39 protein-coding genes, 1 riboswitch and 1 other annotated feature (1 of these 41 only partly in view) are annotated in these 40,391 nt (G+C 39.8%); of the genes, 11 read left to right on the forward strand and 28 right to left on the reverse strand.

The genetic code is table 11. The annotated features are described in order from the left end of the window. Positions 1 to 187, reverse strand: partial view of an aldo/keto reductase gene (locus tag RU93_RS07020; protein ID WP_071874902.1) — the 5' end (the start) only. It extends 662 nt beyond the left edge of the window; the window shows 187 of its 849 coding nt (coding positions 1-187); its start codon is at positions 185 to 187; the stop codon falls past the left edge of the window. Positions 188 to 429: 242 nt separating this feature from the next. Between RU93_RS07020 and RU93_RS07025 the strand changes: the two genes are divergently transcribed. From RU93_RS07025 to RU93_RS07040, 4 genes are read left to right on the forward strand one after another with little or no spacing between them, the layout of a single operon-like run. After that, complete coding sequence (locus RU93_RS07025) at positions 430 to 1,146, forward strand: amino acid ABC transporter permease (RefSeq protein WP_071874903.1); 717 nt, start codon at positions 430 to 432, stop codon at positions 1,144 to 1,146. Further along, entirely contained in the window at positions 1,139 to 1,873 is a 735-nt protein-coding gene (locus tag RU93_RS07030; protein ID WP_071874904.1) for an amino acid ABC transporter ATP-binding protein, read from the forward strand. Before RU93_RS07025 ends, RU93_RS07030 begins: the two co-directional genes overlap by 8 nt. 32 nt (positions 1,874 to 1,905) lie before the next feature. Continuing rightward, the gene (locus RU93_RS07035; RefSeq protein WP_071874905.1) at positions 1,906 to 2,790 is read left to right on the forward strand and encodes a transporter substrate-binding domain-containing protein; all 885 of its coding nucleotides are present in this window, start codon (positions 1,906 to 1,908) and stop codon (positions 2,788 to 2,790) included. Positions 2,791 to 2,814: 24 nt separating this feature from the next. Next, entirely contained in the window at positions 2,815 to 3,999 is a 1,185-nt protein-coding gene (locus RU93_RS07040; RefSeq protein ID WP_071874906.1) for a M20 family metallopeptidase, read from the forward strand. An 86-nt stretch (positions 4,000 to 4,085) separates the two neighbouring features. Here RU93_RS07040 and RU93_RS07045 read toward each other — a convergent pair whose 3' ends face one another. The 11 genes from RU93_RS07045 to RU93_RS07095 form a co-directional block, all read right to left on the reverse strand. After that, positions 4,086 to 5,243 (reverse strand): GGDEF domain-containing protein, encoded by a 1,158-nt coding sequence (locus tag RU93_RS07045; protein WP_071874907.1) that lies wholly within the window; start codon positions 5,241 to 5,243, stop codon positions 4,086 to 4,088. 313 nt (positions 5,244 to 5,556) lie between these two features. Further along, positions 5,557 to 6,780: an amidohydrolase family protein gene (locus tag RU93_RS07050; protein ID WP_071874908.1), complete on the reverse strand. Its 1,224-nt coding sequence runs from the start codon at positions 6,778 to 6,780 to the stop codon at positions 5,557 to 5,559. Between the two features lie 42 nt (positions 6,781 to 6,822). Continuing rightward, positions 6,823 to 8,130: a citrate transporter gene (locus RU93_RS07055; protein ID WP_379952816.1), complete on the reverse strand. Its 1,308-nt coding sequence runs from the start codon at positions 8,128 to 8,130 to the stop codon at positions 6,823 to 6,825. Between the two features lie 75 nt (positions 8,131 to 8,205). Then, on the reverse strand, positions 8,206 to 9,423 hold the full coding sequence (locus tag RU93_RS07060; protein ID WP_071874910.1) for a dicarboxylate/amino acid:cation symporter: 1,218 nt from the start codon (positions 9,421 to 9,423) through the stop codon (positions 8,206 to 8,208). 620 nt (positions 9,424 to 10,043) lie between these two features. Next, positions 10,044 to 10,697 (reverse strand): tRNA (guanosine(46)-N7)-methyltransferase TrmB, encoded by a 654-nt coding sequence (gene trmB, locus RU93_RS07065; RefSeq protein ID WP_071874911.1) that lies wholly within the window; start codon positions 10,695 to 10,697, stop codon positions 10,044 to 10,046. Between the two features lie 64 nt (positions 10,698 to 10,761). Continuing rightward, entirely contained in the window at positions 10,762 to 11,538 is a 777-nt protein-coding gene (locus RU93_RS07070; RefSeq protein WP_071874912.1) for a phosphotransferase family protein, read from the reverse strand. A gap of 97 nt (positions 11,539 to 11,635) precedes the next feature. Continuing rightward, positions 11,636 to 12,853 carry an ABC transporter permease gene (locus RU93_RS07075; RefSeq protein WP_071874913.1) on the reverse strand — a complete coding sequence of 406 codons (1,218 nt, stop codon included), beginning with the start codon at positions 12,851 to 12,853 and terminating at the stop codon, positions 11,636 to 11,638. A 2-nt stretch (positions 12,854 to 12,855) separates the two neighbouring features. Continuing rightward, positions 12,856 to 13,584, reverse strand: a complete 729-nt coding sequence (locus tag RU93_RS07080) for an ABC transporter ATP-binding protein (protein WP_071874914.1) — start codon at positions 13,582 to 13,584, stop codon at positions 12,856 to 12,858. Positions 13,585 to 13,824: 240 nt separating this feature from the next. Then, entirely contained in the window at positions 13,825 to 15,705 is a 1,881-nt protein-coding gene (locus tag RU93_RS07085) for an ABC transporter ATP-binding protein (RefSeq protein ID WP_071874915.1), read from the reverse strand. Further along, positions 15,705 to 17,429, reverse strand: a complete 1,725-nt coding sequence (locus tag RU93_RS07090; RefSeq protein ID WP_071874916.1) for an ABC transporter ATP-binding protein — start codon at positions 17,427 to 17,429, stop codon at positions 15,705 to 15,707. Before RU93_RS07090 ends, RU93_RS07085 begins: the two co-directional genes overlap by 1 nt. After that, on the reverse strand, positions 17,422 to 18,093 hold the full coding sequence (locus tag RU93_RS07095; RefSeq protein ID WP_071874917.1) for a TetR/AcrR family transcriptional regulator: 672 nt from the start codon (positions 18,091 to 18,093) through the stop codon (positions 17,422 to 17,424). Before RU93_RS07095 ends, RU93_RS07090 begins: the two co-directional genes overlap by 8 nt. 447 nt (positions 18,094 to 18,540) lie before the next feature. On the opposite strand from RU93_RS07095, the gene def reads away from it, so the two are divergent. After that, positions 18,541 to 19,104, forward strand: a complete 564-nt coding sequence (gene def, locus RU93_RS07100) for a peptide deformylase (protein ID WP_071874918.1) — start codon at positions 18,541 to 18,543, stop codon at positions 19,102 to 19,104. A gap of 72 nt (positions 19,105 to 19,176) precedes the next feature. On the opposite strand, the gene RU93_RS07105 is transcribed toward def, so the two are convergent. The 6 genes from RU93_RS07105 to RU93_RS07130 form a co-directional block, all read right to left on the reverse strand. Then, positions 19,177 to 20,388, reverse strand: coding sequence for a M20 family metallopeptidase (locus tag RU93_RS07105; RefSeq protein WP_071874919.1), 1,212 nt, complete (start codon positions 20,386 to 20,388; stop codon positions 19,177 to 19,179). A 46-nt stretch (positions 20,389 to 20,434) separates the two neighbouring features. Next, positions 20,435 to 21,295 (reverse strand): MetQ/NlpA family ABC transporter substrate-binding protein, encoded by an 861-nt coding sequence (locus RU93_RS07110; protein ID WP_071874920.1) that lies wholly within the window; start codon positions 21,293 to 21,295, stop codon positions 20,435 to 20,437. 21 nt (positions 21,296 to 21,316) lie between these two features. Continuing rightward, positions 21,317 to 21,997: a methionine ABC transporter permease gene (locus RU93_RS07115; RefSeq protein WP_071874921.1), complete on the reverse strand. Its 681-nt coding sequence runs from the start codon at positions 21,995 to 21,997 to the stop codon at positions 21,317 to 21,319. 1 nt (position 21,998) lies between these two features. After that, positions 21,999 to 23,048 carry a methionine ABC transporter ATP-binding protein gene (locus RU93_RS07120; RefSeq protein WP_071874922.1) on the reverse strand — a complete coding sequence of 350 codons (1,050 nt, stop codon included), beginning with the start codon at positions 23,046 to 23,048 and terminating at the stop codon, positions 21,999 to 22,001. A 192-nt stretch (positions 23,049 to 23,240) separates the two neighbouring features. Beyond that, positions 23,241 to 23,481 (reverse strand) — a binding site (T-box leader). Positions 23,482 to 23,591: 110 nt separating this feature from the next. Then, positions 23,592 to 24,137, reverse strand: coding sequence for a transcription repressor NadR (locus RU93_RS07125; RefSeq protein ID WP_071874923.1), 546 nt, complete (start codon positions 24,135 to 24,137; stop codon positions 23,592 to 23,594). 2 nt (positions 24,138 to 24,139) lie between these two features. Continuing rightward, complete coding sequence (locus RU93_RS07130) at positions 24,140 to 24,988, reverse strand: chorismate mutase (RefSeq protein WP_071874924.1); 849 nt, start codon at positions 24,986 to 24,988, stop codon at positions 24,140 to 24,142. Between the two features lie 183 nt (positions 24,989 to 25,171). On the opposite strand from RU93_RS07130, the gene RU93_RS07135 reads away from it, so the two are divergent. The 3 genes from RU93_RS07135 (at position 25,172) to RU93_RS07145 (ending at position 26,853) form a co-directional block, all read left to right on the forward strand. Then, positions 25,172 to 25,468 (forward strand): hypothetical protein, encoded by a 297-nt coding sequence (locus RU93_RS07135; RefSeq protein ID WP_071874925.1) that lies wholly within the window; start codon positions 25,172 to 25,174, stop codon positions 25,466 to 25,468. Positions 25,469 to 25,754: 286 nt separating this feature from the next. Beyond that, a complete protein-coding gene (locus RU93_RS07140; RefSeq protein ID WP_071874926.1) occupies positions 25,755 to 26,210 on the forward strand; it encodes a general stress protein in 456 nt (151 codons plus the stop codon). A 394-nt stretch (positions 26,211 to 26,604) separates the two neighbouring features. After that, a complete protein-coding gene (locus tag RU93_RS07145; RefSeq protein ID WP_071874927.1) occupies positions 26,605 to 26,853 on the forward strand; it encodes a GlsB/YeaQ/YmgE family stress response membrane protein in 249 nt (82 codons plus the stop codon). 211 nt (positions 26,854 to 27,064) lie between these two features. Here RU93_RS07145 and RU93_RS12355 read toward each other — a convergent pair whose 3' ends face one another. From RU93_RS12355 to RU93_RS07155, 3 genes are all read right to left on the reverse strand, one after another. Beyond that, positions 27,065 to 27,190 carry a hypothetical protein gene (locus tag RU93_RS12355; protein WP_273230426.1) on the reverse strand — a complete coding sequence of 42 codons (126 nt, stop codon included), beginning with the start codon at positions 27,188 to 27,190 and terminating at the stop codon, positions 27,065 to 27,067. A 382-nt stretch (positions 27,191 to 27,572) separates the two neighbouring features. Then, the gene (locus RU93_RS07150) at positions 27,573 to 28,049 is read right to left on the reverse strand and encodes a DUF2798 domain-containing protein (RefSeq protein ID WP_071874928.1); all 477 of its coding nucleotides are present in this window, start codon (positions 28,047 to 28,049) and stop codon (positions 27,573 to 27,575) included. A 137-nt stretch (positions 28,050 to 28,186) separates the two neighbouring features. Next, positions 28,187 to 29,134, reverse strand: a complete 948-nt coding sequence (locus tag RU93_RS07155; protein ID WP_071874929.1) for a magnesium transporter CorA family protein — start codon at positions 29,132 to 29,134, stop codon at positions 28,187 to 28,189. A gap of 340 nt (positions 29,135 to 29,474) precedes the next feature. Next, positions 29,475 to 29,647: riboswitch (Lysine riboswitch) on the forward strand. Between the two features lie 134 nt (positions 29,648 to 29,781). Between RU93_RS07155 and RU93_RS07160 the strand changes: the two genes are divergently transcribed. The 3 genes from RU93_RS07160 to brnQ all read left to right on the forward strand — a co-directional run bounded on the left by RU93_RS07160 (position 29,782) and on the right by brnQ (position 33,696). Continuing rightward, positions 29,782 to 31,365, forward strand: a complete 1,584-nt coding sequence (locus RU93_RS07160) for an ABC transporter permease subunit (protein ID WP_071874930.1) — start codon at positions 29,782 to 29,784, stop codon at positions 31,363 to 31,365. 10 nt (positions 31,366 to 31,375) lie between these two features. Further along, the gene (locus RU93_RS07165; protein ID WP_071874931.1) at positions 31,376 to 32,113 is read left to right on the forward strand and encodes an amino acid ABC transporter ATP-binding protein; all 738 of its coding nucleotides are present in this window, start codon (positions 31,376 to 31,378) and stop codon (positions 32,111 to 32,113) included. Positions 32,114 to 32,349: 236 nt separating this feature from the next. Next, a complete protein-coding gene (gene brnQ / locus RU93_RS07170; protein WP_071874932.1) occupies positions 32,350 to 33,696 on the forward strand; it encodes a branched-chain amino acid transport system II carrier protein in 1,347 nt (448 codons plus the stop codon). Positions 33,697 to 33,928: 232 nt separating this feature from the next. Here the strand turns inward: brnQ and RU93_RS07175 are convergent, their stop codons facing one another. The 7 genes from RU93_RS07175 to msrB all read right to left on the reverse strand — a co-directional run bounded on the left by RU93_RS07175 (position 33,929) and on the right by msrB (position 40,107). Continuing rightward, a complete protein-coding gene (locus RU93_RS07175; protein WP_071874933.1) occupies positions 33,929 to 35,335 on the reverse strand; it encodes an alpha-L-fucosidase in 1,407 nt (468 codons plus the stop codon). After that, positions 35,332 to 36,981: a DUF4091 domain-containing protein gene (locus RU93_RS07180; protein WP_071874934.1), complete on the reverse strand. Its 1,650-nt coding sequence runs from the start codon at positions 36,979 to 36,981 to the stop codon at positions 35,332 to 35,334. Before RU93_RS07180 ends, RU93_RS07175 begins: the two co-directional genes overlap by 4 nt. A 131-nt stretch (positions 36,982 to 37,112) precedes the next feature. Continuing rightward, positions 37,113 to 37,466 carry a hypothetical protein gene (locus tag RU93_RS07185; protein ID WP_071874935.1) on the reverse strand — a complete coding sequence of 118 codons (354 nt, stop codon included), beginning with the start codon at positions 37,464 to 37,466 and terminating at the stop codon, positions 37,113 to 37,115. A 21-nt stretch (positions 37,467 to 37,487) separates the two neighbouring features. Beyond that, a complete protein-coding gene (locus RU93_RS07190; RefSeq protein ID WP_071874936.1) occupies positions 37,488 to 37,949 on the reverse strand; it encodes a low molecular weight protein-tyrosine-phosphatase in 462 nt (153 codons plus the stop codon). Between the two features lie 15 nt (positions 37,950 to 37,964). Then, positions 37,965 to 38,963 (reverse strand): Holliday junction branch migration DNA helicase RuvB, encoded by a 999-nt coding sequence (gene ruvB / locus RU93_RS07195; protein WP_071874937.1) that lies wholly within the window; start codon positions 38,961 to 38,963, stop codon positions 37,965 to 37,967. A gap of 12 nt (positions 38,964 to 38,975) precedes the next feature. Next, positions 38,976 to 39,575, reverse strand: a complete 600-nt coding sequence (ruvA, locus tag RU93_RS07200; RefSeq protein ID WP_071874942.1) for a Holliday junction branch migration protein RuvA — start codon at positions 39,573 to 39,575, stop codon at positions 38,976 to 38,978. 97 nt (positions 39,576 to 39,672) lie between these two features. Then, a complete protein-coding gene (gene msrB / locus RU93_RS07205; protein WP_071874938.1) occupies positions 39,673 to 40,107 on the reverse strand; it encodes a peptide-methionine (R)-S-oxide reductase MsrB in 435 nt (144 codons plus the stop codon). Positions 40,108 to 40,391: the final 284 nt, after the last annotated feature.

A 40,391-nucleotide genomic window follows, 5' to 3' on the forward strand; every position in this document is an offset into this window, starting at 1 on the left:
CGATTGCGCGACCGACTGACGCTTCATTTTTGTAAGCGGCGGCGGTATCGATGTGTCGGTATCCAGCCTTTAAAGCGGTTAAAACGGAATGTTCGGCTACATCGCCATCTGGTGTTTGCCAAGTTCCAAAACCAACGATTGGGATTTCTACGCCATTGCTTAACTGATACGTTGTAGTTAATGTCATTGTTTCTCCTCCTAAATTTTTTTACTTCTATATAATGGTACCTCATTCTCGTCTCATTGTCATGCAATCGACTTATACAATAAAATGTATAAAATTAAGTATTTTTAGAAATTAATTGAATAAAAATACAAAAACACTTGCTTTCTCTTTATATATGGATTATTATACATAATATACTTATTTAAGACATTAAATATTCATAAACAACCGATTATGATGAATATTTACGGAAGGAGCTTTTCATGGATCATTATTATCTTAGTGCGATTGTCCTAGACTTTAGCAAACTCATCAAATGGATTCCTACTTTTATCGATGGCACAATTGTTACGATTGTCTTATCGCTAATGACTGTTTTCCTAGGATCAATTATTGGACTATTCGCTACTTTACTCAAACAATCCCCAAATAAATTTTTTAAAGCAATCGCGGCGGTTTATACGCAGGTCGTACGTGGAACCCCATTACTCGTGCAATTATACATTTGGTTATACGGCTTACCGCTCATCGGCGTGACGCTACCTGCACTACCATTTTTGGGTGATGTCTATGGTTCACGCGAATTTCTAACAGCCGTCGTTGCCCTTTCTATTAACTCAGGTGCCTACATTTGCGAATTACTTCGTGGTGGCTTAGAAGCCATTGATAAAGGTCAAATGGAAGCCGGACGTTCGTTAGGATTAAGTCGCAAACAAACGATGCGCTCTATCATTATTCCACAAGCCATACGCGTGATTCTTCCTGGCTTAGGAAACGAATTTATCGCCATGATTAAAGAATCTTCCATTGTTTCCGTCGTTGGAATTTTCGATGTGATGTACACGAGTAATATTATTAAAGCATCGACGTATTCGATTTTCGAACCCTTAATTGTCGTTGCCTTGATTTACTTCTTCCTAACCTTCACATTAACAGCTTTAATGAAACAATTAGAAAAGAGGTTAAGTGTTTATGATTAAAACAATCAACTTACAAAAAGATTACGGTGATTTAAAAGTACTTAAAGGCATTTCAACCGACATCAAACAAGGTGAAATTGTCGCTGTGATTGGCCCTTCTGGTTCAGGAAAGTCAACGTTTTTACGTTGTTTGAACTTAATGGAGCAACCAACAGGCGGCGAGGTATTCTTTAAAGGCAAATCCTTAACCGAAAAAATGTTAAAAGAAGCCGAAATTGATCAAATTCGGCAACATATTGGCATGGTGTTCCAACATTTTAATTTATTTCCCAATATGACGGTTTTAGAAAATATTATTTTAGCTCCAATGAAATTAAAAAATTTATCAAAAGCCGAAGCAACCACGATCGCCGAAGCCTTACTACGAAAAGTCGGCTTATCCGATAAAAAAGATGTGTATCCGAATAAACTTTCTGGTGGACAAAAACAACGGGTAGCTATCGCCCGCGCACTTGCGATGGAACCAGAAGTCATGCTTTTTGATGAACCAACATCGGCCCTTGACCCAGAGATGGTCAAAGAAGTGTTACTCGTGATTCAAGCCTTGGCAAAAGATCATTTAACGACCGTTATTGTCACGCATGAAATGAGTTTCGCAAAAAAAGTTGCCTCACGCGTCCTCTTTATGGATCAAGGGGTCATCGTAGAAGAAGGAACACCAACCGAATTATTTGAACATCCAAAAGAAGAACGAACGAAAGTCTTTTTAGATCAAATTACTTTTTAACCTGATTATCAATTACCCGAGGAGGAACTCTTATGAAATTAAAACATACCTTTACGCTGGCTGTTGCTAGCTTATTATCCCTAACTTTACTCGCTGCATGTGGCAGTAGTGAAAACACCAATGAATCACAAGGAAGCGCGACGGTCGAAATGGATCAACTAAGTAAAATTCAAGAAGCTGGAAAATTAGTGATGGCAACTTCACCTGACTTCCCTCCTGCTGAATTTTATATTTTAAAAGATGGTAAAAAAGAAATTGTCGGTAGTGACGTGGCCTTAATCCAAGCGATTGCGGATGAAATTGGTGTCGAACTTGAAATTAAACCAACGGACTTTAATGGTGTTCTAGCAAATATCCAAACAGGCAGCGTTGACCTTGGAATTGCGGCTTTTGTTGGAACTGATGAACGTGGACAAGTCATGGAGTTTTCCGATGGCTATCAACAAGAAGCGGCCGATGGGTTTCAAGGGGTTTTAATGACGAAAGAAAATGCGGCGAAATTTAAGACACTGGATGAATTAAAAGCAGCAGAATTAACCGTCGGTGCTCAAGGTGGTTCTGTCCAATATGAACTCGCAACGACGATTACGGACGCTAAAAAAATCAAGCAATTCGGGACTATGGATGCAGCGATTTTAGCGTTAAATTCAGGTGACGTTGATGCGATTACGGTTTCTACTTCCCACGTTTTACCCATGTTAGAAACATTCCCAGATTTAGTGATTTTACCACAAGAATCATTCGACCTTGATGTGAATCAAAAATATGCTACGAACGTTATTGGGTTTCCAAAAACAAATGACAATGCGCGTCTAATCGAGATTGCCAATAAAGTCATCCAAGAAAACTTGGAAAACGGGAATTTAGAAAAATGGCGGAAAGAATATACAGAGTTAGCCGTTCAAGCAGTGGAGTAGACGAAAGAAGAAGGAGATTTTACAATGACAACTTTATCAGCGAAGGAAACAATCTTAGCATCAATTGAAAATAACATTGATGATTATATGGAACTCGTGCAAACGATGTATGACAATCCAGAAATTGGAAATGAAGAATTTGAAACAATGGCGCTTTTAGTCAATTATCTCGATCAAGCGGGCTTTAAAACCACATCCGGCTACGTTGTTCCAACTGGTTTTATTGGGGAATACGATACAGGAAAAGCTGGACCCACTATTGCTGTCATGTGTGAATACGATGCTTTACCTGAAGTCGGACATGGTTGCGGACATAACTTAATTGCCGGGATTGGGATTGCAACCGGTGAAGCGGTAAAAGCGGTGATTGATCAGTTCGGTGGAAAATTATTAGTTGTTGGAACACCGGCAGAAGAAAACTTTGGTGGCAAGGTCAGCATGTCAGAAGCTGGCGTCTTTGACGATGTAGATGTGGCATTAATGGTTCATCCAGGTAGTCATAATGGCGTCGGCGGACGTTCATCTGCCTTAAATCCGATTAAATTTGAATTTTTCGGAACAAACGCTCATGCTTGTAAACCACAATCTGGTGCCTCTGCCTTAGATGCAGCCGTGATGAGTTACCTACAAATCAATCTAATTCGTCAATTTGTTAATCCGCATACGTATATTCATGGCGTGATTAAAGATGGTGGCGAAGCAGCCAATGTTATCCCCGCTTATGCTTCATTAGAATATTATTTTAGAGCCCCAACGATGGCTTACGCAAAAGAAATCACTGAAAAAGCAATCAAAGCGGTTGATGGCATTTGTGCTGCAAATGGTGTGACGTATCAAACATCCACGTATGAATGTCCTTATGAAGATACCGTCATCAACTACTTATTAGCGGATGTATTGACCGAAAAATACGAAGAGTTAGGATTAACCGATGTTCAACCAGTCGATGAAGTAGCTACAGGTTCTACTGACGTTGGTGCCGTGAGCTATCGCTGCCCAACAATTCAAGGTTTTATCAAAATTTGTGGCGAAGAAGTCAATGCACATACCGTTGAAATGGCGAATGCGACAATTTCTCCCGATGGTAAAAACGGCTTAATCAAAGCGGCTCAAGGACTAGGTTTAACGATTTTAGAGCTACTCGAAAATCCAGAAAAACTAGTGGCGATTAAACAGGAATTTGACACGACTATCGCAACATTAAAGTAAGTCGTTCAAAGAAAGTCACTACAACGACCACCGGGGCATGATTGCTCCGGTGGTCGTTTCATCTTTATAAAGTAAAAAACCAACACTCAGAAGTTTCCTTCTAAGTGTTGGTTTTTACGTGTTTTATTATCTAATTTTTCATAAAGAGTGATTTGATTGCGACCGAATTCCTTCGAATAGTAACAAGCGGTATCCGCTCTTTCAATCGTTGTCAGTAAATCTTTCTCATAGTCATCATTCGTGGCAATCCCAGCCGAAAATGTTAAATCGATTCGGACATCCTCATCAACGATAATCCCTTGTTCTTTCAAACGAATACTAAAATCATCTAATAATGTAAAAACTTCTTTTTCTGATAAATCATAAAAGAAAAGACAAAATTCTTCGCCCCCAAAGCGATAAATCTCAAATTGGGTTGCATCGATTTTTAAAGATAATTGTCCTCTTAAAACATCAATAAATTCTTTTAAGACGATATTGCCGACCAGATGGCCATGTTCATCGTTAATTGTTTTAAATAAATCTAAATCAATCATGCCAACAACGACATTGACACTTTCATTTTTCAATAATTCAATGACTTCATTTAATGCCGTAAAATTATAAGAACCGGTTAATAAATCCTTTTTACTTTGCAAGATGACTTCCCGATGGTGTCGAACTTCTTTTTCTCTCATATTATAATAAACATTAAAAACGGAAACAATGATAAGTGCTCCCAGTAATGTCAGTAAACGAACATCTAGGATCAGTTCATTTTGTAAATTTTTGATATCATTCCATCTAAAATAAATCGAAACATAAGTCGTCAGCAAAAAAAGAATTTCAAAACTCCATTTTTTCTTTACTAGCGGCGTTTCATTATATATTAAGTACAATACCAATTGTAACAAACCGAGTAAAAGAATGTTCCAATTCGAGGTATTTGTTAACATTCCAGAAGTATGGACACTAAGGAGAATAAAAAACGGGGTAATCGCTAAAAGTATTTTCCCGATTTTTTTAAAAAAATAATGTGCAATAAATAATGCTAACGTGTATTCAAAAATAATTTCACCTAACAAATAGGTCGATAATGCTATTAGAATATATAAATAGACAAAGTATAAGAACGTTATCACACCTAATTGACTCTCGAATTTTGGAAACCATTGTTTTAACGTACGAAATACCGTATCTACCGTTATCACTAAACTAACGACTAATACGGGTAAAATTAAGACAATCACTATTGCAGCATTCATTTTTTCGCCCTTTCCTTAATTTTGACATGATAATCATCCTCATTATAGCACTTTATCATAAGCGAATATAGTCATTTATGAGAGAGTTTTAAAAAAGAATTCTTGATTATTTGCATTTATTCACGTTTTATGCTAAATAAACAATTTCTTACGATTTATTTCCACTATTTTGTCTTTTAAACCACTCTTTCTTTGTGTTTTAGTGAACAGAATTCCCACTCCCTCTCTCTCAATCAGATATCTATCAGCAAAAAAAACATCCACTACAATCAGCGCATGATTGTCAGCGGATGCTTCGTTAATCGCTTATTTATTATTGGTGAACCGTCACAGTTTTAGTTGTTTCAACGGTTACTCGACCGTCTTTAATGACGAAGAGACGTGTTGGGATATCGATAATCGCATCATTTACGACTTTCGTATCTAAAATCACGAGATTCGCTTTATTTCCTTCCCCAATGCCATATCCGTCTAACTTCAAGGCTTTCGCAGGATTTTCGGTAATCATCGGTAACACCGTTGGTAAATCGTCTGCTCCCCCTAAATGTGCTACAGGGATCGCAATCATTGCCGTTTGGAAAATATCGCCATTTCCATAAGGTGTAAAGGCATTGCGAATATTGTTTGTTGCAATACATACGTTGACGCCTGCATCACGTAATTTACGGATTGGTGTCACCGCTCGACGGACGTTATATTCATCATTACGAGCACCTAAATGCAAGTCAGTCGCTGGAAGTGCCATGACGCTAATTTGTGCTTTTGCCATTAATTCTAAAATTGGCGTTAATTTTTCTTCAGGTAAGGCATGAAGTGCTGTTAAGTGACCCACAGAAACACGGCCTTGATAGCCTTCATCAATTGTTTTTTGACAGAGATATTCAATACTCATATGATCCGCTTCATCGGCAAAATCTTGGTGTAAATCAATGTCTTTGTCATATTTTTTCGCAATTTCAAAAATCAAATCGATATGGTCATTCGCAGGTGCATCGTTATACGGAATACCACCAACAACGTCTGCCCCCATCTCCATTGCTTGATGCATCATCGCTTCCGTTCCTGGCGCTTTGAAGATTCCTTCTTGCGGGAATGCGACAACTTGGATATCCACGAATTTTTTGTATTCTTCTTTCAGTTTTAAAATCACTTCAAAACCAGTGAATCCTTGTGCTGGATCAAATTCAGAATGCGTACGAATCACCGTCACGCCGTTTGGAATAATCATATCTAAAACTTTTTTTGCTCGGTCATAAATATCTTCTTTGGTAAAGGTTGGTTTTAATTCAGCCGTCACTTCAATTGCTTCTTTTAACGTTCCTGATTTATTCGGTTTACGACTTGCAATTAACGCTTTATCTAAGTGAATATGACTTTCAACAAGACCTGGAATCACCACGCGACCCTCAGCGTCGATTACGCGTGTTGCTTCTCCCTCGATACTTGGCGCGATTTTGCTAATTTTTCCAGCTTCAATCGCAATATCTGTTAACGATTGGTCATCGCTTAAACGTGCATTTTTAATTAAAATATCCATATTCTCTACTTCCTCCTAATATATTATCGTTCTTATTTATTATTACCCCATCACTAGTGAAATGATAAGGAGAACAACCGCTGCCATACTAATCCATTTCACGTTACCTTTTACAACATCTAAAATCGGAATATCAAAACCGGAAGACAGAGCTTGCATCGTAATATTTACGAAACTCATTTGACTTCCAAGTCCAACACCCATTGTCACAAATCCTAGTGCAAGTGGTGAAAATCCAAGTGAAATTGCTACAGGTAAGACTAATGTTAAGACAGAACCAACATAGGCTCCGGCTGGTACACCAATTAGAATACCGGTTAAGACAGCAACTGGTACGACAATGGCCGCAGGTGCTCCTTTAGCTACACCCGCAATTACCGCAAAGGTTCCTGTTTGGGCAATCACGTTAATGAACGCTAAGAAAATCCCAACTTGGAAGAGACGAGTTAAGATGTATGTCGATCCTTCAATCATGGATTCTACTGTTTTATTCATTGAGAATGATGTGCACGCGAAAATCAGAATTAACGTTGCAATCATGTAAACAAGTGGTGTGAAAAGTGCAAATCCGATAAGATTATTCACAACTGGGCCAAAAATAACCGCAAATAGTAAGAAAATAGCCGGAATTGTTAATTTAAATAATTGGCCATTATTCATTTCTGCGTACTCATCGTTTTCAACTTCTTTAAAGCCGACGTTACGACGTTTTGTTCCCCAGTAAGCTAAAACTAAAGCTAATCCGACAAATAGTAACCAGTACGGACGCATTGTCACAACATATTCACTGACGTCAAAACCGCCAAGTTGTGAGACGATACTAGACTCAAGTGATGCTGGCGAAGTCGTAAATGAAACGGCTGCCGCTAAAGACATTGCCGCAATTAACTCAGGTACAACTCCGACCGCTGCAAACGCAAGTGGTGCAATAACCATCGCGCTACCGCCACCAATTCCAGACATGTAAGTTGCGGCTGCGAGTAAGATGACGATAAAAACAGAAACAAGTTCAACTTTCCCTTTTGTTCCACGTTTCGCTAACGTAAGTGCAGCAGAATAGCCACCTGATTTGAATACTGCCATCGCAATAGCAGAGTTAATAATCGGAACAGTAATGCCCAACATTGTCGGAATCGCTTCTAATAGTTTTTGATTGGCTTCTGCTAATCCAATACCACCAATCACCATCGCGATTGCACCACCGACAACCCCTGCAATAATCATATCTACCTTCATAAATAAGAGCACTAAGACAATCACTAATGGTACGATTGTTAACACCGCCATAAAGCCTGTTGGTGCGACAATTTCTTGCATTTCTTCAGCAAAGACCGTCACTGGCGCCAACATCAGGCACAGCCCTGCGAATAAGATACTTAATTTTTGTTTGTTCATTTATAACGCCTCCTCTATATTTTTCCTTGCTTAATTTTTTTGATTAAAGACTTCATAATCAATCTCATTTACCGAACGAGCGACAACAATCGCGGAATAAACATCAGAATTCACATTTAAGAATGTTCTTAACATTCCGACAAACCATTCAACACCAGCAAAAATAGCAATACTCTCAATTGGTAGCCCTAATTGCGGCACGATAATCGCGAGAGAAACTAGTCCTGCTCCTGGAACCACTGCATTGGCAAGCGAGACAAAAGTCGCGGTAATCGCTACGGTAATCATTTTGGAAAGATCAAAGTCCATTTGATACATTTGAGAAATCGTCATCACCGTCAATGCCATATGCATGGCTGAACCATTACTATTTAACGACATTCCCAAAGGTAAGACTAAATTCGTAATCCGGTCGCTTAATCCAAGTTTTTCATGGGCTTCTTCCATCGCAATCGGCAAGGTAATCGCCGAAGATGTCGTTGCTAACGCCATGACCGTCATACTTTTCATGTTTTTAACTAATTGAATCGGATTCACTTTACAATAAATGGTAATGATTAAAATCCATAATCCCATAAATAATAAGGATGCCGTCGCGTAAACGAGCAGATATTTGATTAGCGGTAAAATAATTTGTAACCCTAAATTACTAATCGTTGACGCAATTAATGCAAAGATTCCTAAAGGCGCGACCAACATCACATAGCGAATGACATTGATAATGACCTCATTGAAGTCAATGATTAATTCAAATAATTTAGACTCTGGCTTCGTCTGAATATAACGATTCAGGCCAATTCCAAAAAAGAGCGCGAACACAATAATTTGAATAATCGAACCTTTTGATAGCGAATCGAAAATATTCGTCGGTAAAAAATTTAAAAAGGTTTCAGCAGGCGTAATTTCTTGGGTTTGAATGCCCAAATCCTGAGCCCCTGCTAAATCAATGCCTCTTCCCGGATTAAAAACCACGGCCATCGCAACACCCCAAACGGCAGCTAAGAAGGAAGAAATGCCAAAGACGGCAATCGTTTTACCACCTAGCTTCGTGAGTTCTTGAGGGTTAATCCCCGCGACCGCTTGAATAATTTGCCCTAAAATTAAAACTGGAATCGCCATTTGCATTAAACGTAAGAACGCATCCCCGATAATTTTTAACTCAATCCCGATTTTCGGTAACAACAATCCAAACGCAACCCCTAATACGACGGCAATGACAATTTGTGTAATCATTGATACTTTTTTCATTTTTCACGCTCCCCTCGATTGATCGGCGGGTTCTTTGTAAGCGGATGATACTCTTTAAAATAATCGATATAATAACTAATTGTTTGATGTGCGATTCGAGAATGACAGAAATCTTACGAATACCTTATTGAAGAGCTTACGTTTTTTTATCACAAAACAAGCAGACGTTTCTCTCATTTCTTTTCTCGCTTCATCTTACTTGACAACATGACCATCCTCGCTCAATCCCACTTTTCAATCTTCTCTTTGTTTGATGAATTCTGCTCTAAATTTTCATCGTATCCACCCATAACAATCCTCCTTTTTCTCCCCTATCTTATCAGATTTTTTTATAGATACCAAATCTGAGTATCATAATTATTGGAATTTTTTTACTTTTGTAGCAATTGAATAAAACGCTTCCAAAAGAATGTTCACTCTGTCCAATTATAGGATCGCTTTCATTCTAAATCGAATTCTTCTTACACATAACATACTTGTGTTATTTTCTTTCGTCGATACTGTAACCATACCAAAAAGCACTCTAGACCATTGGTGCCGGCTAGAGTGCTTTTGGGTGTCACTTCTTATTTGTATCAATGCGTGTTGAACTTATTAATCAAGCTCGCTTTTGTATCTAGTTATTTTTTTGTTTTATCTGGGAATTTCGCTTCAACGCGATAAATCGGTTGGCCTTTTGAAGAAAATTTACGCTCATATTCGGTCATGATATTGCCCTCGTAAGAACTCGCATGCAAATCTAACCATACTTTTTGAATAATCAGTCCGTATTGCGAAAAACTCGCTAACGAATATTCAAAAAGTCCTTGATTATCGGTTTTAAAGTGTAATTCTCCAGCGGGACGTAAAATTTGTTCATCGACCGCTAAGAAGGTTTTGTATGTTAAACGACGTTTTTCATGCTTGGATTTTGGCCAAGGATCTGAAAAGTTCAAATAAATTTGATCGACTTCACTATCCGCAAAGTAATTTGTTAATTCTGAGCCATCCACATGCAACAATTGTAAATTAGGAACTTCTTCAGCAATCAGTTTATCTAAAGCAAACGATACGACACTCGTTTGCATATCGATACCGATATAATTAATCTCCGGATGTGCTTTTGCCATTCCAAAAATAAATTGCCCTTTTCCCATCCCAATTTCAATATGAATCGGTTGGTCATTTCCAAAACGTTCTGTCCAGCGACCTTTCCATTTTTGGGGTTCATCAACTACATATTGCGGATAACTCGCAATTAGTTCTTCTGCTCCACTACGTTTTCTAACTCTCATATCTTATCCTTCCTAATTTCAACAAAAAGCGATCTTTCTGGGCGCTTTTTTAGTCTGTTATTTTCTAAACATATATTCGTTTTAATTGGACGATTTCTTGATTCATTTTTTGATATTCACCTTTTAAATCATACTTTTTAATTTCTTGAAGCATGCTTAAAATCGCATACCAATACGTTTTTTCTAATACATCGCCTGTCGGATGAATCCCGTAACTAATTAGCCACTGTTCCCAGTTTGAAATCGGCACATAATGACCTAAGATGGAGCCGATATCGACAAAGGGATCACTAAACATCACCGAATCCCAATCGACTAAATATAAGTAGTGATTACAAACGAGCCAATTACGACAATTCACGTCGCCGTGGACAACGGTTTTTTCCTCGCGCTGAAACGTCGGCATATGTTGAATTAAGTATTGATACACCAAGACCAAAAAAGGATTTTCTTGTAAATGTTGCGGTAAGTTCAGGCGATATTCTTGTAGCATTTTTTGGGGCGTGTACGTCTCCCCACCCATTTTTTCTAGCATATTTTTTAAAGAAGCAGAGTGGTGTAAATGATAAAGGACATCAATCACATCATTGCGTTCACCAATTTCATCAGGCGCTAAAATCCGACCTTCTAACCATTCTTGCGCGGTTAAGACATCGCCATTGCCCATGCGCTTCGTCCAAACAAGTTTCGGGGTAATGCCTTCTCTTGATAAAGCAGCTAACATCGGGGTTGTATTGCGTTTAATAAAGACTTTTTCTTCTGCGTTAAAGCCGTAATATGTTTTTCCGGTATCGCCTTTGATTGGCTGGATTTTCCATCCGCTATCTAATCGCAGTTCCATCTTTACGCCTCCCCTTTTTTATTTTTTAAGACAGTAATATTTATTTTAGCCCCCTAAACGGTCTGAGTCAAGCACATGTATGTTCGCTTTGTGAATCTTACTCTGTTAATTTTTTGATTCGATAAGGTAAATAAATGAAAATAAACAGTCCGACCACGCCAAAATAGGTACCTGTGACAATGAATCCTTGACGAACAGATGCCAGTGAGATCCCACCAATGATTCCAAAAATAAGGGCGCAAAGGCTCAGTAACACGGTTAACAATTGACGTAAGGCTTTTTCTTTTTGTTTTTCTTGAATCGGATATAACTGAACCGTCGTAACATAGCGGAATTGTTGCGCTAACGGTAATAATTGAAATCCAATCAAATAAAGAAATAAACTCCCAATCCCAAGCGCAAACCAAACATCATTCACAAAAAATAATAAGAGGCTACCAATGACTGTTAAACGTAAATAGAGTCCACTGTACTCCGTTCCACGCACAAAATGGCGCGAAAATAAATAGAGATACGTATTTTCTTGTGTCACGGTAATGTTACGGAATACCCAGTCAAGCGATTTTCGGCGTTTAATCGTCCCTTGCATTTCAGGAACATCGGTAAATAAATGAATAAATTGATAGACCCGGCGCAAACGGGTTTGTTCTGCGTGGATGAAGGCTTCCCAATCAAGCGGCGCGTGCATCTTGACCCATAACCATTGATAAAAGAAAACTATTTGGAAAATGGCTAGCAAACTAGCCCAGACATAAGAGCCAAAAATACTCACGCTTAAAATAGCTAGACTCACTACCGTCCAAAGAATCTTACTTTGTTGACGCAAGCCCTTCACATTCTGGAAAAAAGCTAAGCGTTGAATTAGTAAGTGACTTCCTTTTAAATTCCATAAGATAAAAATAAAGAAAATCGTACTCGAAAATGAGACGTTCCCCGTCGCAATCACGACTAGAGGCATCGCCATCGCTGTCGTGAGAATTAAAACCCCAAATGGCAAATAGCAACTATATATCAGCGCTTGATTTAAATACTTGCGCATTTGCGTTTCTTTTGGTAACAAAAAAATCCCATCGGCTCGCTGAATTAAACTAGCAAATTGACCGAAATACAACGTCAAAAACAAAAAAAGAACAACGATGATTTTCCCAAGCGGATACGGAGAAGGCAATGTTTTGAGTAATCCTGAGTAATAAAAGCCCAATCCGCCGAGTAAAAAAGTCATCGTAAAGGCAAAGTGATCATTAAAAACATATTTTAAATAGCGCTGCATTCGCCGTTGATGGTGGCGAACACGCTGTTGAAATAAATCGGTCATCCCTATGCCTCCTTCGTCAAGGCCAAATAGATATCATCTAGCGAAGCTTCTGGCAAGTCAAATTCCTGTTGCAAATCCGCAATCGTTCCTTGTGCCCGAATTTGACCTTCATGCAAAATAATGAACCGATCGCAATGTTGTTGCGCCGTCGCTAAGACGTGGGTTGACATTAAAATCGAGACACCTCGTTGTTTCATTTCGCCAAAGAGTTGTAACAAGGCATGAATGGCTAACGGATCCAGTCCTAAAAAAGGTTCGTCGACAATTAGTAAACTTGGCTCCGTAATCAAGGCACATAAAATCATGACCTTTTGTTTCATCCCTTTTGAAAAATTAGCCGGAAACCAATCGATCCGATTTTCTAAACGAAAGACTTTCAATAAATTAGCCGCACGTTCCCTCGCCACTTCAGGCGCAATATCATAGGCCATCGCCGTAATCTCAATGTGTTCTTTTAAGGTTAATTCTTCATAGAGAACCGGCGTTTCAGGAATATAGCCGATTTTTTGGCGATACGCTTGAGGATCTTTCTTTAAACTTAACCCATCTAACGTAATCGTGCCGCTTTGTGGTTGCAATAAACCCATGATTTCTTTGATCGTCGTACTTTTTCCGGCACCGTTCAAGCCAATTAAACCGACTAACTCATGGTCATGAATTTCAAAACTAATATCTTTTAACACAGGGATTGGGCCGTAGCCACCTGTGACGTGTTGTAGCGTTAAGGTCATCGCTGTTTTCCTCCAAAAATTGATTGTTTTCATTATACCATGCTCAGAAAGAAAGAAGTACTACAAACCCGCGGCGTTTTGAGGGGACTTATCGACTTATCACCGCAACATTTTTTTGACTTTATTTCGATAGAAGATAGACTACTCTACCGAAAACAGTCTCTTCACGAAGGGACATGAAGAGGCTGTTACGAACAGGCCGTAGCCTTTAGGTTATCGTTAAAATGGATATTTGCTTGTTTATTCGGCTTCTTCTGAAAATTGACTGTTATACAGATCGGCGTAGAACCCTTCTTTGGCCATCAGTACATCATGGTTCCCCGTTTCGACAATCGAACCGTGGTTCATGACAATAATATTGCTTGCTTCACGAATCGTTGACAAGCGATGCGCCACCACAAAACTAGTGCGTTTTTCCAAAAGACGTTCCATTGCTCGCTGGATCAGATGCTCCGTACGCGTATCAACACTTGACGTCGCTTCGTCTAAAATCAACACATCCGGATTTGCTAAGAATGCCCGCGCAATGGTAATTAACTGGCGTTGACCTTGCGAAATATTCGACGCATCTTCATTTAAAACAGTGTCATACCCATTTGGGAGTTTCCGGACGAATTCATCCACGTGAGCCGCAGTTGCCGCTGCAATTACTTGCTCATGCGTCGCGTGCTCATTGCCGTACAAAATGTTGTCATAAATGGTTCCGGTAAAGAGCCAAGTATCTTGGAGCACCATCGAAAAATGACTGCGCAGTTCTTCACGGCTATAGTCACGAGTATCTTTTCCGTTATAGCGGATACTTCCTCCAGAAATATCATAAAAGCGTTCCAATAAGTTTATCAGCGTTGTTTTTCCTGCGCCTGTTGGTCCGACGATTGCAACCATCTCGCCTGGTTCAACATCTAAACTAAAGTCGTTCATGAGTAGTTGCTTGTCATCGTAACCGAATTGCACATTTTCAAACGACACTTTATAAGGTGTCTGTTCTTTTACAGGCAATCCTGAAGGTTCGTCGTTCATTTCAGCTTCGTCAAGAATTTCAAAAATGCGTTCCGCCGAAGCAACGGTTGATTGAATGGTATTCATCAAACTTGCCAGTTGCGTAATCGGTTGAGAGAATTGATTGGTGTACTGTAAGAAAGCTTGCACGTTCCCTAACGTCATCGTACCATTGGCTACTTTAATCCCACCGAGCACCGCCACAAAGACGTAGCCGAGGTTTTTAATGAAATTCATTAACGGCATGATCATCGCGGAAATAAACTGAGCTTTCCAACCGGCTTGATATAATTTTTCGTTTTCGACTTCAAAAACTGCTTGATCCTCTGCTTCGTGGTTAAACGTTTTGACCACTGTATGCCCGCCGTAAGTTTCTTCCACTTGATTGTTGAGTAATCCTAAGCTCTTTTGTTGAGCGGCGAAGTATTTTTGCGAGCGCGGTGCGACGACCATTACGACAATTAAACTAAGTGGGACAGTGACCAGTGCGATGAGGGTTAACTGCCAACTAATTGTCAGCATCATCCACAATACCCCGATAAACGTCACCGTACTTGTTAAAAATTGGGTAACGTTTTGTTGCAACGTACTCGCAATATTATCCATATCATTAATAGCGCGTGACATAATATCACCATTTGAATGGGTATCAAAGTAGGAAATCGGCAGACGACTCATTTTTTCATCTAAATCTTTACGGAGTTCATAAACGGTTCGTTGCGATACACGCGTCATAATAAATTGTTGTCCAAAGTTAAAGACGGCTGACAAGAGATACAGCACAATGACAACCAAGATAATCTGAGCTATCTTCTCAAAATCAATGGGGAAACGGGTGAGTTGTTCACCGGCTTGGATTTGTTTCATTCCGGCCATTACACCACTAAAAATTTCCGTCGTCGCTTTTCCGAGGATTTTCGGGGTTTGAATTTGAAAAATGACTGCCGTAATGGCTAACACAAAGACAAATCCGACGGCGATTAGACGACTAGACATATAGGCAAAGAGGCGCTTTACCGTGGCACCAAAGTTTTTTGGTTTCTCAACTTTCATTCCGATGCCTCGGCCCGGGCCACCGCCACCCATTGGTCCTGCTTGCGGTCGTTTTGCTTTTTCGCTCATTATAAGTCCTCCTCTCTCAATTGAGACGCGACAATTTCTCGATAAGTCTCATTCGTCGCTAACAATTCAGCATGTGTTCCTTGACCGACGACTTTCCCTTCATCAAGGACTAAGATGACGTCTGCGTCAATCACGGTACTGACGCGCTGGGCAACAATCACTAAGATTCCTTGGGTGACATCTTCTTTTAAGGCTTTTCGTAAATTCGCATCGGTTTTAAAATCTAACGCCGAGAAAGAATCATCGAAAATAAAGACATCCGCCGGTTTAACTAACGCACGGGCGATGGCTAAGCGTTGTTTTTGGCCACCCGAAAAATTGCCGCCACCTTGTTCAACCCGACTATCTAAACCGTCCGGCAATGAAGCAACAAATTCTTCAGCTTGCGCCGTTCTTAACGCTTGCCAAATTTCTTCGTCCGTCGCGTGCTGGTTACCATACTGCATATTTTGACGAATCGTTCCCGAAAAGAGCACGGCTTTTTGTGGGACAAAGCCAATCAATTCGCGGACATTTTTTTGAGTGAGCTGGGTAATATTTTTCCCATTCAGCTTAATTTCGCCACTTTCAATATCATATAAACGGGGAATCAAATTCACGAGTGTCGTTTTCCCTGAACCTGTCCCACCGATAATCGCCACCATTTGGCCGGATGTCGCCTCAAATGAGACATCTTCCAGCGTTCGTTTTTCGGCCCCATCATAACGATAATCGACTTGATTAAACGAAAGGGTTGCCGCAGCACCTTGACGGGTTACAACTTGTGGTTCAACTGGGTCTAAAACGTCGACTTCTCCTTCTAAAATCTCGTTAATCCGCTTGGCAGAGGCTTGCGCTCTTGGAACCATCACAAAAATCATCGCTAACATCATGAAACTAAATAAAATTTGCATCGCGTAGGTCATAAACGCAATTAAATTACCGACTTCTAATTGCATATCGGCAATATATTGTGCGCCAAACCACGTAATGGCAATATTCGTTCCACTCATAATTAAGGTCATCATGGGCATCATACTCGAAACAATCGTATTCACTTTAATCGCTGTATTGGTGTAATCCATACTCGCATCATCAAAGCGTTTTTCTTCATAAGCTGTTTTATTGAAAGCGCGAATCACTCGAACTCCCGTTAAATTCTCACGAAAAATTAAGTTCAAACGGTCTGTTTTTTCTTGCATACTTTTAAATAAAGGGACTGAGAAATACATGATAACCCCAATTAGAACCATCATAATTGGCACAACAACTAAGAATATTTTCGTTAGTTGGGCATCTTTTTGGTAAGCTAAAATACTGGCACCAATTAAGGTGATGGGCGCATTGATCATCATGCGCAAAAACATTTGCGTTACTAAGGCCACTTGGTTAATATCATTGGTCGTCCGGTTAATTAAAGAAGCTGTCCCATATTTATCAAACATCTTCGTAGAGGAGTGTTCGACTTTTTGGTAGACCTCCGTTCGAAGTTTCCGACCTAACTGTTGGGATTCTTTCGTCGCAAAATAGGTGTTCCCTACCGCTGCGAGAATGCTAATCAACGAAAAACCCAACATGAAAATCCCTGTGCGCCAAATATAAGGAATATCACCTGTTGCCACTCCGTTATTAATAATATTTGCTGTTAAATTTGGCAAATAGAGTTCTGAAACCACTTGAACGACCATAAATAAGACCGCCATGATTGCAGAAACAACAGAGACTCGTTTCACTAATTTAATCATGTTCATTTTCCTTTCTGGCACCTTTTTTCAGCCATTGTATTTTGAGCGCAAATTGCTCCTTCATTGTGTCAAGGGAAACGTTCGCCGACTCTTCTTGCTGCCGACAGCCTTCCGCAATGGTCGAAAAAAGAAGATGCATCAACAGTTTGAATAACAAAATCAACTCGTCATCATTTTGAACATTCAACGAAGCTTGATTGACGACTCGGACTAATTCTTGCTGGTTTTTTTCGCGCTCATGACTGTGAAATGCTGCGTGATGGCCCTCTTTTTTTTCCAAACAAGGAATGACGCGTTGAAACCCATGCGAATCCATGTTTAAAAAAAGATGGCGAAAGAACGACCGATTCTCTCCTTCAAACACTTCAGGCAATAAACGCAGAAAATAATCTTCCACTCCGGCAAATAAATCCCCGTCTTTGTCTTCGATCGTTTGAATTAAATAACGATGCCCACTTCTTTTTAGCGTTTGGAAGTAATAATAGTACAAGTCCTCTTTATCCCTAAAATATTGGTAAAAACTACCACGAGAGATATCAGCCATGCGAATCACCTTGGCAATCGAGGCTTCGTTTAAGCCCGCTTGCGAGAATTCCTGAGCCGCGGCTTTTAAAATTCGTTGTTGCTTTTCTTTTGGTAAATTAAAAAACGTTTCTGTTGGCACATCTCATTCCTCCTAACCAAAACATGACACCTTGTCATATGACATGGTGTCATGTTACTACTTCTCTCGATAAATTTCAAGTGTGCAACATTCAAAAATCTTCTAAAAGCTGCCGAATCCTTATGACTGTCGTCTTCTCAGATGATGACGCGAGAGAACTACTGGATTTTTGTTAAATATTCGGTGAGCGCATTGGGTAACGCTAGTCAAACTTGTTTCACGGCTTTCCTAAAGCTCGCTGACTTCCGATGCTTCAGAGTATCTGTAATCGAAAAAATAGTCTGACGATTATTTGATGATTCTTCGAGAAAATCTATTTGTTTTTCTTACTATTTCTTGTGTTTCCGCGCTTTCTCCTTTTCCTCTTTTAGGTATTTTATGGTAAACTAACGAATGGAAAGTCAAATCAAACGGACTTGTATTGATTGAGAGGAGAGAGAATCTTACATGATTACGATGAAAGATATTATTCGTGAAGGGCATCCCATTTTGCGAGAAACCGCTCAGCCGGTTGCTTTTCCTTTAAGTGAGGAAGATATCACCTTAGGACAAAAAATGTTAGAATTTTTGGAAAATAGCCAAGATCCGGTGAAAGCCGAAGAATTAGCATTACGTGGGGGCGTTGGGTTAGCAGCACCGCAATTAGCGATTCCCAAACGAATCATCGCGGTTTTAATCCCCAGTAATGATCCCGAAAAACCAGAACCCGTTGTGCGCGAGGTCTTGTATAACCCTAAAATTGTGAGTCACTCAGTGCAAGAAGCTTGTTTAGGCGATGGAGAAGGCTGTTTGTCAGTGGATCGTGACGTTCCTGGCTATGTCATTCGTCCAGCACGCATTACGGTCGCTTATACGAATGCGGCCGGTGAAAGCAAGAAAATGCGCTTTAAAAACTATAGCGCGATTGTTCTCCAACATGAAGTGGATCACCTCAACGGGATTATGTTTTATGATCATATCAATACAGACAATCCTTTTGCCTTAAGACCAGATGTATTGGTGATTGAATAATCCGCGTTTAAGTACAAATCAACCAAAAAAGCTGAAGCAGTGATTGCTTCAGCTTTTTTGGTCGATTTTTGCTTAATTCCCTTTTGCTAAACTAGCTTGATGTTCTTCTTTAATTGTTGCAAGTAGCTCTGGTTGTTCAATTAAATCAAGGGCTGTTTTGGCTAATAACTCCGCTGCAATGCCAATGGAATTTAATCCTTTTGGACTACGAGCCGCTGCTTTAAATTCGATTGAATGTCCGGCAATGTAGTCATCTGAAATGGAAACGGTCGGTTGGATTGTTGGGATGACTTGACTGACATTCCCCACATCCGAAGAACCCAGGCTTTGCTTTTTGACTTCAACGATTTCGTCTGCTGGAACGCCTGCTGCTTGGGCATGACTGAAGAATACTTCATCAAAGGCATCGGTTACGATGATATCATCCACCGAGTTTTGGAACAATCCAAATTCATAAGTGGCACCCGTTGCGAGCGCAGCTGCTTTCACGATATTTTCGACTTTTGCATAAACGTCATTTAACGTCGCACGATTGGCAGCGCGTAAGTAAAAGCGCGCAGACGCAAAATCAGGAACAACATTCGCTGCCACACCACCATTTGTGATAATGCCATGAATATTAACGTCTTTTGGTAAATGAAGACGAAGCGCATTAATGCTATTGAAGACTTGGATGACCGCTTCTAAAGCATTCACGCCTTTTTCTGGTGCGCCGGCTGCATGACTCGCTACCCCATAAAACTTAATATCAACGGGATCATTCGCTAAGCCTGTTGACGTTTTTGCATAACGATGACCTGGATGAACACATAGCGCGGCATCGACATCATCAAAGAATCCTTCACGAACAAAACTCGCTTTTGAGGACCCATTTTCGCCACCTTCTTCACCCGGCGTTCCGTAAACCCGAATTTCGCCACCTGTTTCATCAATGACTTGCTTCAAAGCACTGGCTGCAAGAGCGGAATAGTTTCCAAATAAATTATGACCACAGGCATGACCAATGCCTGGAAGGGCGTCATATTCCGCTAAAAAGGAAAGGGTCGGTCCGGCTTTTTCAGACTTGTAACGAGCATCAAATCCTGTGTGATGACCCGCGACATCTTTTGTCACTTCAAATCCTTCTTTTTTCAGTTGATCAATCAAGACCTGGGATGAATAGACTTCATAGTTACTGACTTCCGGATGTTCATGAATGTCAATAGCTAACTGTTGATACGTTGGTAAGCTTTCTTTAATAAAAGCTTCAATTACCTCATGTTTTGTTTGTATTGCTGTTGTCATAACCAATCGCTCCTTTTCTTCACCTATTAACCTATAACCCTAGTTATTATTTTTTACCGAATGTTTCCCAAGCTGGAATACTTGAACCTTTGGATGTTTCTTCGATGACTTTAATCGTTTCATCCGTTTGATAAGCGGCAACAATTTTTTGATAAATATCATTATCCGCGTCTTCTGCTCTAGTAGCGATGATATTCACATACGGACGAGACTTTTCATCAACCGGCTCTAAATAAATCGCATCATTGGCAGGGATGTAACCAGCATCCACAGCCATTCCGCTATTGATAACCGAAACAGTTACGTCTTGTAAAGCACGCGCCGTTTGTGCGGCATCTAATTCAACAATTTCTAAATTCAATGGGTTATCCGTAATATCTGAAACCGTTGGTGCTTGTTGTTTCGCTTCATCAACTGTGAGAAGTCCAGCTGATTGTAGTAAAATCAAGGCACGGCCGCCATTGGTCACATCATTTGGAATGGCAACTTTATCGCCCTCTTTTAATTCTGCGATATCACTGATTTTTTCAGAATAAATGCCTAATGGTGCATTGACCGTATTCCCGATTGAAACCAAATCTGTTTCGTGTTCCTCGTTAAAATTATCTAAGAAAAATTGATGTTGGAATGAATTCAAATCAATATCGCCACTCGCTAACGCTGTATTCGGTTGACTATAATCGGTAAATTGTACGTATTCCAAATCAATGCCTTCGTCTTTCAAACGAGCTTGGACGCTATCCCAGACGTCGGTGTCTGCACCGATAATGCCAAGTTTAACGGTCGTACGTTCTTGTTCACTTGTTTGCCCTGCTGCACTAACACCTGTTTCGTCATTTTTGCCACAACCTGTTGCTAAAACCAATAAAGCAACAGCTGCTAAACCAACTGATAAATATTTTTTCATTTTCATTTCCCCCTCTATTGTTTAATGCGTAATTTTTCTAATCAGCAAGTTGCTCACTGCTTGACTAATAAATACCAAGACTAAAATAATTAACATCGCCACAATCGTGACATCTGTCTGAAAACGATTATACCCACGAGTCACCGCTAAACTACCGAGACCACCGGCACCTACCGCTCCCGCCATGGCAGTTAAACCTATCACATTAATAATCGTTAAGGCCGAAACGCGGATGATTCCGGCTAAGCCTTCTTTTAAATAGACGCGGAAGATAATCCCGAAAGGACTCGTTCCCATCGCTTCCGCCGCTTCGACAACTCCCGGATCGACTTCCAGTAACGCGATTTCAATTTGACGGGCAAAAAATGGAATAACGCCTGCAATCAGTGGAACCAGTGCTGCTGTTGCCCCAATCGATGTCCCCACAATCAATCGTGTAAATCCGACTAATAATGAAAGTAAAATAATAAAAGGGATGGAACGCACGATATTCACAATTTGATCTAAGACCACAAAAATCGCTTTTTGTTCTAAAATCCCTCCCGGTCGAGTGACTACGAGTAAAACCCCGAAAAAGATTCCGAGAAAACCTGAAATTATCGCTGTCCAAAAGGTCATATAGATGGTTTCAATGGTTGCTTTGACAAATTCTTGAGGAATTGCCATCGCATTTGGGAAATACGTTTCAAAAAATGCGTACATCTTATTGTCCTCCTTTCGTTGTTTCTTTAAGAATCATCACACTCACACCTTGACTCTTTAAATAATCAAGAGCCCGCTGGCGGTTATCAAACGTTCCTTTTAATGTCACAATTAAACTTCCTAAAGGCACTTCTTGGATAATTTCGACATTGCCATATAAGATATTCGTTACGACTTGATACGTACTAAACATTTCAGCAATAATAGGTTGCCCAGTTTGTTCGCCGACATACGAAAGTTCGACTAACCATTCATCATCTGACAAATTCGCTAACGTTTGGTGTCCTAAAATTGTTTCGAGTGCTTGATCGATATGCGTTGCTGTTCGGATAAAGTCTTTCGTTAACGGTTGTTTTGGTTGGCTAAAGATTTGGACGCTCTCACCATGTTCAATCACGCGTCCCTCTTCCATAACCGCTACTTTATTACAAATTTCTTTCACGACTTGCATCTCATGGGTAATTAACACAATCGTTAAGCCCAATTTTTTATTTAGTTCTCTTAATAATGCTAAAATTTGTAAGGTTGTTTTGGGATCAAGGGCACTCGTTGCCTCATCACAAAGTAAAATTTCTGGATCATTCGCTAACGCTCTAGCAATGGCTACTCGTTGCTTTTGACCGCCGGATAATTGACTTGGATAAGCATTCGCTTTATCGCCTAAACCAACTAACTCAAGTAACTCAAGCACTTTTTTTTGACGGTCGATTTTCTTTTTGCCGGTATATTTCAACGAAAAATCAACGTTATCAAAAATCGTACGACTATCCATTAAATTAAAATGTTGGAAAATCATCCCAATCGATTTCCGTTTTTTTCTCAACTCTTTAGGAACTAAGTCTGTCAAATTTGTCCCATCGACAATCACACTACCCGTTGTTGGTCGTTGCAATAAGTTAATCACCCGGACTAACGTACTTTTCCCGGCACCTGAATAACCGACAATCCCATAAACATCGCCCCGTTCAATTGTTAAATCGACATCCGTCACCGCTGTAATGACGCGTTTTCCTTGATTAAAAATCACTGAAATATCTTTTAATTCTATCATGTTGTTCCTCCTCATTTTTCTCGTTACTTGAGGATAACAAATAAAAAAGACATCCTCAAACAAAGAACATTTTTCTCTGTTTGAGGACGCCTTTTTGCGTGTTACCACCTCAGTTTAAGTGAATGACTCACTCCTTAGCCCAATCATTTTTAGCTAAAAAAACAAAAAAATCCTTTTACTAGTCGAAACTAGTAAAAGGACGAAAATTCGTGTTACCACCTTTTGTTCGGAAGTTGCCTTCCCTTAGCCCAACAAATTCAGTTGACCTGAACGATTGGTGTTTCTTATAACGGTGAAACGTTCCGAGTGTGCCTACTTATCGACAAACTTTCCTCCAAGGCCATTTTTCTACTTTTCTGAACTTAGCTCTTTTCACCTGCCAGAGCCTCTCTAATAAAGCATCCAAGTATACTTTCCTTATCACGGGAATTTACTATTTAGTTTTGTTGTTGAAAACCAATTTACAGGATTCCATACTCTTTGTCAATGTTTTTTTGTTTTTTTTTCGAAATAGACGAACTTTCCATCTAATGTTCTCGACAATCATTTGTTGACGGTCGTATCCATTGTATCTTGGTATAAAATGCCCTGTTCAGCAAGTGCTTGTTTAATTTGTGCTAAATCTTCCGCTTTTTGATACCGAATCGTATGCAAATGAATGCCATTGGTTAACTGTGATAATAAGCGTGCTTGTGACTTTTCATATTTCTGCATAAAATTCAACATTTCGATTTCGTTACTAATATAAAGACCCCCAACGAGTTCTCCATAAAGATCGTGTTCAACAATCACATCTAAAATCTCGGCACCAAAAGACAAAATCGTTTCGAGCTCTAATTGCGTTTGACTTTCATCATGTTGAACCGCAATTTTCGCCATGAATCCTTCTGCTAATTCCTCAGAAGCTAACTTATACCCGCGAGCAGTCGCGATAATATTCTCGCCAGCAGCCCGTAGTAAGGCAACGTCGCCGACAATCACTTGCCGACTCACCCCTAGTTCTTTGGCGAATTTAGTCGCACTATAGGCTTGTTTCGTTGTTTGTAATTGCGCAAGAATCGCTTTTCGTCGCTGTTCTCCCTCTAACACGATCATCCCTCCAATTGACGTTTTTGATAGCGTCGCGATTGTGCCATCATATCAGCAAAAGTCGCGACAATCGTTTGAGCATAATCCGGATTTTGGACTTTTCCCCGAATTTTTTCTAGAACTTCTGCTTCTCTTGTGTTATCTAAAATCGCCATCTCGTTTTCTTTTTTAATGCGAACAACCTCCGAAACAGCTTGCATGCGTGCTTCTAGTAAACGCACGATTTGCCCGTCAAGTGCATCGATTTCTTGTCTTGTTTTTGCTAACGGATGCTCAGCTAAATCTGTTTTTTTGGTGACTGTCTTGATTACTCTTGCTGGATTCCCCGCTAGAACGACATTATCCGGAAATGATTTCGTCACCACACTGCCCGCTCCAACAACTACATTATCGCCCAGTGTGACACCAGGTAAAATGACACAACCCCCTCCTAGCCAAACATTGTTCCCAATGGTCACAGGTGCACCATTTTCATATCCACTATTACGTTCAATCGGATCTAATGGATGACTGGCAGTATAAATTTGAACGTTTGGGGCGAGCATACAGTTGTCGCCAAAGGTAATCGGACAAACATCTAATAAAATACAATCAAAGTTCGCATAAAAATCTTTGCCCACGGAGATATTATAACCATAATCAAAACGAAGATTCGGTTCAATGTAAACAGTATCTGCGACTTGTCCAAATGTTTGTTTTAAGATTTCCTCTCGAATCTGTGGATCGATTTCGGCATTAAACCTCATCATTTGCTTACGGGCAAACTGGCGACCGGCCACTAACTCTGGATCTCCAGCTAAGTACAGCTCGCCAGCAATCATTTTTTCTTTTTCACTACGATTTTCACTCATTCTTTTGGCTCCTCTACTCTTCTTCTCGTCTTTTCCATTATACCTAAAGATGGAATAGAAAGGAAAAGCTTTTCACCTTCTTTTTATTTTTCAAAAATAAGAAGTTTTTCACAAGTTTTTCATGACAGGGTTTTAAAAAGGTGTTAAAATCAAAGTGATTGATTTGAAGTGAGGTGAAAAAAGATGTTAGCAGCAATTATTTATTGGGCAATTATTTTAGTATGTATCGCATGGACAGCGATTAGCTTGTACTTCTCTGTTTTTTACTTAAGCCGTAAAGAAAACGGAAATTTATGGGCCTTTGCATTCTTTAACGTCCTAGCAATCATCGTTTTAGCAATTTCTTTAGTCGTTTTCCGTACGTGGGGCTTTGGCGTCACTCAATACTCTAGCTTAATCTACGTAATTTTAGGTGTGATGGCTGGTTTAACTGTTTTACAAGCTATTTTAGGTCGTGAACCAAAAGCAAAAGCGGCATAAAGCTTTTTCATCATAACTGTGAGACGCTCGAAACGTCTAAACAACAAAACCAACCAAACAGTCTTCTGTTTGGTTGGTTTTTTGTATTCATACTAAGGAAAGTAATCTCTGAAAGTACGTTTTTTTGGGGATAACACAGTTGTTATGATTTGTCGTATGTTGTTTTGACCTATCCGCGCGACATCCCTTCCCAAGTCGTATCATTTGAGTAAACGCTCTCAAAGAGTTAAAATATAATTGAGTTACAAACTTCATCATTATGAAGGAATCTGAAAGGAGCATTCAAATGAAATTTGTTGAAGGAAGTTATGCTACTCCCCAAAGCGCTTTTTTAGCGGTTGAACGTTTGCAAGCACAAGGTTATGAAAAAAAAGACATTCGCTTAATCTCCAATGAGGCTACCCGTCACGAATACCATCAACTAGCGAGCATCGATATTACGACTGAACACGAGTTGACCGAAGAAGCAAAAGAACATCGGTCTTTATGGGAAAAAATTAAAGATGCATTTTCAGATGAATCGTATAACGAAGAAGAAATCCAAAGCGATCAACATTTACTTTACGACTATCGCGAAGATTTACAAAAAGGCTATATTGTGATCTTAATTGAGGGTGAACCAAAAGATCGACTACCCGATGAGGAAGTGCCAAGTGGCTATCCCAATGAGTCAATCGAAACATTACGAGAAAAAGAAATTGAGACGGAACTAGGCTATAACCGACACGATCCGATTTTATAGTCATCTATACGTTGGTTAAATACGACGGAAGCATCTATCTTGACTATAAAAATGAAATCATTTAGCATTGTAGTTGTAGTCATAAACGATTTTCCTAAGCAATACGATTCAAGCAGCCATCATTTTACGATGAGTGATTCGATAGAAATTGTCTATGACCTGATTACATGAACCATATTGAACGGTTATTTCTATCTTTTTTCTTTAGGCTGTAGCGATCCATTTGTTACAGGAAAATTTTCACCATTTTCATTGTTCTATCCTATTTTAAAACGGAAGAGGAATGGTTTTCTCTGACAGGTTTGATGTTCGATGGAACGATTGGCAATGCGGAAATATGACTTGATTCGGTGTGAAAGCCAATCAAAAAAAAAAAAATAAAGGAGAGATTATCATGGGTTTTATTTGGGCATTAATTGTAGGGGGCGTAATCGGCGCAGTCGCTGGTGCAATCTTAAATAAAGGAAATTCAATGGGTATTATCGCGAATGTTGTCGCAGGTTTAGTCGGCGCATCTGTTGGTCAAGCACTCCTTGGCGAATGGGGACCTTCACTTGCAGGCATGGCTTTAATTCCATCAATTGTAGGTGCAATCATTGTGATTGCTGTTGTTTCTTTCTTTACAGGTAGAGGTAGAGCATAATTTTTTATATGTTTGATATCCATTTTGTATAAAATATTGGCATCATATTATTTGAATACGTAAACGAGTAAGGAGTTTCTCTTCTTACTCGTTTTTTTGTCTATACCTAAATAAAACGCATCGATGAAAGTGTCCGAAGACTCTTTCGTTGATGCGTTTGTTGATATACCAATCATGTCACAACATTTGTATCAGATAAACTTCCCACTCATTACCTTGGCATTTGATTTTTTCTATTTTTCATCGCCCATTTTACGAGTCCAAAGACAAAAACCCAACCAACTGCTGTCCCTAGTACTTGTAAAGGATACATGGCACCTTTTTTATTGCTAGACATATGAGATGACCTCCTTTTTTGATCGTATTTGACGGTCGCACGGTAAAGCTTGTTGTTAATTAAAGTATAGTTAAAATCGCCCCATTATTCAATCAATACGCCTTTTATATCCGAATAATCTTTTCTCCTCGGGCTTTTTGCGTTTTAAAGATTTTGGATGGTACTTACGCTACTAAATGTTACAGAATGACTCGTGAGGATAACTTAAGAGCACGACTACGTTCTGAATTTCTTGTAGCATTTTCGGATCGCTTAGGATCGCACTGGAATGCGTTCAAACTTTTAGTTGCGGAGGACCCTTTAAGACGGCTTCAAAAAAAACGACCAAATAACTTCTCTCTTTTGAAAAGTCGTTTGGTCGCCAAAAAAGGATGAAAATCATTTACGCAGATGCGTTCATAGATTCATTCATTTTTTTATTTTGGATTGATTTTAAGACAAAGCGTGAAAAGGGACCTACAATCAGTAATTGATATGGCAGCGCCACGATAAAGTTCATTTTCCAAGCGTTAAGATATGCAGCTACCGATAGCGCTCCGAACCCGCCTTCCACTACTAAACCAAATAATGACATAAACGTCACCATTCCAAGGACCATTAAAGATGAAATCGTTAGAATTAGTTGCATCGGTTTTGTTTTATCAACAAATGAACAGCTAAAGGCGATTTTTTTCGCTACTATTCCGACGACAAATACATCGAGAATAAAAGCAACGATAAATCCTAAGACTACCCCCATGAAAAGATTGATCATCGAAAAATCTTGATGCAATAATAAATTATAAATACTCATTCCGAGCACCATAAGAAAACACATCAAACTGGTAAAAAAGATACCTTCATTTTTTGTTTTTGGCATCATACTTCCTCCTGTCTTGTTTTACAATAACAGTAGCCAGTCTAGCAGAAATAAAGCCGCCGCATAAGTTAAAATTTCATGAGAATTAACAAATTGAATTCTCATAAAAAAGAACCTCTTCAAGAGAGGCATCTTTTTTATTTTGAATATTTTTTATTTCGCAAATAGATTGCCGTTAGAATCGCTAAAAACATCGCTCCAGCAGAGACAGCCAAAAAACCAAAATTAGATTTTTCTCCTGGAAGTCCGCCGGTATTCATGCCCCAAATCCCCGCAATCATCGCAGGAACTGAAACGACCAATGCAGCGGAGTCTAAGAATTTCATCAAATGATTTAAGTTATTACTCATCATATCACTAAATAATCCGCCGACATTTTCCAATAAATCGCGATATAAGCGAACCATTTTTTCGGCATATTTTTGGCGTAGGTTAATTTCATACCGTAATTTCGTATCCGAGAGTTGTTCTGCAAATTTCGTTTCTTCGAAAAAAGTTTGTAATGTTTCTTTTTGTTCTTGTAGCGTGTGATCTAAGAAAATCACGATTCGTTCCGTATTTGCTAAGCGGTCGAGCGCTTCATTTTTGGTCGTTTCACGTGCATCGTCATCAAGTGCATCAATGACTTCCTTAATCTGTCTAAGTTCTTGAATATAATGAGAATAAATCATTAATATCGCATACGCCGTCAAACTTTCTTTGGAGTCAACAGCCGAACCATGTTTTTCGAGTAGTCGTGGGAAAAAGTTCGATTCGGCAGTCGTAAGCGTCAGCATGACCGTATCCGAAAAAATAAAAATAATGGGTTCTAAACGCTCTTCAATTCGTTTATCCCGTTGATTGGTAAGATTCGTTAACACAAGGATTTGTACTTCCTTTAATTCATCGCTTTGATAAATTTCCAAACGGGCAACTTCTTCTTCTTGACGAATTCTCGCTAGTAAATCTTCCGGTAATTTATACGTTTGAAGACACTTTTTAATTTCTTCATCCGTAGCGTCATAAAGGGCAATCCAGTCTGCCTGTGTTTCGGATTCGATTTCTTGAATTGCCTCTTTCACATCAATCTGATAATAATGGATCATCGATCACTCAAATCCTTTCTATCTTCATTCATCTGTAAACGTTCGTTCTCAAATACAGTAACCAAGCGTTTTTGTCGCCTTGTATATAGTGTTTTGAACAACGAAAAAAGATTGCTTCGTTGCAACGTTTTTTCGTTCACTTATAAAGGAAATAAGGTTACTTACAATTATAGCAGAATGCATGAAGGCTCCAAAGAAAAAGCGCTTTTCGTGATTCTCCTCCTATTTCGCCTACGATAACGTCTCTTTTTTCAACTAGCTGCTTTTAGCGCTATGTTTGACAAAAAGCAGCTTATCGGCTAAAATCGCAATAAGTAATAACAATTGAATATGATACCTTCAACCAGGTAGAGGTCGCGAGGTTCATTAACCCTGTCGAGTGAAGCAACACTTTGACGCAGGACTAGGGAACATCGCCGAAACGCTTTTTTAGCTGCTTTCTAAAAAACGTTGGGTCGCAAGTGAATAATTTGCGAACTGTCTTAGTTTCGACTAAGGTGCGCTATGTTTTGTGAGAAGTTTGTCGACAATTATTTCGCTATCTGTCTACAGCCGCTTTCTGATCATAGAGACCGGCTGTTTTTTGTCTTTTTTTAGACATTACCTCGGATGATTGGTGTCCTGATTCAAAGAAAAGAGGATATCAAATGAAAAAAAGAAGGACATTATTTCTATTAATTGCTTTGACCCTTTCCATGGTTGTCGGCACTTTTTCCGTCAATGCGGATGACAAAACACCCGAAAATGAATTTCGTGTGGGGATGGAAACAGCCTATGCTCCTTTTAACTGGACACAAACGAGCGATGCGCATGGTGCTGTTTTAAAGTATGGTGAAAAAAATTCTTATGCAGGTGGCTACGATGTTGAAATTGCGAAGCGCGTCGCTGAAGGTTTAGGCAAAGAACTGGTGATTGTGCCAACTCAGTGGGATGGTCTCGTTCCAGCATTAACATCTGGTTCGATTGATGCCATTATTGCGGGGATGTCCCCCACAGAAGAACGTCGTCAAGTCATTGATTTTACCGACCCCTACTACGAATCACGTTTAGTTGTCGTAACGCGTAAAAATAGTGAGTTTGCCAATGCGACGTCTTTAGCTGATTTTGCCGGTGCGAAAATTACTGGGCAATTAAATACCTTTCACTATTCAGTCGTCGATCAAATTCCGGATGTCGTTTATCAAGATCCGATGAAAGATTTCTCCGCTATGCGTGTAGCGCTAGCCTCTGGTATTATCGATGGCTATGTGAGTGAACGACCAGAAGGAGTCACGGCAACCAACGTCAATGAAAATTTAACAATGATTGAGTTTGCTCCAGAAGATGGTTTTCAAACAGAACCAGAAGATGTGCAAGTTGCGATTGGCATGCGTAAAAACGATCCCCTTGTTCAAGATGTCAACCAAATTTTAGCAGGGATTTCTGCTGAAGAGCGTACAGAATTAATGGATTTAGCCATTCAAAATCAACCTTCCGCTAGCCAAGAAGGAGAGATGAGTCTTTGGTCTACGTTAAAACAAATTATGAGTGAATATGGCATTTTGTTTTTACAAGGTGCAGGACTAACGTTATTAATTGCCATCTTCTCCACGATTGCCGGAACACTCATTGGATTATTGGTCGGTGTTTTTCGGACATTGCCGCAAAGCGATCAACCTTTGACTCGTTTCATGCAAAAATTAGGCGATTGGCTCTTAACGATTTATATTGAAGTCTTTCGTGGAACACCGATGATGGTGCAAGCAATGGTCATTTTCTACGGTTTAGCGTTAGCATTTGGGATTGATTTAAACCGGACCGTCGCAGCCTTGCTGATTGTTTCGATTAATACAGGCGCTTATATGTCCGAAATTGTTCGTGGTGGGATTTTCGCAGTCGATAAAGGGCAATTTGAAGCGGCCCAAGCGATTGGAATGACGCATACCCAGACAATGCGTAAAATCGTCTTACCACAAGTTGTTCGAAATATTTTACCTGCGATTGGGAATGAAACCGTCGTGAATATTAAAGATACTGCTGTATTAAGTGTCATCAGTGTGGGCGATTTATTCTTCCAAGGAACCGCAGCAGCAGGTACAAACTATCTATTCTTCCAAACGTTCTTAATTGTCGGGTTGATTTACTTAGTGATGACGCTTAGTGCCACACGCTTGCTACGTTTAATGGAGAAGAAAATAGATGGACCGGATGCTTTCACGAAAGTAGAAGAACCGATAGAAGGTCAAAGATAGGAGAGGTTTTATGTCAACAATTATTGAAATTAATCATTTGAAAAAAAGTTTCGGTGACAATGAAGTCTTAAAAGATATCCAAACGACGGTCAATAAAGGTGAAGTATTAACCATTATCGGATCTTCCGGCTCCGGAAAATCCACCTTACTCCGCTGTATTAACTTATTAGAAAAACCAACAAGTGGCGAAATTCTGTATAATGGCGAAAACGTCTTACAAAAAGGCTATAACTTATCGACCTATCGCACGAAACTTGGGATGGTGTTTCAATCGTTTAATTTATTTAACAATTTAAACGTCTTAGAAAATTGTACAACGGGGCAAATCACTGTTTTAAAACGCCATCCCGAAGAAGCGAAAAAAATTGCTTTAGAAAACTTAGATAAAGTTGGCTTAAAAGAATTTCAAAGTGCCAAACCTAGTCAACTATCTGGGGGGCAAAAACAACGGGTAGCGATTGCACGTGCATTATCAATGAATCCCGATGTGATGCTATTTGATGAACCCACTTCCGCACTCGATCCAGAAACCGTGGGAGAAGTGTTAAAAACAATGAAAGACTTAGCACAGACCGGTTTGACAATGGTGATTGTTACCCATGAAATGGATTTTGCGCGTGATGTTTCTGACCGAGTCATTTTTATGGATAAGGGTGTCATCGCAGAAGAAGGTGCACCAGAAGATATCTTTGTTCATCCAAAAGAAGAACGCACTAAAGCTTTCTTAAGTCGTATTTTAGAGCCTTAATCACAATGAAGCACCTCCTAAAAGCCCACATTAAGTGGCGGCTTTTAGGAGGTGCTTTTTTCTGGCTTTATGATTACTTCAAGATAAATCCGAACAATTTACTTCCTAATCGCTTCTTTGTTAGAGTCCTCTATTAGTTAGCTAAGAGTTTACTGAAAATTCTTGATTTACAATTGCCATTGCTAACGTAATTTGTTATTTTTGGTACAATCAGATATAGAAATGTGGGGGACGTTATGGAAAAAAAATTAACTTTCACTGATTATTTAACCATCGGATCAATGCTTTTTGGCCTATTCTTTGGTGCAGGCAACTTGATTTTCCCTGTACATATGGGACAAATGGCAGGAGAAAACGTCTTTTGGGCAAATCTTGGTTTCTTAATTACCGGAATTGGACTTCCTTTTTTAGGGGTCATCGCCATTGGTAGTTCACAAAGTCAAGGACTCTTTGACTTAGCTTCACGAGTCAATCGTCAATATGCCTTTATTTTTACCATTTTATTATACCTCGTGATTGGGCCGTTTTTTGCCCTACCACGCTTAGCGACGACTTCATTTGAAATTGCGTTCGCACCGTATTTACCGAAAGAGCAACAAACGCTTGGACTGGCTCTCTTTAGCGCATTATTCTTTTTTACGGCTTGGTTCTTAGCCAAAAAACCTTCTAAACTCTTTGATTATATCGGCAGATACTTAAATCCTTTCTTTTTGTGTCTCCTAAGTATCTTAATGGCCTTAGCCTTTATTCGACCAATGGGGCAGATTAGCGCTGCACCGGTGCAGTATGCTTATCAAGATTTCCCCTTTTTCACGGGCTTTACTGAAGGCTACAATACGTTAGACGCCCTTGCTTCTTTAGCGTTTGGGATAATTATTGTGAAAACCATTCAAACCCGCGGCGTCACTAAACCCGCAACGATTGCAATGGATACGATTAAATCCGGCGCAATTAGCATTGTCTTAATGGGAATCATCTATACATTGCTCGCATATATGGGAAGTATGAGTCTCGGCACGCTAGAACTAAGTGAGAACGGCGGCATCGCCTTGGCACAAATGGCTCAATACTATCTTGGATCGTATGGCAGTATCGTCTTAGCCTTAGTCGTCATCTCTGCCTGTTTAAAAACAGCCATTGGGTTAACTTCTGCTTTTTCTGAAACATTCACTGAACTATTCCCTAGTCGTAGCTACTTATTTTTTGCTAGCGCGGTTAGTATGATGGCAGGTGTTTTTGCCAATGTCGGCTTAACAAAAATTATTGAGTTCTCAATTCCTGTCTTAATGTTCTTATATCCACTAGCGATGACCTTAATTATTTTAGCGATTATCGGTCCAATTTTTAAACATGATCCAAAGGTCTATCAAATGACCACACTCTTTACCTTAATTGCTTCGGTTATTGACGGGCTTAATGCTAGCCCCGCTTTCATTCGTCAAACCGCCTTTGCCCAATTTTTCATTGGGTTAGGTGAAGCGACTTTACCTCTGTTTGGAATTGGAATGGGCTGGGTCCTACCGGCTTTAATCGGCTTTGCAGGCGGCATTATTTGGCGTTTTTCAACCCAGAAAAGTTATTAATCATTATTTCTTAACAACTTTCAAAGATTTTCGTCACAAAAAATTCACATTTTCTCAGTAGTATATAAGTGTACCAACAAACAACCCTAACAAACACTTTTTCATTTTTTACTCCTTTTCCTACCGGTCCCCGCCGGTAGGTATTTTTTTGGCGTTTTTTTAACATTTCGTACTACTTTTGCGTTTTGATATTGAGCTTCTTTAATGAACTCTTTTAAACGCGACACGTTGTCTAGTTAATTGTTAAATAGTTTAGTGTCGGATATTCACGATAGTCATTAAATACAATTCGTATACCCGTCGTTTTTACAGGAGGTCGTTCAATGATGCGCTGATAACCAACGCTTGCGCCAGTCCCCCAAGGTTTCCATTGTTGCTCATCGTAATAATACAATGTGAACGCTTCAATACGTTGGCTTTGACGAATGTCTTCTTGTAAAATGACGCGCTGTATCACTTGTTCTTTCGCCCATTCAACTTGAATCATGGGTTTTACATCATCCGGTTGACTCTGCCAGACCTTCCCATCCTCGCGCAACAAATCGCTGAGCGTTACCGGAGTACTGGCACTCGAATAAGAAAGATGACCACCTTTCATCATCGTTTGATCTTTTACTTGCGCAATTTTCGCCCCTAGTTCCTGTAAAACGTCTAGATCTTTTTCATGGAATTCCCCATCTGGTTTCGGTGGGATATTTAATAAGAACGTCGCATTTCCACCTACTGATCGCACATAAATTTGATACAATTCTTCCGCCGAACGGACTTGGTCATTTTCACTTTCATGGTAAAACCATCCCGGACGAATCGAGGTATTAACTTCTGCCGGATACCAGACAAGTTCTCCGTGATAATGTTCCAACGCTTTTTGACTTCCTAAATCCTCATCGCCTGACGTGATTTTTCGTGAAAAGATCCCGTCATCGATTTGCTGAGAACGCTCGGCAATTTTTTCTAAGTCTTGTAGTTCAACAGGTACCACACTCCACTCTTGTGTTCGTGTGTGTCCGGCCTCATTGCCACACCAACGGACATCTGGACCACAAACACTAATCACGGCATTTGGTTGCAACTGACGTACGACTTGGTTGATGCGCTCCCAATCATACTGTTGTTTTTTTCCATTTGGCCCCTCTCCATTGGCACCGTCTAACCAAACACTAAAAATCTCCCCATAGTTCGTTAAGAGTTCCGTTAACTGCGCGAGATAAAAATCGTTATACACTTGACCGCTGCCATAACTTTGCGCGTGACGATCCCACGGCGACAGATAGATGCCAAATTTCAACCCGTATTTTTGACATGCTTGCGATACCTCTTTTACTACATCACCTTCTCCTGCTTTCCAGGGCGCAGTTTTGACACTATAGTCTGTTGTTGTACTCGGCCACAAACAAAATCCGTCATGGTGCTTACAGGTCAAAATGACGCCCTGCATCTGTCCAGCTTTCATCTGTTGCACCCACTTATCCGCATCCAGTTTTTGAGGATCAAACAACGTGGTTGGTTCATTCCCGAATCCCCATTCGCGGTCCGTCATCGTATTGATTCCAAAATGGATAAAACCATAGTATTGTGTCTGCTGCCAAGCAAGTTGTCGTGGACTTGGAACGACTGTTGTCAAATCAGTTATGTTCATTTGTTGGACTCCTTTAAGTAGGCACGCGCGCCTTTTTCTAATAAGTCATGCATTTGTTGGATTGTTTGAATAAGCTGGAGCGTCTCATTTTCTGAGAAAGGCACTTGCGCACCATAATCATTTGTTTTCCCCGACAGTTGTGGCCATCCATCCAGTAGTTGTGTGACCTCTGACACAAGTGCCGGCTGTTTTTTTTGTAAAAATAAATATTTTCGGCTATCGTTGAGTGCTTGTTGCATTTGCTGAAAACGCAGTGACATCATCGTGCCGTTTGTTCCTGGATAGAGTAAAAAGGGATCGCCACTTTCCCAGTACCAATGACTACCGTTGACTAATGGATCTTTAACCCACGCATCCAATGCCCATCGTAAAAAACCATCTGCCCCATAAGCCACCGTATTCCAAATCACCCATTGACTCTCAAATGGATGACTATAAAGAAACATCGCAGGGTAATCCCCCACACAGTTATAAATCGACGTTGTAAGACCCTTTGTTCGTCGTTGTTCACACCACTGACGAAATACAGTCTGATCACCTAGATGCGGTTGACCAATCGCTAGATCGGCAATTTGCTCAAGTAATGTATGATCGAAACTTTGATAATTCAGCGCACACGAAACTTTTAACATTTTCCCTTCTTGATTCGGGTGCTCTTTGATTAGTTGTAAAACATTCGTTAACGTTTCGGCTGGTCGCTCATCAATCGCAATATAGGTGATATCAAACCAACCTTTTTCTTCTAAATGTTGAACAAATGCTGTCAAAAAGTCACGCCAAATCTTTTGCCACTGCGGTGAGTCAACCGGATAAATCCGCTCTTGCAAGACACCTGCTTCATCAAAATAATAAATTTTATCTTCCCAAGGCAACATTGAAAAACATTTTATTTTTTGATTAATACCAAGCGCTAAACAAAGCGCCACATATTGATCAAACCATGTAAAATCAAAGGTCATTTTCTCACCGCTTTGCTGCCAAGTGACCAGACTCGGATAAGCATCATACGTTTGGTGATTCCAAGGATCGTGGACAATCGTCGTCACAATCGTATCGCCTCCCGCTTCGGCGTAATACGCTAAACTTTCAGCAATTCGCTCACAATGGGCTTTATTAAAATAATCTTTCGGTTCGATTTGATAATAACGGGCCACCGCAAAAGGATATTGCCAAAGTTCTAAGGTAGGCGCCGTTTGAGCCGGTAGTAAAAGTGGTAAGACCTCAAACGTCAGTGTTTTTGAGACGCTGATTTTGCCTTGTGTGGCCCTAATTTCTCCTTGCCATTTTCCAGGAGCCGTCCCTGTCAGGCGTAAACAAAATAAGTGGTAAGAAGATATTGGCACTTCTTCTTGAATGACAAATGGTTGGAGACAATCATAAAAAGAAGCCTCTGGTGCTTGTGGAATCTCTCCCCACGTCACACCTCGACCGATATGCGCTTGCGTGCTGTTTAATTGATAAAGTTCTACCTCACAGTCGGCAAAACCTGTCACCGTTAATCGATACGGTTCTTCAGTCATGTCATCCAAGGAAAAATAATAATCCTTGGCTTCATTCAACCATCCCACTTTTATTTTGGTTGTCTTTTCTTCTTCTGGCTTGTCAAACGGCTTGATTCCGTTCAACGCGAACCAATTGATTTTCATTTTCTTAAATCCTTTCTATCTCTCTTTTTCCCCCTTCCTTAGGATACTAAAAACGCTTCCAAATGAGTAGTGTTTTTAGACAATAAAAAAAGATTTTCCTTCTTTATCTCTAAAAGAAGAAAAATCGATCTTTATTTGGCGATTTTTTTATTTTTCATGCTGAGGACGCTTACTTTTTCAATCTTATGAAGCGGAACAATTCGTAATTGATGCTGATTCTTTTGCATTTTAATCACAACATTGTCATTCCCACTATTTTTACTGGCAACGTAGCCGACAATCGTTTCAAACGCATCAATTTTCTCCGTTTGTAATTGTAAAACGACTAAATCTTGATCACGAGCCGCTTCGCTCAAACGGCTGCGATAGGTTTCAATCGTTTGCTGCTTTTCAAGATCATCATTAAATAAATTATCCAATAAGGTTACCGAAGTCATGACGAGTCGTTTCCCTAGTTGTTTTAGTGAAATTGGTTTTTTTTCCATTTTTCTCGCCCTCCTACGATTCTACCTTGATTCATTTTCTGACCAATAAGTCAGCCACTTTGGGAGCGCTGCTTGGATCAATTGATCGGTTTTTTGAAAGTCCCCAGTGTACCATGGATCCGGAACATCTTGGATTGAATCAACCTCTTCTACCGATAAAAACAAGTGAACTTTCTTTTTTGTTCCGTCAGGTGCAATTTTCATTAAATCAATCACATTTTGTCGATCCATTCCAATAATATAGTCAAACGTCAGAAAATCTTCCGATGTTATTTGACGAGCAATCATATTTTGAACATCCACTTGATGCTGCTTTAAGATTTTTTGGGTCCCTGGATGCGGAGCTTCGCCAATTTGATAACGACTCGTTGCAGCCGAATCGACCTCAATTTTCACGCCTTGTTCCTGTGCGTACTTTCGCAACAGGCCTTCTGCCATCGGTGAGCGGCAAATATTTCCAAGACAAACAAATAATACTCGCATCTGCCTCACTCCTTCTTATTCCCCTACATAAGGATAGTTAAAATGTTCATAGGATAATCGCGTCACCATTCGCCCTCTTTGCGTTCGCTTTAAAAATCCTTTTTGAATCAAATAAGGTTCATACATATCCTCGACCGTTTCTTGTTCCTCTCCGATATTTACAGAGAGTGTACTTAAACCAACAGGCCCACCATTATATAATTCGATCATCGTTTTAATTAATTTTTGATCGACATAATCTAATCCCGCATGATCCACTTGTAGCAACAACAGTGCCCGGTCCGCTAATTGACGATTAATAACGCCATCACCTTCTACTTGGGCAAAATCTCGCACCCGCTTCAATAAACGATTGGCAATTCGAGGCGTCCCTCTAGATCGTCGTGCAATCTCTAAAGCCCCTTCTTCCACAATCTCTGTCGAAAAAATAGCCGCCGATCGACAAATGATTTCTTGCAAATCTGCTTCTGTATAGTATTCCATATGAGAGATAATGCCAAAACGATCTCTCAAAGGCGCAGAAAGCATCCCTGCACGCGTCGTCGCCCCTACTAAGGTAAATGGCGGTAACGGGAAGTGAACTGGATGAGCCGACGTTCCTTGCCCAACCATGATATCAATATAAAAGTCTTCCATCGCTGAATAGAGCATTTCTTCTACCACTTTTGGTAAACGGTGAATTTCATCGATAAACAACACATCACCTGGATCTAGTTCATTTAAAATCGCAACCAAATCACCCGGTTTTTCAATCGCCGGACCACTCGTCGTTCGGACATTGACTTGCATTTCATTGGCAATCACCATCGCCATCGTCGTCTTTCCTAAGCCAGGAGGTCCATAAAGTAAAACGTGATCCAAAGACTCTTCCCTTTGCTTCGCCGCTTGAATATAAATCCCCAGTTCATTTTTTACTTTATCTTGTCCAATATATTCACTAAAGAATTGTGGTCGAAGCGATTTTTCAAAAGTATCTTCTTCTCTTTCAATTGGTGAAATAATCCGTTCTTCCATCGATTGCTCCTTTTATTTCTTCATAATCATTTTTAAAGCTACCCGTAAGTATTCATCGGTCGTCGTACAAATTGTCTGTTGCAATTCTTTTTCGACTTTCTTGACTTCTTTCTCACTGTAACCCAATGCCTTCAATGCCGCTAATGCTTCTTCTAAGTGATGGGTACCATCGAAAAGTTGCGGTTGTTTCGCCGGTAAGCCTTCTTCAATAATATCGCCCAACTTCCCTTGTAAATCAAGAATTAATTGCTGCGCTGTTTTCTTTCCAACACCAGGAAACTTCGTCAAATAGGCTCCATCTTTTGATTCAATCGCTTGGATCAATCCTAAGTGATCATCATTAGCCATAATTGCTAAGCCACTTTTAGGACCAATTCCTGAAACACTAATTAAGCGTAAAAACAGTTTCTTTTCCTCAACTGTTTTGAACCCAAACAATTGATGAGCGTCTTCTCGAATGACTTGATGAACATAAATACACGTTTCTTGCGTTTCTTTTCCGACGTAATAATACGGATTCCCGCATTGAATTTGATAGCCGATTCCTTGATTTTCTAACACAATATAAGCCGGTGTAATCCCGGTTACTTTTCCAATAAGATATTCGTACATGATTAACCCTTTCTGCACATATGTTCCCTTCATTGTACCATAAAATAGACAAATAAGAAAAACCTAGATGAATGAATCTTCTAGGTTTTTCTTATTATTATTTCACGTAAGGGATAAAAGACTCGTAGCCTGCTTGCTTCATTTCATTTAAAGGAATAAATTTTAAAGCAGCAGAGTTAATACAGTAGCGTAAGCCGCCTTCGTCTACTGGTCCATCTGGAAAAACGTGTCCCAAATGCGAATCCGCTTCTTGACTACGAACTTCAATCCGCGTCATACCTAGAGTAGTATCCTTATTTTCTTTAATCATAACTTTTGGTAATGGCCGAGTAAAGGATGGCCATCCACATCCGGCATCATACTTATCTGTTGAAGCAAAAAGCGGTTCTCCACTCACAATATCAACATAAATCCCTTTATCATAGTGATTATCATATTTTCCCGTAAACGGACGCTCCGTCGCATTTTCTTGTGTTACCGCATATTCAACAGCCGATAATTTTTTCTTTAACTCATCTTTGGATTGTTTCATCTATGATTCCTCCTCATGATTCTCGTTATTTATTTCAACTATCTTTATTTTGCAACGTTTTCTTAAAATATGCGAGTATTTAGCTTTTGACACGCAATTTTGCATAAGAGCTATAGTAAAATCGCTATCTTTCATACTTATTGTACATCCTTCAAACAACTCATTTTAATCATAAGGTGTTTCTCTTATTAGATGATTTCATAAGTCTTCATTAAAACAAAAAAAGACTAGAATTTTCATTCTAATCTTTTCTATTCGCGTGGCGACGTCCTGCTCTCACAAAG

This window comes from Enterococcus aquimarinus (assembly GCF_001885765.1).
GTDB lineage: Bacteria > Bacillota > Bacilli > Lactobacillales > Enterococcaceae > Enterococcus_I > Enterococcus_I aquimarinus.

Bases quoted from the DNA above. Each gene is read 5' to 3' on its own strand.
- RU93_RS07070 (WP_071874912.1), bottom strand. From the start codon at position 11,538: ATGGAACTGCGATTAGATAGCGGATGGAAAATCCAGCCAATCAAAGGC.
- RU93_RS07110 (WP_071874920.1), bottom strand. From the start codon at position 21,295: ATGAAAAAATATTTATCAGTTGGTTTAGCAGCTGTTGCTTTATTGGTT.
- RU93_RS07180 (WP_071874934.1), bottom strand. From the start codon at position 36,981: ATGAAAATCAATTGGTTCGCGTTGAACGGAATCAAGCCGTTTGACAAG.
- RU93_RS07085 (WP_071874915.1), bottom strand. From the start codon at position 15,705: ATGAGCGAAAAAGCAAAACGACCGCAAGCAGGACCAATGGGTGGCGGT.
- RU93_RS07055 (WP_379952816.1), bottom strand. From the start codon at position 8,130: ATGTTGGCGCCAGTGACGGTCTTTGCTGAAGAAATGCAAGAAATTGTC.
- RU93_RS07115 (WP_071874921.1), bottom strand. From the start codon at position 21,997: ATGTACGCATTTTTTGAAACGTATTTCCCAAATGCGATGGCAATTCCT.
- ruvA (WP_071874942.1), bottom strand. From the start codon at position 39,575: ATGTACGAATATCTTATTGGAAAAGTAACCGGGATTACACCGGCTTAT.
- RU93_RS07105 (WP_071874919.1), bottom strand. From the start codon at position 20,388: ATGACAACAGCAATACAAACAAAACATGAGGTAATTGAAGCTTTTATT.
- brnQ (WP_071874932.1), top strand. From the start codon at position 32,350: ATGGAAAAAAAATTAACTTTCACTGATTATTTAACCATCGGATCAATG.
- RU93_RS07030 (WP_071874904.1), top strand. From the start codon at position 1,139: ATGATTAAAACAATCAACTTACAAAAAGATTACGGTGATTTAAAAGTA.
- RU93_RS07035 (WP_071874905.1), top strand. From the start codon at position 1,906: ATGAAATTAAAACATACCTTTACGCTGGCTGTTGCTAGCTTATTATCC.
- RU93_RS07120 (WP_071874922.1), bottom strand. From the start codon at position 23,048: ATGATAGAATTAAAAGATATTTCAGTGATTTTTAATCAAGGAAAACGC.
- RU93_RS07040 (WP_071874906.1), top strand. From the start codon at position 2,815: ATGACAACTTTATCAGCGAAGGAAACAATCTTAGCATCAATTGAAAAT.
- RU93_RS07175 (WP_071874933.1), bottom strand. From the start codon at position 35,335: ATGAACATAACTGATTTGACAACAGTCGTTCCAAGTCCACGACAACTT.
- ruvB (WP_071874937.1), bottom strand. From the start codon at position 38,963: ATGGAAGAACGGATTATTTCACCAATTGAAAGAGAAGAAGATACTTTT.
- RU93_RS07060 (WP_071874910.1), bottom strand. From the start codon at position 9,423: ATGAAAAAAGTATCAATGATTACACAAATTGTCATTGCCGTCGTATTA.
- RU93_RS07130 (WP_071874924.1), bottom strand. From the start codon at position 24,988: ATGAGTGAAAATCGTAGTGAAAAAGAAAAAATGATTGCTGGCGAGCTG.
- RU93_RS07150 (WP_071874928.1), bottom strand. From the start codon at position 28,049: ATGCCAAAAACAAAAAATGAAGGTATCTTTTTTACCAGTTTGATGTGT.
- RU93_RS07050 (WP_071874908.1), bottom strand. From the start codon at position 6,780: ATGGATATTTTAATTAAAAATGCACGTTTAAGCGATGACCAATCGTTA.
- RU93_RS07075 (WP_071874913.1), bottom strand. From the start codon at position 12,853: ATGACCGATTTATTTCAACAGCGTGTTCGCCACCATCAACGGCGAATG.
- RU93_RS07045 (WP_071874907.1), bottom strand. From the start codon at position 5,243: ATGAATGCTGCAATAGTGATTGTCTTAATTTTACCCGTATTAGTCGTT.
- RU93_RS07135 (WP_071874925.1), top strand. From the start codon at position 25,172: ATGTTAGCAGCAATTATTTATTGGGCAATTATTTTAGTATGTATCGCA.
- def (WP_071874918.1), top strand. From the start codon at position 18,541: ATGATTACGATGAAAGATATTATTCGTGAAGGGCATCCCATTTTGCGA.
- RU93_RS07165 (WP_071874931.1), top strand. From the start codon at position 31,376: ATGTCAACAATTATTGAAATTAATCATTTGAAAAAAAGTTTCGGTGAC.
- msrB (WP_071874938.1), bottom strand. From the start codon at position 40,107: ATGAAACAATCCAAAGATGAGTTAAAGAAAAAATTATCGGCTGTTGAA.
- RU93_RS12355 (WP_273230426.1), bottom strand. From the start codon at position 27,190: ATGTCTAGCAATAAAAAAGGTGCCATGTATCCTTTACAAGTACTAGGG.
- RU93_RS07190 (WP_071874936.1), bottom strand. From the start codon at position 37,949: ATGCGAGTATTATTTGTTTGTCTTGGAAATATTTGCCGCTCACCGATG.
- RU93_RS07185 (WP_071874935.1), bottom strand. From the start codon at position 37,466: ATGGAAAAAAAACCAATTTCACTAAAACAACTAGGGAAACGACTCGTC.
- RU93_RS07155 (WP_071874929.1), bottom strand. From the start codon at position 29,134: ATGATCCATTATTATCAGATTGATGTGAAAGAGGCAATTCAAGAAATC.
- RU93_RS07145 (WP_071874927.1), top strand. From the start codon at position 26,605: ATGGGTTTTATTTGGGCATTAATTGTAGGGGGCGTAATCGGCGCAGTC.
- RU93_RS07140 (WP_071874926.1), top strand. From the start codon at position 25,755: ATGAAATTTGTTGAAGGAAGTTATGCTACTCCCCAAAGCGCTTTTTTA.
- RU93_RS07160 (WP_071874930.1), top strand. From the start codon at position 29,782: ATGAAAAAAAGAAGGACATTATTTCTATTAATTGCTTTGACCCTTTCC.
- RU93_RS07090 (WP_071874916.1), bottom strand. From the start codon at position 17,429: ATGATTAAATTAGTGAAACGAGTCTCTGTTGTTTCTGCAATCATGGCG.
- trmB (WP_071874911.1), bottom strand. From the start codon at position 10,697: ATGAGAGTTAGAAAACGTAGTGGAGCAGAAGAACTAATTGCGAGTTAT.
- RU93_RS07080 (WP_071874914.1), bottom strand. From the start codon at position 13,584: ATGACCTTAACGCTACAACACGTCACAGGTGGCTACGGCCCAATCCCT.
- RU93_RS07025 (WP_071874903.1), top strand. From the start codon at position 430: ATGGATCATTATTATCTTAGTGCGATTGTCCTAGACTTTAGCAAACTC.